We start from the raw sequence: 54,053 nt of genomic DNA, 5'->3' as shown, positions 1-54,053 counted from the left end.
ATTCGCAAACACGGCTAGTGAGCCTCGCCTTCGGGCGTGGTTGATCCACAGCGGCACGCACTACAGCACAGATTCGTGAAACGACTTTCGAGGAAGAGGTTTACCCCATGGGCAAGGCAAAATTCGAGCGGAACAAGCCGCACTGCAACATCGGCACCATCGGTCACGTCGACCATGGCAAGACCTCGCTGACCGCGGCGATCACCAAGATTCTGGCTGAAACCGGCGGCGCCACGTTCGTCGACTATGCCAACATCGACAAGGCGCCCGAAGAGCGCGAGCGCGGTATCACGATCTCGACCGCCCACGTCGAGTATGAAACCGCAGCGCGCCACTATGCGCACGTCGATTGCCCGGGCCACGCCGATTATGTGAAGAACATGATCACCGGTGCTGCCCAGATGGATGGCGCGATCCTGGTCGTGTCGGCCACCGATGGCCCGATGCCGCAGACCAAGGAGCACATCCTGCTCGCCAAGCAGGTCGGCGTGCCCTCGATGGTCGTCTTCATGAACAAGTGCGACCTGGTCGACGACGAGGAAATTCTCGAGCTGGTGGAAATGGAAATCCGCGAAGAGCTTTCCAAGCGCGATTACGACGGCGACAACATCCCGATCATCCGTGGTTCGGCTGTGTGCGCGCTCAATGGCACCAACGAGAAGCTCGGCCGCGAAGCTGTGCTAGCCCTCATGGCAGCCGTGGATGCGCACATCCCGCAGCCGGAGCGTCCGCTCGACCGTCCGTTCCTGATGCCGATCGAGGACGTGTTCTCGATCTCGGGTCGTGGCACCGTGGTGACCGGCCGTGTGGAATCGGGCATCGTCAAGGTCGGTGAGGAAATCGAGATCGTCGGCATCAAGGACACCCGCAAGACGGTGTGCACCGGCGTCGAAATGTTCCGCAAGCTGCTCGACCAGGGCCAGGCTGGCGACAACATCGGCGCACTGCTGCGCGGCGTTGGTCGTGACGACGTGGAGCGCGGCCAGGTGCTGTGCAAGCCCGGCACCATCAAGCCGCACACCGAGTTCACTGCCGAGGTCTATGTCCTTTCGAAGGACGAGGGTGGCCGTCACACGCCGTTCTTCGCCAACTACCGTCCGCAGTTCTACTTCCGCACGACCGATGTGACGGGCACCGTGGAGCTGCCGGAAGGCACCGAAATGGTGATGCCGGGCGACAATGTGCAGCTGAAGGTCAAGCTCATTGCCCCGATCGCCATGGATGCCGGCCTGCGCTTTGCAATTCGCGAAGGTGGCCGCACCGTCGGCGCCGGCGTGGTTGCAACGATCACCAAGTAAGGCTATAGGGCCGCTTCCCTCGGGAAGCGGCCCGATTCGTTCGGTCGCGAGCTCGCTCGGGACAGATTTTTAGACACCAGGCAACCAGGCTGGGTGAAGGACCTCGAAAGGGTCGCTCAGCCTGGTGTTTTTTGTCCGATACAAGATTGGTCACCATGGATACGCAGAACATCCGCATTCGCCTCAAGGCCTTTGATCACCGTGTGCTCGATGTGGCCACGGGTGAGATCGCCGACACGGCCAAGCGGACCGGTGCTGCTATTCGCGGCCCGATCCCGCTGCCGACCCGTTTCGAGCGTTTCACCGTGAACCGTTCGCCGCATGTCGACAAGAAGAGCCGGGAGCAGTTCGAGGTTCGCACCTACAAGCGTCTCCTCGATATCGTTGATCCGACCCCGCAGACCGTGGACGCGCTGATGAAGCTCGACCTCGCCGCTGGCGTCGACATCGAGATCAAGCTCGGCAAGTAATCGCCTGACTGAAAGACGCGGAGCGACTTTCGGAAGGGTCACGCCCCTCCAGGGAATTTTCCCGGGGGCCTCTGATGGAAAGGAATTGATCATGCGCACTGGCGTGATCGCGAAGAAGATGGGAATGACGCGGATCTTCCGCGACGATGGCCGGCATGTTCCGGTGACCGTTCTCGCTCTCGAAAACAACCAGGTCGTTGCGGTTCGCACCGCCGACAATGATGGCTATGTGGCTGTCCAGCTCGGTGCTGGCACCAAGAAGGCCAAGAACACCAGCAAGCCGGAGCGCGGCCATTTCGCCAAGGCGGAAGTCGAGCCCAAGGCCAAGGTCGCCGAATTCCGCGTCGATGCCGATGCCGTTCTGGCGCTTGGCGATACCATTTCGGCTGATCACTTCGTTGCCGGCCAGCTGGTCGACGTCACCGGCGTGACGCAGGGCAAGGGCTTTGCCGGCGGCATGAAGCGCTGGAACTTCGGCGGTCTGCGGGCCACCCACGGCGTGTCGGTCTCGCACCGTTCGCTGGGCTCCACCGGTCAGCGCCAGGATCCGGGCAAGGTCTTCAAGGGCAAGAAGATGGCCGGCCACATGGGCGACAAGCAGCGCACCCAGCAGAACCTCGAAATCGTCTCGACCGATGTCGAGCGCGGCCTCATCTTCGTTCGCGGCTCGGTGCCGGGCTCGAAGGGCGGCTGGCTGCTGATCAAGGATGCGGTCAAGGTCAAGGCTTCGGCCGATCTGCCCTATCCGGCCTCGCTCAAGTCGACCGCTGCTCCCGAGCAGAACAATGATCCGGCGCCTGTCGAAGTGGTTGACGCCGCTCCGGCCGCTGACGAAACCTCGGAGGCCTGAGGACCATGAAAATTACCGTCAAGACGATCGGCGCCGCGGATGCGGGCGAGATCGAGCTTTCGGAAGCGGTGTTCGGCCGTGAGCCGCGCCTCGACATCCTCCACCGCGTTGTCACCTGGCAGCTCGAAAAGCGCCGCGGCACCGCCCGCAAGGCGCGTGAGCGGTCCGAAGTGGCGCGCACCGGCAAGAAGCTCGGCAAGCAGAAGGGTGGCGGCTCGGCCCGTCACGGCAACCGCGCTGCACCGCAGTTCGTCGGTGGAGGCAAGGCGCACGGTCCTCGCGTTCGTGATTTCAATCCTGGCCTCAACAAGAAGATCCGCACCCTCGGCCTTTTCACCGCGCTGTCGGTGAAGGCGTCGGAAGGCAAGCTGATTGTGGTCGACGACCTCGACATCGAAGCCAAGACCAAGACCGTCATCGGCGCGCTCGGCGGGCTCGGCATCACCTCGGCGCTGTTCATCGATGGTGCCGAAGTCAACCGCAGCTTTGCGCTCGGTGCCGCCAACGTTCCGCATGTCGATGTGCTGCCGGTGATCGGCGCCAATGTGTACGACATTCTCAACCACGACACGCTGGTGCTGACCCGCGCTGCGGTCACTGCGCTGGAGGCCCGGGCAAATGGCTAAGGCTGAACCCAAGGTCATCGACCTGAAGCATTACGACTTGGTGACCAAGCCGGTCATCACCGAGAAGTCGACGCTGGTGAGCGAGTTCAACCAGGTCGTGTTCAAGGTCGCCAAGGATGCGACCAAGCCCGAGATCAAGGCTGCCATCGAAGCGCTGTTCAGCGTCAAGGTGCTGAGCGTCAACACCCTTATCCAGAAGGGCAAGACCAAGCGCTGGAAGGGCAAGGAATATCGCCGCTCCGACGAGAAGAAGGCGATCGTGACCTTGGCCGACGGCGACCGTATCGACGTGACCACGGGGATTTGAGACCATGGCTCTGAAGAATTACAACCCCACCAGCCCGGGCCGTCGCGGCCTGATCCTGGTCGACCGGTCGGGCCTGTTCAAGGGTCGTCCGATCAAGTCGTTGACGGTGGGCCTGCGCAAGTCGGGTGGCCGCAACAACATGGGTCATGCGACGGCACGCGGCATCGCCGGCGGCCACAAGCAGCTCTACCGCATGATCGATTTCAAGCGGCGGACCTGGGACGTGGCAGCGACCGTCGAGCGGCTGGAATATGATCCCAACCGTTCGGCGTTCATCGCGCTGGTCAAGTATCTCGATGGCAAGCAGCAGTACATCATCGCGCCGCAGCGTCTCGCCGTGGGTGACTCGGTCACCGCAGGCAAGAAGGTCGATGTGAAGCCTGGCAATGCCATGGAAATCGGCCAGATGCCGGTTGGCACCATCGTCCACAATGTCGAGCTGAAGCCCGGCAAGGGTGGTCAGATGGCGCGCGCCGCCGGCACCTTCGTCCAGGTTGTCGGTCGTGACCGTGGCCAGGTGATCATTCGCCTCAATTCGGGCGAGCAGCGTTACGTGCGCGGCGATTGCATGGCGACGGTGGGTGCGGTGTCGAACCCCGACAACAGCAACACCAACCTCGGCAAGGCCGGTCGCAATCGCTGGCTGGGCCATCGCCCGCTGACGCGCGGTGTCGCCAAGAACCCGGTCGATCACCCGCATGGTGGTGGTGAAGGCCGCACCTCGGGCGGTCGCCATCCGGTGACCCCATGGGGCAAGCCGACCAAGGGTGCGAAGACGCGCCACAACAAGGCGACGGATCACATGATCATCCGCTCGCGCCATGCCAAGAAGAAGAGGTAAGGGCCGATGAGCCGCTCCGTCTGGAAGGGTCCCTTTGTGGATCTCCACCTTCTGAAGAAGGCCGAAACCGCGCAGGCCAGTGGTGCGCGCGCGCCGATCAAGACCTGGTCGCGCCGCTCCACCATCCTGCCGCAGTTCGTTGGCCTGGTTTTCAGTGTCTACAATGGCAGGAAGCACATCCCCGTCTCGGTGTCCGAGGACATGGTGGGGATGAAGCTGGGTGAATTCGCGCCGACGCGCAGCTTCCCCGGCCATGCCGCCGACAAGAAGGGCAAGCGCTGATGTCGAAGCCCAAATCCCCCCGCAAGGTCGGTGACCGCGAGGCGCTTGCTGTCGCCACCGCCATCCGCGGCTCGGCGTACAAGCTCAACCTGGTGGCCGGCCTCATCCGCGGCCGCAAGGTCGGCGAAGCGCTGAACATCCTCACCTTCTCGAAGAAGGCCATGGCGATCGACGTCCGCAAGGTGCTCGCATCGGCAGTGGCGAACGCTGAGAACAACCATAACCTCGATGTCGACGCGCTGGTGGTTCAGGAAGCCAGCGTCGGCAAGGCGATCATGATGAAGCGCTTCACCCCGCGTGCTCGCGGCCGTGCTGCCCGCATCGAAAAGCCGTTCAGCCGGCTGCGTGTGGTGGTTCGTGAACTCGGTGACGACGCGGCGGAAGCCACTGGTAAGGATCGGGCATAATGGGTCATAAAACCTCCCCCATCGGTCTGCGCCTGCAGATCAACCGCACCTGGGACAGCCGCTGGTTCGCCAAGGGCGACGAGTATGGCAATTTGCTGCTCGAAGATCTCCGGATCCGCGAGTTCATCGTCAAGAATCACGCCCAGGCTGCCATCTCCAAGGTGGTGATCGAGCGCCCCGCCAAGCTGTGCCGCGTGTCGGTCTATGCTGCGCGTCCCGGCGTGATCATCGGCAAGAAGGGTGCGGACATCGAGAAGCTGCGCAAGCAGATCGCGCAGATGACCAAGAGCGACGTGAGCCTGAACATCGTCGAGATCCGCAAGCCGGAAATCGATTCCAAGCTCGTCGCTCAGGGCGTTGCCGATCAGCTCGAGCGCCGGATCGCCTTCCGCCGCGCCATGAAGCGTGCCGTGCAATCGGCGCTGCGTCTCGGCGCCGAGGGCATCAAGATCACCTGCTCGGGTCGTCTTGGTGGTGCGGAAATCGCGCGGACCGAATGGTATCGTGAAGGCCGGGTGCCGCTGCACACGCTGCGCGGCAATGTGGATTATGCCGAAGCGCAGGCGCACACCGCCTATGGCGTCTGCGGTGTGAAAGTCTGGATCTTCAAGGGTGAAATCCTTGGGCATGACCCGATGGCGCAGGACCGTCTGATGATGGAATCGCAGACCAGCGGCGTGCGGCCGGCGCGCTAAGGGATATTGAGAAATGTTGCAGCCAAAGCGCACAAAGTTCCGAAAGGCCTTCAAGGGCCGCATCCATGGTGAAGCCAAGGGTGGCACGGCGCTCAACTTCGGGGCCTTCGGCCTCAAGGCCCTCGAGCCCGAGCGGATCACCGCGCGCCAGATCGAAGCGGCTCGCCGTGCGATCTCGCGCCACATCAAGCGTGCCGGTCGGCTCTGGATCCGGGTGTTCCCCGATGTTCCGGTGTCGAGCAAGCCTGCCGAAGTCCGCATGGGCAAGGGCAAGGGTGCGCCGGAATATTGGGCTGCGCGCGTCAAGCCGGGCCGGATCATGTTCGAGCTCGACGGTGTGCCTTACGATGTTGCCGCGGGTGCCTTCGAGCGTGCAGCTGCCAAGCTGCCGATCAAGGTGAAGATGGTGGTTCGCCTCGGCGAGTCGACGACGAAGCAGGACTGAGGCGATGGCACAGACGAAGATTGCGGACCTCAAGGTCCAGAGTGATGACCAGCTTGCCGGCGAGCTCTCCCAGCTTAAGCGCGAGCAGTTCAACCTGCGGTTCCAGGCGGCCACCGGCCAGCTGGAGCGGCCGGGCCGGGTTCGTGAGGTGCGCCGCACCATCGCGCGCATCAAGACGCTGCAGTCGGCCCGCAAGCCGGCTGCCGGCGAAGGAGCTTAACACATGCCGAAGCGCATTCTGCAGGGCACCGTTGTGTCCGACAAGGGCGAAAAGACGGTGGTCGTGCTGATCGAGCGCAAGGTTGCGCACCCGGTCTATGGCAAGATCATTCGCCGCTCGAAGAAGTATCACGCCCATGATGAGGGCAACACCGTCAAGGCCGGAGACATCGTTCGCATCGAAGAGTGCGCGCCGATTTCCAAGCTGAAGACCTGGAAAGTCCTGGAGACTGAAAAATGATCCAGATGCAGACGAACCTGGATGTCGCTGACAACAGCGGCGCCAAGAGGGTGATGTGCATCAAGGTGCTCGGTGGCTCGAAGCGTCGGTTTGCCGGCGTCGGCGATGTGATCGTGGTGTCCATCAAGGAAGCGCAGCCCAAGGGCAAGGTGAAGAAGGGTGATGTGCATCGCGCCGTCGTCGTTCGCACCGCCAAGGACATTCGCCGTCCCGATGGCTCGGTGATCCGCTTCGATGGCAACGCCGCGGTGCTGATCAACAAGAACGAGGAGCCGATCGGCACCCGTATCTTCGGGCCGGTGGTGCGTGAGCTGCGCGCAACGGGTCACATGAAGATCATCAGTCTTGCGCCGGAGGTGCTGTAATGAGCGCTGCCAAGATCAAGAAGGGCGACACCGTCGTCATCCTGTCCGGCAAGGACAAGGGCAAGTCGGGCGAAGTGACCAAGTCGCTGCCGCGTGACGGCAAGGTCGTGGTTGCGGGCATCAACATCATGACCCGCCACAAGAAGCCGAGCCAGACCGATCCGAATGGCGGCCTGGAAAAGATCGAAGCGCCGATGGCGGTTTCGAAAGTTGCACTCGCCGATCCCAAGGACGGCAAGCCGACCCGGGTTGGTTTCAAGGTGCTGGAAGATGGTCGCAAGGTGCGGGTCGCCAAGCGGTCGGGAGAGGTGATCAATGGCTGATTCAGAGACCAGCTACACGCCGCGGATGCAGGCGCTGTATGCCGAGAAGATCCGCGCGGCGATGACCGAACGCTTTGGCTACACCAATGTCATGCAGGTGCCGTCGATCCAGAAGATCGTGCTCAACATGGGCGTGGGTGAAGCAACGCAGGACAAGAAGAAGGTCGATATCGCGGCTGCCGAAATGGCGCTGATCGCCGGCCAGAAGCCGGTGATCGTCAAGGCCAAGAAGTCGGTCGCCACCTTCAAGCTGCGCGAAGGCATGCCGATCGCGTGCAAGGTGACGCTGCGCCGCGAGCGGATGTACGAATTCCTCGACCGGCTGATCACCATCGCTTTGCCGCGCGTCCGCGATTTCCGCGGTCTCAACCCGAAGAGCTTCGATGGCCGCGGCAATTATGCCATGGGCCTGAAGGAGCAGATCATCTTCCCCGAAATCAACTATGATCGGATCGAGAAGGTTCGCGGCATGGATGTGATCGTGACCACTTCGGCGAAGACCGACGACGAAGCCCGCGAACTGCTGGCCCTGTTCGGTTTTCCGTTCATCGGTCTCACCCAAGACAAGAAGGCGGCTTGAGCCATGGCAAAGCTTTCCTCGATCAACAAGAACGAGCGTCGCAAGGCGCTGGTGGTAAAGTATGCGGGCAAGTTCGCCGTGCTCAAGGCCATCGCGGCCGACACGTCGCGCGATGACAATGAGCGGCTGATGGCGCGGCTGAAGATGGCCGAGCTGCCGCGCAACGCCAATCCGACGCGGGTGCGCAACCGTTGCGAGCTGACCGGCCGCAGCCGTGCCTATTACCGCAAATTCAAGCTTTCGCGCATCATGCTGCGGGAACTGGCCAACAAGGGCCTGATCCCCGGTGTGACGAAGTCGAGCTGGTAAGGGCCTGACAGATGTCGATGACCGATCCCCTGGGCGACATGCTCACCCGGATCCGCAATGGCCAGCAGGCCAAGAAGGATTCGATTCTCACCCCGGCTTCCAAGCTGCGCGCACGCGTTCTCGATGTGCTCCAGCGTGAAGGCTATATCCGTGGCTACAGCAAGGCAGACGATGGCACGACCTCGGCCGCCCTGCGTATCGACCTGAAGTATTTCGAGGGCCAGCCGGCCATCCAGCACGTTTCGCGCGTGTCGAAGCCCGGCCGCCGCGTCTACTCGGGTGCCACCGAACTGCCGCGGGTCCGCAATGGCCTCGGCATTGTCATCGTCTCGACGCCACGTGGTGTTCTCTCGGATGCGGAAGCGCGCGAGCAGAATGTCGGTGGCGAAGTCCTCTGCCAGGTATTCTGATCATGTCGCGCATTGGAAAAAAGCCGGTTGCGGTGCCTGCGGGCGTCTCGGCCTCGATCGAAGGCCGCGTGCTGAGCGTGAAGGGCCCCAAGGGCGAACTCACGTTGCCACTGGTGGACGATATCGCCTATGAGGTCCGTGACAGCGAGATCGGCGTGACGCCTGCCAACGACAGCAAGCGTGCCCGTGCCTATTGGGGGATGCAGCGCACGCTCGTCGCCAATCTGGTGCAGGGTGTGTCGGGCGGCTTCACCAAGGTCCTCGAGATCACCGGTGTCGGTTATCGTGCAGCGGTGCAGGGTTCCAACCTGCGCCTGCAGCTTGGCTACAGCCATGATGTCGATTTCGCCATCCCCGATGGCATCACCATCAAGACGCCGGATCAGACCACGGTCGAAATCAGCGGCATGGACAAGCAGCGCGTCGGCCAGGTGGCAGCGGAAATCCGCCGCTGGCGCAAGCCCGAGCCCTACAAGGGCAAGGGTGTGCGGTATCGCGGCGAGTTCATCTTCCGCAAGGAAGGGAAGAAGAAGTAATGGCCAAGCTCTCTGTTTTCGAGCAGCGCCGTCGGCGCGTGCGCACGGCTCTCCGCTCCAAGGGTGGCGGTCGCCCGCGTTTGTCGATCCACCGCACGTCGCAGCATATCTATGCGCAGGTGATCGATGACAGCCAGGGCGTGACGCTCGCGGCCGCTTCGACGCTGGAAGTCGAGGTGCGTGCCACCACCGGCGCCACCAAGGATGCAGCAACCGAAGTCGGCAAGCACTTGGCCGAGCGTGCCAAGGCGGCGGGTGTTTCGGCGGTCGTGTTCGACCGCGGCGGGTTCCTGTTCCATGGCCGCGTCAAGGCGCTGGCCGAGGGCGCCCGCGAGGGCGGATTGGAGTTTTAAGATGGCTGATGAGATCGTTGACGCCGGCGCAGCACCCGCGGAACAGCCCCAGGGCCGTCGCGGGCCTGGTGGTGGTCGGGGTGGACCCGGTGGTGGCCGTGATGGCAACCGTGGTCCGGGGCGTGGTGGTGGTCGTGACGACCGCAACCGTGGCCGCCGTGACGCAAATGCCGAGCCGGGCGCCGAGGAGCTGGTCGAGAAGCTCGTGCACATCAACCGCGTGTCCAAGACCGTCAAGGGCGGCAAGCGCTTCGGTTTCGCCGCACTCGTGGTGGTCGGCGATGCCAAGGGCCGCGTCGGCTTCGGCCATGGCAAGGCGCGCGAAGTGCCGGAAGCCATCCAGAAGGCAACGGCCGCTGCCAAGAAGGCGATGATCCGCGTGCCGCTGCGCGATGGCCGCACCCTGCACCATGATGGCTATGGCCATTTCGGCGCCGGCAAGGTCTATGTCCGCTCCGCTACCCAGGGTACCGGCATCATCGCCGGCGGGCCGATGCGCGCCGTGTTCGAATCGCTCGGCGTGGCCGATGTGGTGACGAAGTCTGTGGGCACCAATAACCCCTATAACATGATCCGGGCGACCTTTGCGGCCCTCTCCGAGCAGACCAGCCCGAAGAGCGTGGCGCAGCGGCGCGGCAAGAAGATTGCCGATCTGATGGCCCGGCGCGGCGATGTTTCGGCACGCGTTGCCGAAGCCGATGCCGAAGCTGTGGCATAAGGATTGATTGACATGGCCAAGATCAAAGTCACCCAGACCGGCTCGCCGATCCGCCGTGCGCCTTCGCAGGAAGCCACGCTGATCGGCCTCGGCCTCAACAAGATGAACCGCTCGCGCGAGCTGGAGGACACCCCGTCCATCCGTGGCATGATCGCCAAGGTTGCGCACATGGTGAAGGTCGAAGAGATCGCCTGAGGCGGCTCCCGATCCATCTGATTTTCAACCGCGCGACCAAAGCGAAAGCGAGTGCACCCCATGACCAAGCTCAACGATCTCCACGACAATCCCGGCGCTCGCAAGGACCGCGTTCGCGTCGGCCGCGGCATCGGCTCGGGCATCGGCAAGACCGCCGGGCGCGGCATGAAGGGCCAGAAGTCGCGCGAAGGCGTGTCGATCAAGGGCTTCGAAGGCGGCCAGATGCCGCTGCACATGCGCATCCCGAAGCGCGGCTTCAACAACATCTTCCGCAAGGATTATGCCGAGATCAACCTCGGCACGCTGCAGGCCGCGATCGACGCCGGCAAGCTCGATGTCTCGCAGGTGATCGACTCGGCGGCGCTTCTGGCCTCCAAGGTTCTGACACATGGCCGTGATGGCGTTCGCCTGCTCGGCAAGGGTGCGCTGACCGCCAAGGTCAATCTGAAGGTCGATGGCGTCAGTGCGTCGGCCAAGGCTGCCGTGGAAGCCGCAGGCGGCTCGATCGAGCTGCCGGCGCCCAAGCCTGCGGCGCTGACCAAGGACGAAGCCAAGGCCGCGCGCGCCGAAGCCCGTGCGGCCAAGGCCGCCGGCTGAACCAGTCGATGGAGCATCCGCAACCGGCGGATGTGCGGACCAGTCAAAAAGCAGCATGGCAATGCGGGCTGGTCCACCCTATCTACGCGAAACAGGCCCGCTTCCGGGCTGAAGGGTGACAGGCAGGGACGATGGCATCAGCCGCCGAACAAATGGCCGCGAACCTCAGCTTCGCGAATTTCTCCAAGGCCACCGAGCTCAAGAAGCGCCTCTGGTTCACGCTTGGTGCGCTTGTCGTGTTCCGGCTGGTGTCCTTCGTGCCGCTGCCGGGAATCGACCCCGTGGCGCTGGGCACGCTGTTCGAGGGCACCAAGGGTGGCGTCCTCGATTTCTTCAACATGTTCTCGGGCGGTGCGCTCGAGCGCATGAGCCTGATCGCGCTCGGCGTGACTCCGTACATCACCGCCTCCATCGTCGTGCAGCTGATGACCTCGCTGGTCCCCAGCTTCATGGCGCTGAAGAAGGAAGGTGACACCGGCCGCAAGACATTGAACCAGTACACGCGCTTCGGCACGGTGTTCCTCACGATTGTCCAGGGCTATGGCATCGCTGTCGGCCTTGAAAGCTGGGGCTCGGCGGATGGTCTGAGCGCTGTCATCGATCCGGGCATGTTCTTCCGCATCTCCACGGTCATCAGCCTGGTGGGCGGCACGCTGTTCCTGATGTGGCTCGGCGAGCAGATCACCAGCCGCGGCATCGGCAACGGCATTTCGCTCATCATCATGGCCGGCATCGTGGCGCAGCTGCCGAGTGGTGCGGCCACCATGTTCGAGCAGGCGCGGACCGGTGCCATTTCCGGCGGCTTCGTGGTTCTGGTCCTTGTGCTGGCTCTCGCAACCATCGCCTTCATCTGTCTGATGGAGCGCGCCCAGCGCCGCATCCTGATCCAGTATCCCAAGCGCCAGGTCGGCAGCCGCATGAGCCAGGGCGAGAGCTCGCACCTTCCGCTCAAGATCAACACTGCCGGCGTCATCCCGCCGATCTTTGCCTCGTCGCTCTTGCTGATGCCGCTCACCGTGGCACAGTTCGCGGCGCAGGGCGGCAGCGGGCCCGACTGGTTGATCACCGTGACGACGGCGCTTCAGCACGGCGCGCCGCTCTACATGGCGCTCTATGCGATCGGCATCGCCGGCTTTGCCTTCTTCTACACCGCGATCGTGTTCAATCCTGAAGAGACCGCCGAGAATCTCAAGAAATATGGCGGGTTCATCCCGGGCATCCGGCCAGGCCAGCGCACGGCGGAATTCCTCGATTATGTGCTCAACCGGATCACGGTGGTCGGGGCAGCCTATCTGGTGTTGATCTGCCTGCTTCCCGAGTTCCTTATCTCGAGCCTGGCAGTGCCGTTTTATTTCGGTGGCACATCGCTGCTGATCGTGGTCAATGTCACCATGGATACGGTGGCGCAGATCCAGAGCCACCTGTTGGCCCATCAATATGAGGGGCTGATCAAGAAATCCAAACTGCGGGGCGGACGGCGTTGAACCTCATTCTTCTGGGTCCGCCGGGGGCGGGCAAGGGCACTCAGGCCGGACGGCTCGTCAAGGAGCGAGGCCTGGTGCAGCTTTCCACCGGAGACATGCTGCGCGCGGCTGTTGCCGCCCAGACGCCGATCGGCATTGCTGCGAAGAAGGTCATGGAAGCCGGCGAGCTGGTGTCCGATGCCATCGTCAACGGCATCCTTTCCGAGCGTCTCGACCATGAGGATTGCAGGCGCGGGTTCATCCTCGACGGGTATCCGCGCACACCCGCACAGGCGCATGAGCTCGACGCCATGCTAGCCGCCAAGAACATGAAGCTCGACCATGTCATCGAGCTCATGGTCGATGAGGAGGCGCTCGTCGAGCGCATCACCGGCCGCTTTACCTGCGGGAGCTGCGGCGAGGGCTATCACGATGTCTTCAAGCAGCCTGCGCAAGAGGGTGTGTGCGATGTGTGCGGCAGCAGCAGCTTCAAGCGGCGGCCCGACGACAATGCCGACACGGTGCGCACGCGCATGGCCGAGTATCGTGCCAAGACTGCGCCCATTCTGCCGCACTACGAAGCGCAGGGGCTGGTGAGCCGGCTCGATGGCATGGCCGACATGGATGCGGTGGCAACAAGCATCGATGCAGTGATCGGCAACTGAGGCGCAGATATTGATTCGGGCTTGACTCTTCTGGAGTCGGTCTATACCGCCGCTCACTCCGATGAACCGGAAATAGGCTTTGAGCGGCATTTCAGCCGTTTGAACGGCTGCTTTGAGATGGGACCGTTGCCCTCGGCCCCGTGGAGCATGGAAGGAAGCATTTGTGGCACGTATTGCGGGTGTTAACATCCCGACCAACAAGCGCGTTGAAATCGCGCTCACATATATTCACGGCATCGGTCGCACCACTGCCAAGCGTCTTGCCGGCGAGCTGGGCTTTCCGCCCGAGCGCCGGGTGCAGGAACTGACGGACGCCGAAGTGCTGCTGATTCGCGAGAAGATCGACCGCGAGCTCAGTGTGGAAGGCGACCTGCGTCGCCAGACGCAGATGAACATCAAGCGGCTGATGGACCTCGCCTGCTATCGCGGGCTGCGCCACCGCAAGGGCCTTCCGGTCCGCGGCCAGCGCACCCACACCAACGCCCGCACCCGCAAGGGCAAGGCCAAGCCGATCGCCGGCAAGAAGAAGTAAGCGCAACCGCCTTCACTTCTTTCTCACCAGCAGACACGGAACAGGATCAATTCGATGGCACGCGAAGTCGCACGCATCAAGCGCCGGGAGCGCAAGAACATCACCTCTGGCGTCGCTCATGTGAACGCCAGCTTCAACAACACCATGATCACCATCACCGATGCCCAGGGCAATGCTATTGCCTGGTCGAGCGCCGGCACGATGGGGTTCAAGGGCAGCCGCAAGTCGACGCCGTTCGCCGCCCAGATGGCGGCCGAAGATGCCGGCAAGAAGGCCGCGGAACATGGCGTGCGCACGCTCGAAGTCGAAGTGCGTGGGCCGGGTTCGGGCCGCGAATCGGCGCTGCGCGCATTGCAGGCGGTCGGCTTCCAGATCACCGCGATCCGCGACGTGACGCCGATCCCGCACAATGGCGTGCGGCCTCCGAAGCGCCGCCGGGTCTGAGTTTTGCTCCTGTGCGCTGCCGTGTCCCCCGGCGCGGCGGTGTGAGCGTTTTTTTGATGCCGGGGGTGGGCGGGTGACGACCCGTCTGCCCTGCTGATGATGAGGTGAGCCTGTGGCTGTTATTGCCAAGAACTGGACCGAACTGAAGAAGCCGAACCGGCTGGAATCCAAGGCTGCTGCCGACCAGCGGCGCAAGGCAAGCTTCATCGCCGAGCCGCTCGAGCGTGGCTTCGGCCTCACGCTTGGCAACGCGCTTCGCCGCGTGCTGCTTTCCTCGCTGCAGGGTGCAGCCGTCACCGCCATCAAGATGGACGGTGTGCTTCACGAATTCTCGAGCCTTGCCGGTGTGCGCGAGGACGTGACCGACATCGTGCTCAACATTAAGCAGGTGGCGATCCGCATGCAGGGCGACCAGCCCAAGCGTGTGCACCTCAATGCCACCGGCCCGGGCGAAGTGACCGCCGGCCAGATCAACGTGACCGGTGACATGGAGGTGATGAACACCGACCTCGTCATCTGCACGCTCGATGAGGGCGCCACGCTCAACATGGAACTGACGGTCGAAGCCGGCAAGGGCTATGTGCCCGCCAGCGCCAACCGCCCCGCCGATGCGCCGATCGGGTTGATCCCGGTGGACGCGCTTTATTCGCCGGTGCGCCAAGTCAGCTACAAGGTGGACAACACCCGCGTCGGCCAGGAGCTCGATTACGACAAGCTGACGATCACGGTCGAGACCGATGGTTCGGTCACGCCTGAGGACAGCCTGGCCTATGCCGCCAAGATCCTTCAGGATCAGCTGCAGCTGTTCGTCAACTTCGAGGATGTCGTCGCTCCCGTGGCAGCGCCGCTGCCCGCCGGCGGCCCGATCGAGGTGGACGACAACACCGCGATCAACCGCTACCTGCTCAAGAAGGTCGACGAGCTCGAGCTGTCGGTGCGCAGCGCCAACTGCCTCAAGAACGACAACATCATCTACATCGGTGATCTGGTGCAGAAGAGCGAGAGCGAAATGCTCCGTACCCCGAACTTCGGTCGCAAGTCCTTGAACGAAATCAAGGAAGTCCTTGGTCATATGGGTCTGCGGCTCGGCATGGAAATTTCGGGCTGGCCGCCGGAGAACATCGAGGAAATGGCGAAGAAGCTCGAACAGGAGTTCTAAGCAAGCCGGCCGTGCGCGTGCCGCGCACGGACTCGGCGCAGCGTCGGCCAGCCGGGCCGGTGGCTGCGCCACCGGAACCGGTCTGACGTCACGACGCGGCTTTGCCGCGGCGCCGCCCGCCCGAAAAGACAATCACCAAAGGGGTCCACGGCTGCCCCATCCACAGCCAGTCGCCGGGTGCCTGATACGGCCCGGCCACGAACGGAGAGAAGACCATGCGCCATCGTGTAGCCCATCGTAAGCTGGGACGGACCACCAGCCACCGCATCGCCATGTTCCGCAACATGTCGGCAGCGCTCATCAAGCACGAGCAGATCACCACGACGCTGCCCAAGGCCCGCGAAATCCGCCCCTATCTCGAAAAGCTGATCACGCTCGCCAAGCATGGCGGCCTGTCCAACCGTCGTCTCGCCATGGCGCGCCTCGGCGACGAAACGCAGCTTGCCAAGCTGTTCGACGTGCTTGCGACCCGCTACGCGGACCGGCCAGGCGGCTATATCCGCATCATCAAGGCCGGCTCGCGCCGATCCGACGCAGCGCCGATGGCGGTCGTCGAGTTCGTTGACCGCGACACCAGTGCCAAGGGCCAGGACTCGGGCCCTGTCGAGAGCTTCGACTCCGAAGATTGATCTTCGCAGGCTAAAGCCCGAGTCTCCTCAATTGCGAAAGGCCCTGATCCATGGCTGACGATCTCATCACAACCAATGGCGTCGATGTCGATGCCGATGCGCCGCTGCCGCAGGTTTCCATCCTGACGCAATATGTGAAGGACCTGTCCTTCGAGAACCCCAACGCTCCGGCTTCGCTGCAGGCCGAGGGCCAGCCGCAGATCGACGTGAATGTCGGCGTCAATGCCCGCCGCGCCAATGACACGATGTTCGAGGTCGAGCTCAAGATCACCGCCACCGCCAAGAACGGAGACATGACGAGCTTCGTCGTCGACGTGCTTTATGCCGGGCTGTTCGGGCTGCAGAATGTGCCCGAGGAGGCGCTCGAGCCCTTCCTCATCATCGAGGCGCCGCGAATTCTGTTTCCGTTCGCCCGTCGTATCATCGCCGATTCGGTACGCGATGGCGGCTTCCCGCCGCTGATGCTCGATCCGATCGATTTCCACACGCTGTATCTGCAGCAGCGTGGGATGGGGCCGGATGGCCAGCCGGTGGGCAACGCCTGAGCCAGCCTCCGGCGGGCAGGGGGCTGGCCCCCTGCACCCCTGATGTTTACGGGGGCTACATGAGAAGCAAACAGCACAGGCCCAAGGCCAGGGGTGCAGGGGGCGAGCCCCCTGCCCGCCGGAGGCCCCTCTGAACCTCCTCCGCGCCACCGCCACGATCGGCAGCCTCACCCTGCTCAGCCGCATCGCCGGCTTCGGCCGCGATGTGCTGATGGCACGTGTGCTAGGCGCCGGCATGGCGGCAGACGTGTTCCTCATTGCGTTCCGCTTGCCCAACCTGTTCCGCGCGTTGTTTGCCGAAGGGGCCTTTTCGGCGGCCTTCGTGCCGATGTTCAATCGGCAGGTCGGCGCCGACGGTGGCGATCTCGGCCGCGCCAAGCGCTTTGCCGAGGATGTGCTGTCGGTGCTGCTGCCGGTGCTGGTGGTGTTCACCGGGGTCATGGTTCTGCTCGCGGGCCCTGTGGTCTGGGCCCTGACGGGTGGCTTTGCCGGCGATGACAGCCAGAAGTTCGCGCTGGCAGTGGATTTCACGCGCCTCACCTTCCCTTATCTGCTGCTGATCAGCCTGGTGAGCCTGATGGGGGGCATTCTCAACTCGCTCGGCCGCTTCTGGATCAACGCGGCAGCGCCGATCCTGCTCAACCTGGTGCTGATCGGCGGGCTGGTCTTTTCAAACGGCGCCGACAAGGTCGATGCCGCACGCGTGCAGGCGCTGTGCGTCTCGCTGGCCGGAATCGCGCAGTTCATGTGGCTGCTCTGGGCGTGCCTCCGCGCCGACATCAAGCTGCGGCTGCGGGCACCCAGGCTCGGCGAGCAGGTGCGCAAGCTGATGCGGCTCATCGTTCCCGCCGCCCTTGGCGCCGGCGCCGTTCAGGTCAACCTGCTGATTTCGACCGCGCTGGCTGCGCGATTCCTCCCCGAAGGGGCGGTGTCCTGGCTCTATTACGCCGACCGGCTCAACCAGCTGCCGCTCGGCATCATCGGCATCGGCGTGGGGACGGCGCTGCTGCCCGCCCTTTCGCGGCAGCTGGGTGCCGGTGATGCCGAAGCGGCGGTGCGGACCCAGAACCGCGCGATCGAGCTCGTGCTGCTGCTCACGCTGCCGGCGGCTGCGGGGCTGGCGGTGGCGGCAGGGCCGATCATCCACGGCCTGCTCGAATATGAAGCGTTCCAGGCAGCCGACACGGCAGCAACGGCTGCGGCGCTGGCGGCGTTCGCGCTGGGGCTGCCGGCCTATGTGCTCATCAAGGTGCTGACCCCCGGCTTCCATGCGCGGTCGGACACGAGCACCCCGGTGCGGATCGCGGTGGCCTCGATGCTCGTCAATCTTGTCGGCAACCTGCTGCTCATCTGGTCGCTCGGCCATGTCGGGATCGCCCTTTCCACCGCGGCGGCGGCCTGGGTAAATGCGGCCGTGCTGTTTATCGTGCTTCGCCGGCGCGGGCACTTTGCCATGGATGCGCGGCTGTTGCGGGCCCTGCCGCGGCTGGGTCTGGCAGCGGGGCTGATGGTGGCCGCGCTGCTGGCGTTGGGTCCGGCGGTCGCCGGGCTGATGGCCGGGCCGCTGCCATGGCGGGCCATGGGTCTGCTGGTGTTGATCGGCGGCGGCGGCCTGGCCTATCTGGTCGCGGTGCGGCTGACGGGCGTGTTCACGCTCGCCGAATTGAAGGCGCAATTCAGAAGGGGCAAGAAATGAGGCGTGTGTTCTCGGGCATCCAGCCGACGGGCAATCTGCATCTGGGCAATTACCTCGGCGCCATCCGCAATTGGGTGCGGATGCAGGATGAGGCCGAGTGCCTGTTCTGCGTCGTCGATCTCCATGCCATCACCGTGGCGCAGGAGCCGAAAGGCTTGCGCGCCGGCATCCGCGAGATGACCGCGGCACTCATCGCTGCCGGGCTTGATCCGGATCGCTGCGTGCTGTTCAACCAGAGTGCGGTGCGCGTGCATGCCGAGCTGGCCTGGGTGCTGATGTGCACGGCGCGGATGGGTTGGTTGAATCGCATGACGCAGTTCAAGGAAAAGTCGGGCAAGGACCGGGAGGGGGCCAGCGTGGGACTGTTCACCTATCCTGTGCTCCAGGCCGCCGATATCCTGGCCTACAAGGCGACGCATGTGCCGGTGGGCGAGGACCAGAAGCAGCACCTCGAACTGGCGCGCGACATCGCCGCCAAATTCAACAACGATTTCGGCGTCGAGCTGTTTCCGTTGCCCGAGCCGGTGATCGAGGGACCGGCCACGCGCGTGATGAGCCTGCGCGATGGTTCGGCCAAAATGTCCAAGTCCGACCCCAGTGATGCCGCTCGGATCAATTTGACCGATTCGGCCGATACGATCGCGCAGAAGATCAAGCGCGCGAAAACCGACCCCGAGCCATTGCCGAGCGAGGCGGCGGGGCTGGCCGGGCGGCCGGAAGCGGCAAACCTGGTGGGGTTGATGGCGGCACTGTCCGGGCAGAGCGTCGCGCAAGTGCTGGCCGAGCGCGGTGGGCAGGGTTTTGGAACTTTCAAGCCGGCCTTGGCCGAACTCATGGTGGCGACGATCGCGCCGATCACCGAACGCTTCAACGCCTTGCGCCACGATGCGACGACGCTCGATGCCGTGCTGGCCGCGGGTGCTGCCAAGGCGCGCGCGATCGCCGAGCCGGTGCTGGCCGAGGTGCATCGTGCTGTCGGTCTGGCAGAGTGAGTCCCTGCGACACCCAGGTACAGCCCGGGTTAAGCGCCAATTCACTTCGGTTCCCGTAACTCCAGGGCTATAGAGCAGACTTCCCTGCAAGGAACACTCACCATGTCGCGTACGACCAAGCTGATGCCGCTCGCAGCGCTGGCACTTCTCGCCGGTTGCGCCCCTACTTTTGAAGCGCGTGTTGCGCGCTTCCAGCAGCTGCCGCCCCCCGGCGGCCAGACGTTCGTGATCGAGCCGCGCGACAAGGAGAATGTCGGCGGGCTCGAATTTGCAACATACGCCAGTCTCGTGCGGCAGAAGCTTGTCGCCAATGGTTACACCGAAGCACAGAGTCCTGGCGCTGCTGCACTCACCGTCAAGCTCGATTATACCGTGGGCGCACCGCGTGAGCAGATCCGCACCCGCCCCGGCTTCGGCGGTTGGGGTGGCTTTGGCCCCGGCTGGGGCTGGAACCCCTATTGGGGCGGTGGCTTTGGCGGTTGGGGCGGTGGCTTCGGCGGCTGGGGCGGCGGCTTCGGTGGTTGGGGTGGTGGCTTCGGTGGTGGCGGCTGGGGCGGCAACGATGTCTATTCGGTGACGCAGTATAATTCCGCCGTGGCGATCAAGATCGAGCGCAATGCCGACAAGACCAGCCTTTTCGAAGGCCGCGCCGAAACCGTGAGCAGCTCGAACAACCTTACCCGGCTCGTCCCGAATCTGGTGACGGCAATCTTCACCAACTTCCCCGGCAACAGCGGCGAGACGGTGCGGGTGAAATTCGATCCGGCGCGTCCGGAAATGACCCCGACGGTTCGTCCCGGTCGCTGATGTCAGGAACCCCCGCCATTACTGGCGGGGGATTTCCTCTTCGGTGCCCATGCGCCCGGCACGGTCGCGCGCCCAGGCATCGACCTGGTTGCGATTGCAGCCCACGGCGCCCCCGGCACCCACGGCCGAGCAACTGCCGATGCCCCCGCCTGCGACATCCTGCACCATCAGTGCGCGGTTCTCCTCGAAGGGATTGCCGCGGCGTTCAGCCTGCCTGAGCGGGGTGGGGATGCGGTAGATTTCCGACTCGGGAAGCCGGGCGCAGACCACCACCTCGTCGGGCGATGTCGGCTTGGGGCATGGCTCGGTGCCGAACACGGTAACAAGCCGCTGGCGAGGCTGGGTACCATCGCCCGGATCCCCGACCGGCTTGAGGGTCGAACGCACGGCACCGCCAGCGGGCGTTTGCGTCGTGATCGTCTCGGTGGTGGCGCGTTCCGGCGCTGGCGCGTCCACGGGCACCGGTGGCCCCTTGACGGGCCGCGCCTCCTGGGCCGCTGCTGGTGTCGTGGCCAGGGCCAGCACCATCACCACCAACACACGCATCAACCCACTCCTCAAGCCATTCTGGAAAGGTTGTAGTGCATCAGGCGTGGCGGGCAAATGAACAAACGCTGCACGCGGCTTACTGGTCGATGTGCATCGAATAGGTGAAGCGATCGCCTGGGTGCGACGACACCGAAATCTCCACAACCCGGCCGTTCTCGTCGGAATAGACGCGCACGATCCGCAACACTGGCGCGCGTCGAGCGATGCCAAGGGCTGCGGCTTCGGCATTGCCCGCTGCCATGGCGCTGATGTTCTGCACGACTTGCCTTACCCGAAATCCGCCGGCGCGCGCGAGCTGCTGGAACAGGGTTTCCGGCCCCGGCCGCAGCCCGGGCACATGCGCTGCGAGCGCCGGATTGATGTACACTTCGGTGACTGCGACCGCAGCGCCGCCAGGGCTCATCCGCCGCAGCCCGGTCAGGTGCAGCCACTGGCTGCCGCCGGCGACGCCAAGCTCCTCGGCGCGAGGTCCGGACAGCGTGATGGTGCCGCAATCCTTGAACTGGAATTCCGATTCGGCGGCATATTGCAGCAGCTCCGCCACATCGGAGAGCGGCTGCCGCAGCACCTGGTCAGGGCTGGCGACAATGGTGCCCGAGCCGCGGCGGCGGCGGATCAGCCCTTCCGCCTGCAACCGGCGGAGCGCCTCGCGCACCGTGAAGCGCGAGATGCCATAGCGTTCGCACAGGGCATTCTCCGTCGGCAACTGCGCGCCCTCGCCGAAATCGCCGGCCTGGATCGCCGCTCTCAAATCCGCCGCCACCTGTGCGTAGCGGGGTTCACCGCCAGCTGGTCGTCCCATGGTTCTTGTGTCCGTTGTTCGCCCCGAGGATGGTGCACCTTGATTGATGCCGCGCATATCCGCAATAAGTCCGGACAAATTTTGCGCAAGCAACGGAGAGGCATGAGCGGAACGGCGCTGCAATCATCGACCGAGGGGCTGGCAGCGCTGCTGGCGCGCCCGGTCGATGGCAGCGCGCGCGCGAGGGCGCGGCTGCATCTGCTCGATTGGCTCGGGTGCGTGGCGGGCGGCAAGGCAAGCGCCGTCTGGCCGGTGGCGGCGGCAGAGCCGGACCTGCTCACCCGAGCGGCCCTGCTCGGCAATGTGCTTGAGATGGATGATGTTGACCGGCTGGGGCGGTTGCACCCCGGCCCGGTGGTCTGGCCGGCAGCGCTTTCCGCCGCGCGCGAGACGGGGGCCAGCTTCGATGCCCTGCTCGACGGCGCGGTGCGCGGCTATGAAGCGATGATCCGGCTCGGTCGCGCACTCGACGATCATCATTACGCACACTGGCACCCGACCGCGACTGCCGGGCACTTCGGCGCCGCGGCGGCGGCCGCATCGATCTTCGGGCTCGATGAGGAGCGGACGGTCTGGGCGCTCGGCCATGCCGGATCGCTCGCCGGCGGGCTGTGGCAGGTGCGACACGAACCCGCGGCGATGACCAAGGCAGTGCATGTGGCGCAGGCCGCCCTTGCCGGGCTGTGGCATGCGCGGCTGGCGCGCGCCGGGGCGGCAGGGCCGCGCTTCATCCTCGAAGGCCCGCAGGGGATGTTCGCTGCCATGTGCCGCACGCCGCTTCCCGAAGCGCTGGTGGACGCTGGCGGTTGGCGCATCGCCGAGGTCAGCTTCAAGCCCTGGGGCGCGTGCCGCCACGCGCATCCGACGATCGATGCCGCGCTGAAACTGCCGCCCGGCGCGCTCGCCGAGGGGCCGATCATGGTCGAAAGCTATGGCGACGCGCTTGCCTTTTGCGACCAGGCTGTCCCTCGGACCAGCGGCGAGGCCAAATTCTCGCTCCAGCATGCGGTGGCGGTGGTGGCGGTCCGCGGCCGCCCGATGCTGGCGGATTTCGAGCCGGCCGCCATCGTCGACCCGGCGATTGCGGCGGTGCGGGCGCGGGTCATCTGTCGCAGCGCCCCCGGTTTCGATACCGCCTATCCGGCGCATTTCGGCGCGCGGGTGCTCGCCGGCGGCGCTGCGGCCGAGGTGCGCGATGCCTGGGGCGACCCCGAGGCGCCGCTCGATGCTGCAGGCCATGCCGCGAAGCTGCGCAGGTTGCTGGCATGGGGCGGTCTGCCGCCGGAAGAGGCCGAGGCTGCCGAGGCGGCGGCGTCCGTCGACGCTCTGCTGGCGCTGCTGGTGCGCTGGTTGTGACCGTAGCGTTGCTCGATTTCGCGCAAGGCCCGCTGCTGCTGCCGCCCGCCGTGCGCGCGGCAACACTCATGCTTCTGGAAGACACGCTGGCGGTGGGGGCGGCGGGGGCGACCGCGCCCGGCGCGGAAGGCGTGCTCGTGGCGGCGCGCGGCTGGGGCGCCGGCGATGCCGTTCCGGTGCTCGGGCGCCCGGATCGGTTGCCGGCAGCCAGTGCTGCGTTCGTCAACGCGTTCCAGATCCACTGCCTCGAATGGGATGCCGTGCACGAGCGGGCGGTCGTCCATGCGATGAGCGTGGTGACGGCAGCGGTGCACGCCGTCGCGCACCATCGGCGGGCCTCGCGCGAAGCTGCGCTCGAAGCGGTTGTGGTCGGCGTCGAAATCGCCTGCCTGCTCGGCGTGGCGGCCACCTCGCCGCTCAAATTCTTCCGCCCGGCCACGGCGGGGTTGATCGGCGCCGCCCTCGCCTGTGCGCGGCTGGCAGGCCTGCCGCGCGACCGCTTCGGCGATGTGCTGGGCCTCGCCCATGCGCAGGTGGCGGGCACGATGCAGGCGCATGTCGAAGGCGCGCTGGCATTGCCGCTGCAAATCGCCAATGCCGCCCGCGCCGCGATCACCACGGTCGATCTCGTCGCCGCCGGCCTGCCGGGGCCGCATGATGCGCTCACCGGCCCGTTCGGCTATTTTCCGCTGTTCGACCAGGGTGATCCAGCCCCGCTGCTGGCGACTTTGGGGGAAAGCTGGCGCATTCCGGAAATCAGCATCAAGCCCTGGCCAAGCGGCCGCGCCAGCCATGCCGTCTTGTCAGCACTGGAAGGCCTCTCAGCCAGCGACCTCAAGAGCATCCGTGCCGAAGTGCCGCCGCTCGTCGCCCGGCTGGTCGGCCGACCCTGGGTGCCGGACATGAGCCCGGCCTATGCGCGGCTCTGCCTGCCTTTCCTCGTGGCGGTGATGCTGACCGACGGCCATATCGACCCGCGCCGCTTCACCCGCGAAAATTTCGCCGATCCAGCGCTTCGGGCGCTCGGCGCACGGCTTGCAATCATCGTTGACGGAAACCCCGATCCCAACGCCCTCGCGCCGCAGCGCATCGTTCTCGGCCTGGCCGGTGGCGGCGAGCGAACAATCGAGGTTCCCGCCACCCTCGGCAGCCCTGCCAACCCGCTCACCCGGATGCAGCACCGCGCCAAGATCGACTTCGCGCATAGCCTCGCACTGGTGCCGCCTGCGCCGACTGACCCGCTCACCCTGCTGACCGGAGCCACCGCATGACCCGTCCCGAATATTTCGCACTCGCCGATGTGCCGGGGCTGCTCCGCCAATATCCGCTCGGGACCGATTTCCTCCGCACCTACAAGGCCATGTCCAGCGACCAGCTTCGGAGCGTGCAGGAGGCGCAATTCACAAGGCTCATGGCCAGGGGCTGGACGGTGCCCTTCTATCAGCGGCTCTGGGGCGCCAGGGGCATCGAGCCCGGCGATATCCGCAGCCTCGACGACATTGCCAGGCTGCCGACCTACGACAAGGCCGATCTCATGGCCTCGATCGCCGCGCACCCGCCGTTCGGGGATTTTCATGGGCTGCCCGGCGGCGTCGGCACCTCCCCGGCCATCCTCCACACCACCAGCGGCACCACCGGCAAGCCGCAAGTGCTGCTCTTCGGCCCGCGCGGCCGCGAGGTCGGCAACCTCCTCGTGGGCCGCATGGCGCTCTGGCAGGGGCTGGCCGACGGCGACGTCGTCCACAGCGTCTATGGCCATGGCATGATCAATGGCGGCCACTACATCCGCGAGGCCTATGCGCATTTCACCAACGCCGTCTTCATGAGTGCCGGCACCGGCATCGAGACGCGCTCGGCGGCGCAGGTGCGGCTGATGGCCGATTTCGGCGCGTCCGTGGCGGTCGGGTTCATCGACTATATCCGCAAACTCGCCGAGGTGGCGCGCGACGAAGGGCTGATCCCCGGCGAGCACATCAAACTGCGCATGATCATCGGCCATCTCGGCACCGAGGACAGGCGCGGCGTGGAAGACGCCTGGGGCGGCGCCAGGGCGTTCGACTGGTACGGGGTGGGGGACACCGGCTGCATCGCCGGCGAAGGCCCCGAGCGCGACGGGCTGTATGTGTGGGAAGACGCGCAATATCTCGAGCTCTGCGACGTCGATTCGGGCGCACCCGTGCCGGCGGGCCAGAAGGGCGACATGGTCGTCACCTGCCTCTACAAGGATGACGTGGCGCCGTGCATCCGCTTCAACACCCATGATGTGTCGGCCTTCCGCACCGACAGCAATGTCCATGGCATCCCGTTCCGGCGCATCGAGGGCTTCCTCGGTCGCTCGGACAATATGGTGAAGCTCAAGGGAATCAACGTCTTCCCGCATGCAATCGGCGCACTCATCGAGAACCGCCCGGAGCTGACCGGCGAATATGTCTGCCACATGCGCAGTGACGGCATGACAGTGACGCTGGAGCATCGCGATCCCGCGAGTGACACGGCACCGCTGGTGGTGCTGCTCCGCGCGGGGCTCGGTGTGGAGGTGGCGGTGGCGCTGATGCCGCCGGGCGGCACCGCAGCGGCAACGCAGATCGACGTGCGGCAAAAGCCGATCCGGCTGATCGACGAGCGCAAGCCGTGATGCACTGGTTGGGCGTTGCGGAACTGGCGAGCGCTGACCCGGTGGCCGTGGTCGAGCACCAACTCGCCCGCATCGCAGCGCTGAATCCGGCGCTCAAGGCCTTCACGGCAGTCGACGCCCAGGGCGCTCGGGCTGGCGCGCGCCTCACGGCGGGCATGCCGTTGCCCCTGCGCGGCGTCACCATCGGCGTGAAAGCCAACATCGATGTCGCCGGGCTGGTCACCACCGCCGGGGTCGCGGGACGCACCATGCCCGCCACCGAGGACGCCGCCATGGTCGCCGCCCTGCGCGCCGCAGGGGCCATCATCCTCGGCCACGTCAACATGCACGAGGCCGCCCTCGGCGCCACCACCGACAATCCCTTTCACGGCCGCACCGAAAACCCGCATCGCCGCGGCCGCACCCCCGGCGGTTCGAGCGGCGGCTCGGGGGCAGCCGTCGCGGCCGGGCTGTGCACGGTGGCGCTCGGCACCGACACGCTCGGCTCGGTGCGCATCCCGGCGGCGTACAACGGCATCTACGGCCTCAAGCCGAGCAATGGCCTGCTCGACGAGCGCGGCCTGGCCTATCTCTGCGCGCGGCTCGACAGCATCGGCCCGCTGGCGCGCTCGGTCGCCGATCTGGCGGCCGTGGCGGCAGTGATGATGCCGCTCGGCACACCGCGTCTTGTATCGCGCATCGCCACCTTCGCCGATGTCGAGGCTTCCACCATGGAGCCTGCCGTTCGCGCCGGCTATGAAGCCGCCAAGCGCGCGCTGCGCGGCCTCGGCCATACGGTCGAAGCGCTGCCGCTTGCCGAGATCGACTTCAAGAAGGCCCGGCTCGGCGGCTTCCTCGAGGCCGCGCGCGAAGGCGCGGACCATTTCGCCGCCGATCGCGTCGCGGGGCACATCTCGCCCGACTTTGCCGCCCTGCTCGATTTCGCTGCCGCCGCACCCCTCACCCTGCATCAGGCTGGCGCCGCTGCTGCGAGCCACGCCCGCGACGCGGTGCTGGCAGCGCTTGAAAAGGCCGATCTGCTGCTGCTGCCCACCGCCCCGCAGGCGGCGTTCGGGCATGGGTCCGCCCCCGTCAACCAGGCCGATTTCACCGCCCTCGCCAATCTGGCGGGCGTGCCGGCACTATCCTTGCCGTCCGGCGTTGATCATGATGGGCTGCCGGTGGCGGTGCAGCTCATCGGTCGGCACGGAGACGAGGTGACGCTGCTGGCAATGGCAGCGAAGCTCGATGCCGTGCTGCAGGCCTATCGCCGACCAGAGTTCGAAATGGAGAAAAACTGATGCGCATGTTCGTGATGTTCAACCTGAAGCCCGGCGTCGAAGTTGCGGATTACGAGGAATGGACGAAGACCCGCGACATGCCCAATGTGCGCTCGCTGATGTCGATCAAGGATTTCCGCGTGTTCGGCGTCACCGGCCTGTTCGGGTCGGATGCGAAGCCGCCCTTCCAATATGTCGAGGTGATCGACATCGTCGAGATCGACGAGTTCTTGAAGGACATCGACACCCCGGCGATGAAGGAAGTCACCGGCGAGTTCGAAAAATGGACCGATTCCCCGGTGTTCCTCACCACGAATGAGCTGCTGGTGGCCTGATGCGGCGCTTTGGGGGCAAGGTCGTCATTGTCACCGGCTCGGGGCGTCCCAGGGGGCTGGGGCAGGCGATCCTCCAGCGCTTTGCCGATGAAGGTGCGCACTGCGTGGTGTCGGACGTGAGCAGCGGCGGCGAGGGGCTGGCAAGCTCGGCCGACATGGCCGAAGTCGTCGCCGATCTCGAACAACGCGGCGCCCAGGTGCTCGTGCAGCCGTGTGACGTGGCCAAGGAAGCCGAATGCGAGGCGCTCGTCGCGGCCGCCGTCGCGCGGTTCGGGTGGATCGACGTGATGGTCAACAACGCCGGCATCGGCTTCGTGATGAAGCCGCTGCTGGAAACCAGCGGCGACGATTGGGACCGGGTGCTCGATGTGAACCTCAAGGGCGCGTTTCTGGCCTCCAGGGCTGCAGCGCGCCAGTTCATTGCGCAGGGACCCGGTGAAGACGGCATTGCCGGGCGGATCATCAACATTGCCAGCCAGGCCGCCAAATCGGGCTTCCCGCACATGGCGCCCTACACCGCGTCCAAGCACGGCATGGTCGGCCTCACTCGCTCCAACGCCGTCGAGCTGGGGCCGCACCGCATCACCGTCAACGCCGTCTGCCCCAACCATGTGACGACCGGGCTCGGCGCCGCGCAGAACGAGTATTTCTCGAAGCTGCTCGGCTTTGCGAGCGTGGACGCCTATCTCGCCAACATGCGCGCCAAGAACCCCCTCGGCCGCCCGGGGCTGGCGAGCGACACCGCAGCCGCCTGCGCCTGGCTTGCATCGAGCGACGCCGTCTATGTCACCGGCGAGGCGCTAAACGTGTCGGGTGGCGAAGAGGTCCACTGAGGCCAGGGTTGCGGGCACCGCCGCTGCCGGGGCACATTCGCCTTCGACACGACACAGGACGGAGCGATTCGATCACCCCGGACGACCACCCCTCCACGCTCGCAGCGTCCATCCCGGCACGGCTCGATCGGTTGCCCTGGAGCCGCTTCCACTGGCTCGTGGTCATGGCGCTCGGCATCACATGGATCCTCGACGGGCTGGAAGTCACCATCGCCGGGCTGGTCGCGGAAGGGGTTCGCAGCAGCGCCAGCCTCGGGCTTTCGGCGAGCGATGTCGGGCTGGCGAACAGCGCCTATCTCGCCGGCGCCGTGGTCGGCGCGCTGTTCTTCGGCTGGCTGGCGGACCGATGGGGCCGCAAGCGGCTGTTCAGCATCACCCTCGGCCTCTACCTGATTGCGACCGCCGCCACCGCTTTCACCTGGGATCTGCCGAGCTTCGCGCTGGCGCGCTTCCTCACCGGTGCGGGCATCGGCGGTGAATACAGCGCCATCAATTCAGCAATCCAGGAGCTCATTCCGGCGCGGCGGCGCGGCTGGACCGACCTTGCGATCAACGGCAGCTTCTGGGTGGGGGCCGCACTCGCCAGCGCCATGTCGATCGTGCTCCTCGATCCGCAACGCTTCGCCCCCGATATCGGCTGGCGGCTGGCGTTCTTCGGCGGCGCATTGATCGGCGCGGTCATCCTGTGGCTTCGCCGCTTCGTGCCGGAGAGCCCGCGCTGGCTGGCATTGCACGGCCGGCAGGCCGAGGCCGAGGCGATCATGGCCGGCATCGAAGCAAGGGCCGAGGCCGCAGGCCACCGGCTGCCGCCCGTGCCGCCGCTGCAGGTGCGGCTGCGGCAGCGCGGTGCGGCAACGCTGGCGGATGTCGCCACGGCGTTGCTGCGTACCTATCCGTCACGCACCATCTGGTGCCTGGCGCTGATGATCGCCCAGGCCTTCTTCTACAACGCCATCTTCTTCAGCTATGCGATGCTGCTGACCGATTTCTACAGTGTGCCCGGCGCCGATGTCGGCTGGTACATCCTGCCCTTTGCAGCGGGCAATGTGCTGGGGCCGCTGCTGCTGGGCCGGTTCTTCGACACGCTGGGCCGAAGGCCGATGATCATGCTCACCTATGGCGCGTCGGCCGTGCTGCTGCTGGCGACCGGCCTCGCGTTCCGGGCCGGGCTGCTCGACGCCACGACCCAGACGCTGTGCTGGAGCGTGACCTTCTTCTTCGCCTCGGCCGCGGCCTCCGCAGCGTATCTGACCGCGGCGGAAAGCTTCCCCCTGGAAATCCGCGCGCTGTCGATCGCCATCTTCTATGCGCTGGGCACCGGGCTTGGCGGCGTGGCGGCACCCTGGCTGTTCGGGCGGCTGATCGAAAGCGGTTCGCGCGATCAGGTGCTGCTCGGCTATGCGCTCGGCGCCGCGCTGATGGCGGCCGCGGCGGTGCTGACATGGTTCATCGGGCTGGCAAGCGAGCGCAAGCCGCTCGAGGATGTGGCGCGTCCGCTGTCCTGGGAGTGAGGGGCCTCCGGCGGCCGGGGCCTCAGGCCCCGGACGCCATTTCTCGGGGCGCTGCCACATCCGAACCGGTCAATGTGCGCGAAGACCACCAAAAGGGGTCTGGGGCCCGAGGCCCCAGCCGCCGGAGGCCTAGATCGCCGTCACCGCCTCGGCGAGGATCGTCAGCCCCTCGGGCGTCACTTCGGCAAAGCCGCCTTCGATCTCGTAGCGCGCCGATGGGCTCGAGCCTTCGGTCGCATAGACTTCGATGATGCCGGGGCGGATCGTGCTCATCAGCGGCGCATGGCCGGGGAGGACGCCGAAGTCCCCCTCGGCACCCGGGACCACCACCATCGCGACATTGGCCGAGGCCAGCATCCGCTCGGGCGAGACGAGCTCGAACTTGAACGTCGCCATCAGGCGGCGTCCGCAGCCAGCTTCTGCGCCTTGGCGACCGCATCTTCGATCGTGCCGACGAGGTAGAAGGCGGCTTCGGGAAGATGGTCATATTCGCCCGCCACGATCGCCTTGAAGCCTTTGATCGTGTCTTCCACCTTCACGAACACGCCGGGCGTGCCGGTGAAGATTTCGGCCACATGGAACGGCTGGGACAGGAAGCGCTGGATCTTGCGGGCGCGGCTGACGACGAGCTTGTCCTCTTCCGAGAGCTCGTCCATCCCGAGAATGGCGATGATGTCCTGCAGCGACTTGTACTTCTGCAGCACTTCCTGGACCGAGCGCGCCACATTGTAATGCTCTTCGCCCACAACGCGCGGGCTGAGCACGCGGCTGGTCGAATCGAGCGGATCGACCGCCGGATAGATGCCGAGCTCGGCGATCGAGCGGCTGAGCGTGGTGGTGGCATCGAGGTGGGCGAACGACGTGGCCGGGGCCGGATCGGTCAGATCGTCGGCGGGGACGTAAATGGCCTGCACCGAGGTGATCGAACCCTTGTTGGTCGAGGTGATGCGCTCCTGAAGCTGGCCCATGTCGGTGGCCAGCGTCGGCTGATAGCCCACGGCCGATGGAATGCGGCCGAGAAGCGCCGACACTTCCGAGCCGGCCTGGGTGAAGCGGAAGATGTTGTCCACGAAGAACAGCACGTCCTGGCCTTCGACATCGCGGAAATATTCGGCGTTGGTCAGGCCCGAGAGGGCGACGCGGGCGCGGGCACCCGGCGGCTCGTTCATCTGGCCGAACACGAGCGCGACCTTTGAGCCTTCCGAGATCGGGTTGCCGTCGGCATCCGACGCGATGACGCCGGCTTCGAGGAATTCGTGATAGAGATCATTGCCTTCGCGGGTCCGCTCACCCACGCCGGCGAACACCGAGGTGCCGCCATGGCCCTTGGCGATGTTGTTGATCAGCTCCTGGATGAGCACGGTCTTGCCGACGCCCGCCCCGCCGAACAGGCCGATCTTGCCGCCCTTGGCATAGGGCGCGATCAGGTCGATGACCTTGATGCCCGTCACCAGAATGGCGCTTTCGGTCGACTGGTCGGTGAACAGCGGTGCCTCGGCATGGATCGGCATGGTGATCTCGGCATTCACCGGGCCACGCTCGTCGATCGGCTCGCCGATGACGTTGAGGATGCGCCCCAGCGTTGCCGGGCCGACGGGCACGCGGATCTGGCTGCCGGTGTCGGTCACTTCCTGGCCGCGGACGAGACCATCGGTGGCGTCCATCGCGATGGTGCGCACGGTGTTCTCACCAAGATGCTGCGCCACTTCGAGAACGAGGCGAAGTTCGCCGACGCGGGTTTCGAGCGCCGACAGAATCGCCGGCAGTTCGCCATCGAACTGCACGTCGACCACGGCGCCGATGACCTGGGTGACGCGGCCGACATTGTTGGTGGTGATGGCCATGGTTGTGCTCCTCAAAGGGCTTCGGCGCCGGAGATGATTTCGATCAGCTCCTTGGTGATGGCGGCCTGACGGGTACGGTTATAGGTGATGGTGAGGCGGTTGATCATGTCACCGGCGTTGCGGGTGGCATTGTCCATCGCGGTCATGCGACTGCCCTGCTCGCTGGCGGCATTCTCCAGCAGCGCGCGGAACACCTGCACGGCAAGGTTGCGCGGCAGCAGGTCGGCAAGGATCGATTCCTCATCGGGCTCATATTCGATCGCCGCCGGCACATCGCCCACGGGCTTGCTCTCGGCGACGGCGGGAAGGGCTGCCGGAATGATCTGCAGCCGCGTCGGCTCCTGTGCGAGCGCCGACTTGAACTTCGAGAAGAACAGATGCGCCACATCGAACTCGCCGGCTTCGAAGCGCGCGGTGATGTCGTCGGCAACCGCCTTGGCGTCGGCGAAGCGCACGGTCTTGATGTGCGTCTGGTCGATCGTACCGATGATCAGATTGCGGTGGGTGCGCAGGAAGGGCGCGCGGGTCTTCTTGCCCACGAACAGCAGCTTCACCGTCTTGCCCTGCGCCAGCAGCTCGTCGAGGAACTTGCGGGCAGCGCGCGTGATGTTGGTGTTGAAACCACCCGCCAGACCGCGCTCCGAGCCGGCGATGACGAGCAGGTGCACCTGGCTGTTGCCCGTGCCCGCCATCAACCGCGGCGATTCGGGCCCCACCTGCACACGGCTCGCCAGGCTCGCCATCACGGCCGCCATGCGCTCCGAATAGGGGCGCGCGGCTTCCGCCGCCTCCTGCGCACGGCGCAGCTTGGCGGCGGCGACCATCTTCATCGCCTTGGTGATCTTCTGGGTCGATTTGACCGAGACGATCCGGTTTTTCAGGGCCTTGAGGCTGGGCATCGGATTTTAAGCAAAGGTCTTGGCGAAGTCGCCGATCAGCGTCTTCAGCTTGGCGGTGGTGTCGGCGCTCAGGTCCTTCTTCTCGCGAATGTCGGTGAGCACGCCCGCGTGGTCGGCCTTCACATGCGCCAGCAGCGAGGATTCGAAACGCGTCACGGCGTTCGCATCGACGGTGTCGAGATAGCCATTCACACCGGCAAAAATGCTCACAACCTGCTCCTCGAACGGCATCGGCTGGAACTGGCCCTGCTTCAGCAGCTCGGTAAGCCGCTTGCCGCGGTTGAGCAGCTTCTGCGTCGAGGCATCGAGATCCGAGCCGAACTGCGCGAACGCCGCCATCTCGCGATACTGGGCGAGCTCGAGCTTGATGGTGCCCGCCACCTTCTTCATCGCCTTGGTCTGTGCCGCCGAGCCGACGCGACTCACCGACAGGCCGACGTTGATGGCGGGGCGCACGCCTTGGTAGAACAGCTCGGTTTCGAGGAAGATCTGGCCATCGGTGATCGAAATCACGTTGGTCGGGATGTAGGCCGACACGTCACCGGCCTGCGTCTCGATGATCGGCAGTGCAGTGAGCGAGCCGCCCCCGTTGGCGTCGTTCATCTTGGCGGCGCGCTCGAGCAGCCGTGAGTGGAGATAGAACACATCGCCCGGATAGGCTTCACGGCCCGGCGGGCGGCGCAGCAGCAGCGACATCTGGCGATAGGCGACCGCCTGCTTGGTGAGATCGTCATAGGCGATCACGGCGTGCATGCCATTATCGCGGAAGAACTCGCCCATGGTGCATCCGGTGTAGGGGGCGAGGAACTGCAGCGGTGCCGGCTCCGAGGCGGTGGCGGCAACGACGATCGAATACTCCATCGCGCCATTCTCTTCGAGCGCGCGCACGATCTGCGCCACGGTCGAGCGCTTCTGGCCGACGGCGACATAGATGCAATAGAGCTTCTTCGACTCATCATCCCCGGCGTTGATCGCCTTCTGGTTGATGAAGGTATCGAGCACCACCGCGGTCTTGCCGGTCTGGCGATCGCCGATGATCAGCTCGCGCTGGCCACGGCCCACCGGCACCAGCGCATCGAGCGCCTTGAGGCCGGTCTGCATCGGCTCGTTGACCGACTTGCGCGGGATGATCCCCGGCGCCTTCACTTCCACACGGCTGCGCGTCACATCGGTGAGCGGGCCCTTGCCGTCGATCGGGTTGCCGAGGCCATCGACCACGCGCCCGAGCAGGCCACAGCCGACGGGCACATCGACGATCGTGCCGGTGCGCTTGACGGTGTCGCCTTCCTTGATCGCGGCATCCGAGCCGAAGATCACGATGCCGACGTTGTCGGCTTCGAGGTTGAGCGCCATGCCCTTGATGCCGCCGGGAAATTCGACCATTTCGCCGGCCTGCACATTGTCGAGGCCGTGCACACGGGCGATGCCATCGCCCACCGACAGCACCTGGCCGACTTCCGAGACTTCCGCCTCGGCGCCGAAGTTGGCGATCTGATCCTTGATGACCCGCGAGATTTCGGCGGCGTTTATGTCCATGGGGTTAGCCTTTCAGTGCCTGGCCGAGCTGGCCCAGCCGTGTACGAAGCGAAGAATCGATCATCCGCGAGCCGACGCGGACGATGAGGCCGCCAAGGATGGCGGGATCGGTGGTGAGATCGAGGGCAACATCGCGCCCCAGACCGGCCTTGAGCTTGGCGGCGAGCGCTGTCTGCTGCTCCCCCGTCAGTGCATGCGCGCTCGTCACGCGCGCAGTCACTTCCCCGCGCCGGGCGGCGGCAAGGGCGCGCACATCGCGAATGATATGCGGCAAGGACGCCAGCCGGCGGTTGTGGGCAAGCACGCCGAGGAAATTGCCGGTGAGCGAATCGAGCTGCATCGCGGCGGCCAGGCCCTTCACCGCCGCTGCGGCCTGCGCGCGGCTGATCATCGGGCTGGTGGTCACGGCCTTCAGCTCGTCCGACCGGCCCAGCGCATCGAACAGGGTGGCAAGGCTTGCCAGAACGCCGTCCAGCGCCTTGTGCTCGACGGCAAGGTCGAAAAGTGCGGTCGCATAGCGGCCGGACAGGCCCTGGGCGATGTTCGCGCGGGCGGTGCCAGTTGAAGGGTCCAAGGGTCCGGGTTCCGGCTTGTTAGAGTTTCGGTTTCGCCAAAGCATTTGCGTTTGCGGCTGCTCTGCAAAGACGCCGGGCGGCTAGCACGGGGTGCGCCCTTGTGCAAGGCAGCATGCGGCGTGAAGCGAGCCTGCGCGGTGCTGCAGCCAGCGCCAGCGCGTATCACCCACGCTGGCTTTAGGCATAAAAATGCTGCCGGCAGATCACAGTTAGCAATTTGTTTCCAGCAAGGCGGAACTTTACGCTCGCACTAACCTTGGCATCACAGGGCGGCGCGTATTGTCGGCCGATTTGTCAGGAGGTTGCTTTGCGTACCCAGATATCTGCAGCACTGCTCGTTCCAGCGATCCTCCTCGGCGCTGCAGGCGCCAATGCCATGATCATCACTGTTCCGCTTACCGCATCTTTCGCCGACGCGCCTTTCACCTATGATTTCGGTGGCGGCAATTCGGTCACCTTCACCACGGTCAACCCGGGGTTCTCGTTCGATCCTGCCGGCGTCTCGACCGGCGGCACCACGCAGATCGCCAGCCTTGGCGCGCCTTTTTTCAACCCGCCACAGCCGACATCCTATTTTTCCAATCGCGGCGGCAGCATCGGCCCCGACACCCCTGCGCAGTTCGTCAGCTACAATGATCCGGCCGTGATTCGTTTTTCCTTGTCGGACAGCATCATCGGGCTGCGCTTCGATCTCGGCCAGGGTTTCCAATATGGCTATGCCCAGATTGCCGGCTCGTCGTTGCAAGGCTTCCGGTTCCAATCGACGCCCAGCATTGGCGTCGCCATCAACGCCATTCCCGAACCGGCGAGCTGGGCGTTGCTCATCACCGGTTTCGGCCTGACCGGAATGGCTTTGCGCCGCCGGCGCACTGCCGGCGCTATCACCGCCTGATCACCGACACGGAGCACCCCGCAAGAGCGATTGGAAAGTACGGGCAGGCGGATTAAACGTGGCAACACGGGAGATCGCGCACTTTGCCTTGGCTGTTCCAACTCGTTCTTGCGGCCCATGTCGGCGCCGGGCTTGTCGCGCTGATCACCTTCTGGGGCTCGGTTGCAACCCGCAAGGGCGGCCCGGCGCATCGGCGCTGGGGGCGGGTGTTTGCTGCAGCCATCTATGTTGCCAGTGCCCAGGCGCTCATCATGGGCACTCTGTCGGTCATCTGGCCGCTGGCGATGCACCCGCAGCTTACCGATGAGCCACTCTACCGCGGGCTGTTCGGCTGGATGATGATCTACCTCGCCGTGCTTGCCGTCAGCATGACGCGCTATGGCCTCGCGATGATCGCCAACAAGACCGCCCATGCCCGCAACCGCCACTGGAGCATGGTGGCGCTGCAGCTTGCGGTGTTCGCAACTGGCGCCAATTGCCTCGTGCACGGCATCATCCTCGGCCAGCCGTTGATGATCGGCATTTCGCTGCTCGGCTTCGGCACCTCGACGACCTACCTCCATTACATGCTCAAGCCGCAGGTCGGCCGCACCGACCATATCCCCGAGCATCTGAAGGCGATGGTCGCGTGCGGAATCGCGGCCTATACCGCCTTCCTGTCGGTCGGGCTGGTCGATCTGTTCCCTGCACACGCCTTCAACCCAGCCATCTGGGCGGTGCCCACCATTCTTGGGCTGTGGATCATCTTCCATCACCTGCGGATCTGGGCGCCGAAGAAGCCAGCGCCGCTTCCAGCCGAGTGATCAGCTCGGCAATGTGCGGCAGCTGCTCGCGCTCAGCGGCGAGAATCGCCCGGAAGGCGGCATCCTTGAACGGCACCAGATCGGGCGGGTTCGCCGTCGCCGAAGCGACGATATCGATCAGCCGCTCCGCAGCGTGGAGTCGGCCCCAAAGATAATCATGCTCGCGATAGGCACGGCTGAAAAACGCGCCGAACGCATTCAGCCGGCTGCCCTGCAGTTTCGTGCCGCCGACATGCGCCAGCGACGGCGAGTCGAGCGGCGACAGTCGGTCGACCTTGATCTCGTCGAACTCGTCCGATCCATCCCCCGCCAGCAGCGGCAGCGTGGCGATATCGTAGAGCGGGAAGCCAAGATAGGCGTTGAGCAGGTTGCGGCGAACGGCGCGGGGCATCGGTTGCGCAAACAGTGCGCAGATGTTGCGGTCCGATTCGGTATCGAGCGCGCGCAGGTCGAGCGCTTGCGCAAGCCCCGCCAGCGCCGCTGCCGGGTCGGTCAGGTCGATTCCATCCAGCGCCGCATGCGCTGCCAGCCGCGCCGGGTTGCGGCGGCCGAGGTGAATGTCGATCAGCGAGTAGAAGCCAGCCTTGAGCGCCTCCACCGCGGCCATCGCCGCCGGCTGCAGCCCCGCGGCCGCCAGCGCGTTGATGCGGCGGATCACGAAGCGCAGCCGTCGGATGCGAAACTCGATGTCGAACTGCCGCAGCAGCAATACGAATGGCGAACCGGCGCCATTCTTGCCCTGCGCCTGCGCCGGCTTGTCGAGCCCTTCTTCATGCAGATGTGCCACCAGTCGCACCCGCAGCGGTTCGGCTGCCCCCGCCCCCATCGAAGCGAGCAGCTGCGACAGCGATTCGGTGAGGCGAGCGAGCTTCAGCTGCGCATAGCTCGCATAGGTGAAGCCGGCGCGCGTCGCCGCCTCGGTCTGCGCCTTGCTCCGCCACTCGGCCAGCCGCTCGGGGGTGATGGCGAACAGGAAGAACCGCCGCCCCACCGCCGCCTCGATCGCTGCCTCCACCTGGGGGCCCATCCCCTCGGTCACCGCCCGCAGTCGCCGCACCCGCGCCGAGAGTGCCTCGATCGTGCCAAGGCTGTCGTTGATCGGCTGCTGGCGCGGAATATCGGCAAGGCTGCGCAGGATCGTGGCGAAAAACCCTGGGCTACGCCCATCGGCCGCCCGTTCGGCATGCATTCCCGGCCGCGGATCGACATAAACGAACCGCCGATCCACCTCCCTGTGCGCCCGGTGATGCCCCAGCGCCTCGATCGCCGGCCCGAACGGCCGGCCGTTGATCACCGAGCCGTCGATAAGCGCAACCTTTTCAGGGTCGGCATGGCGAGGAAAGGCGCCTGCCAGAAACGCCGCTCGCCCCGGCCATTCGTCACCGCGTGCAGCGAGCACCGCGTCCATCTCGCCGATCCCCGCCGGTGGGAATGCGCCGGGAAAGGACGCCGTGGCGCGCGCCGCAAACGCCAGCGCCGGGGCATCGGCCAGGTGCCGCGCCCCGTCGGGCCCCGCACCCGCACTCTGGAACCCCAGGATCAGCCGATGCTCGGTTTCGGAGATCTCGGCGGGGCTGTGCAGCGCCAGCCGCACCGCGGATCCATGATAATCGGTCACGGTCACGAACAGGTCGAGCGGCTGCTGGTCGGGCAGCAGCGGCGGCGTCGGCGACGTCGCCGCCATGGCTGCAAAGGCATCGAGCAGCATGCCGCTGAACATCGCACCCGAAAATGGCGGCGTGAACCACCGCGACCGCATCAGCCGTGAGAGCTTCCCCGCCGCCTCGGTGCGCACCTCGGGCTCTTCCATTTCGCCCAGCCCCAGCCCGTGCCGGTTGGTCCAGGCGATCAGCGGCATCGCCCACAGCTTTGACCAGCTGCTCGATGCGCCCACCGGGTCGAGCAGCCGGTCGCTGTCCGCACCCTCCAGCCACAGCCCGCGAAGCGGCTCCATGCTCTGCCCGGTGGCAATCGCCTGTGCCAGCAGGATGCCGTTGATCCCGCCCGCCGATGCCCCGGCGATGATGTCGGTGCTCACCGTCAGATCGAGATTCGGTGCCAATGCTGCCAGCAGCGCCCCATACACCGCCTCGCTGTCATCCGCCGGCGGCAGCGTTTCGGGAAGCTGATGATGCCGCCGCATCGAGGCACGGCTGAGTTTCCACACCTCCTTGGTGATGCCGTGCATGTAGACCGCGAGGCTCACCCCGCCATAGCAGACAAGGGCCAGACGAAGCTCACGGCGGCGCATCAGGTCAGGCTAGGCTTGTGAGGGCAGGAAGAAAAGCCTCCGGCGGCTGGGGCCTGAAGCCCCAGACCCCATGTGTTACTTTCGGTCTACGGCTACGGCGGCCAGCACGACGTCCAGGCCGTTCTGGATGCCTTTGACGAAGGGGGCTTCCTCGATGCTGATGAACTCGTCGAGGGCATGGGCGCGGCCGCCGCCCGCACCCGCACCCAGCGTGATCGCGGGGATGCCGAGGCTGATGGGGATGTTGCTGTCGGTCGAGGATGCCCCGAGTTCGGACTTGTAGCCGTTGCGCGCGAGCGTCGCCTGCGCCGCCTTGACGAGCGGGTCGCTCGCCGGGGTTTCCCCGGCCGGCCGGTCCCCGATCAGCTTGGGATCGGCGCTGATGGTCCCGAAACGGGTGTTTCGCGCACTGTTTTCGGCCGCAACCGACCCCTCGATGACCCCGAGCAGCTGCTTTTCGAGCGCCGCCAGATTGGCCGGCGAGCGCGAGCGCATGTCGAACTCCATGGTGATGGCATTGGGGATCGAGTTGACCGAAGTGCCGCCGGTCACGGTGCTGGCAGCATAAGTCGTCTTGATGTCGGTCGGCGTGGTGATGGCATAGAGGCCGGTGACGCTGCTCGCCATCGCCACCATCGGGTTGACGATGCCATAGGCGCCATAGCTGTGCCCGCCAGGGCCCTTGAAGGTCACGCTGTAGCGCTTCGAGCCGACCCCGCCGTTGGTGATGCCATTGACGCCGCTGCCATCGAAGCTGATGAAATCGCCGATCCGCGCCTTGAGGGGGTTCTCGGTGAACAGGTGTTTCACGCCGCGCAAATCCCCTTGCCCCTCCTCGCCGACGGTGGCGACGAACAGGATATCGCGGCGCGTCTCGATCTTCGCCGCATCCATTGCGCGCACCCAGGCGAGCATCGACGCCAGCCCGATCGTGTCATCACCGATGCCCGGCGCGTGGAGCGTGGTGCCCTCGCGGCGGACGTTGATCGGCGTGCCTTCCGGAAACACCGTGTCGAGGTGTGCCGAGACGACAAGCGCCTTGGCCTTGCGGTCCCTGCCCGGCCGCACTGAGGTGATGTTGCCGACGGCATCGATCGTCACCTCCTGCAGCCCCACCGCCTTCATCATCTCGGCATAGCGCGCAGCGCGCGCCGCCTCCTTGAAGGGTGGCGCCGGAATCTCGGTAAGCTGCACGACCTCTGCCACTATCTGCTTGTAATCATTGGCAATATTGTCATGCGCCAGCTTCAGCGCCGCCGGGCTTTGCGCGGCGGCAGGGGTGGCGAGAAGGGCGAAAAGGAGCAGGGATGTGCGCATCGCGCCACGCTAGCGGTACGGCCGGGCCAAGGGAAGGTCAGGGTTGCGGCGACCTGCATTTGCGCCATTGTCCCCTCACTGAAACCGTTGCCGGAAACGCCCTGAAAAACCGCGTTTCGTGTAAACTTCGCCAACTTCGCACCCGCCGGAGCCACCTTGTTCCAGACGCCTTGTCCCGCTATCGTTCCACATCTGTTCACGGAAAGAGCACATGGCGAAGTCAGCCACAAGATATGTCTGCCAGGCCTGCGGGGCGGTGGCGCCGCGCTGGCAGGGGCAGTGCGGCGATTGCGGCGAATGGAACACCATCCAGGCCGAAGCCACTGCGGTGGTGACGGCATTTGCCGCCAAGCATTCGCTGGCTGGCGGCGGCCGCCGGATCGCGATGACGAGCCTTGCCGACGAGGTGGCACTTCCCGACCGGCTTTCCACCGGCATCGCCGAGCTCGACCGTGCCTTGGGCGGCATCGGCGAAGGGCCCAATGTGAAAGCCGGGTTGGTGCCGGGGTCGGTGGTGTTGATCGGCGGTGATCCCGGCATCGGCAAATCGACGCTGCTGCTGCAGGCAGCGGGGCGGATGGCGGCGGCCGGGCACAAGGTCGCCTATGTTTCAGGTGAGGAAGCGGCGGACCAGGTGCGGCTGCGCGCCCGCCGGCTCGGGCTGGCCCGCGCCGACGTGGCGCTGGCCGCCGAAACGAGCGTGCGGGACATTCTGACGACGATGGCAAGCGGGCCGCCGCCCGCACTTCTGGTGATCGATTCGATCCAGACGATGCATTCGGACACGCTGGAGGGTGCGCCGGGCACGGTCAGCCAGGTCCGGGCCAGTGCGCAGGAGTTGATCCGCTACGCCAAGTCGAGCGGCTGCGCGCTGATTCTCGTCGGGCATGTCACCAAGGACGGGCAACTGGCAGGGCCGAGGGTGCTCGAGCACATGGTCGATACCGTGCTCTATTTCGAGGGTGAGCGCAGCCACCAGTATCGGGTGCTACGCGCGGTCAAGAACCGTTTCGGCGGCACCGACGAGATCGGCGTGTTCGCCATGGGGGCGAGCGGGCTCGAGGAAGTGTCCAACCCTTCCTCGCTGTTCCTCACTCACCGCGAGGATGGCCGGCAGGTGTCGGGCGCCGTGGTGTTTCCGGCCCTTGAAGGCACGCGCCCGGTGCTGTGCGAAATCCAGGCGCTGGTCGTCAAGTTGCCCAGCGGCGCCACCCCGAGGCGTGCCGTGGTGGGCTGGGATTCGGCGCGGCTGTCGATGCTGCTGGCTGTGCTGGAAGCGCGCTGCGGGCTGGGGTTCGGCAACCATGAGGTGTATCTCAACGTCGCCGGCGGCTTCCGCGTCCAGGACCCGGCGGCCGATCTGGCGGTGGCGGCCGCCCTGGTGAGCGCACTCACCGACCGGCCGGTGCCGCTCAATTGGGTCGCCTTCGGCGAGGTGGCGCTGTCGGGCGAGCTGCGCCCGGCGGGGCTGGCGGGGCTGCGGCTCAAGGAAGCGGCGAAGCTCGGCTTCGCCGGCGCCTATGTCCCCACCGGCACCAGCGGTGGCGGCGGGCTCAGGGTGGAGGCGCTTTCGTCGCTGGGGGCGCTCGTTGACCGGCTGGCGGGGCCTGCGTAGAGCAAGCTGATGCTGGATGGTCTCACCGCTTTCGATATCGCCGTGTTCGCGATTGTCGGCTTCGCCGCGGTGGCCGGGCTGGCGCGCGGTTTCGTGGGCGAAATCGCGTCGCTGTTCGCCTGGGTCGCCGGTGTGCTGGCCGTGCGCTATTTCCACACCGAGACCAAGATTTTCGTGGGCAGCTGGATGGAGAGCGAGGCGGGCGCTTCGATTGTCGCGCTGGTCGGGCTGTTCTTCGGCGCCTTCATCGTGGTGCGGTTGGTGGGCGATGCGATGAGCCGCAGCACCAAGGCATCGGTCATCGGCCCGATCGACCGGCTGCTGGGGCTGGGCTTCGGCGCCGCCAAGGGCGTGGTGGCAGCCACGTTGATGTTCCTGCTCGCCACCATGGCCGTTTCGACGCTGTTCCCCGGACAGCCCCAGCCGCAGTGGATGCTGGAGGCGCGCACCGTGCCGACACTGGCGATCGTGTCGCGTGCCCTTCTCGATTTCGTCGATGATGGCTGGCGGCTCGATGGCTCGGTGGCCGGCGATCCGCATTCCGGGCTCGGCATCCCCCCTGCATTCGGCCCCTCCCCTGACCAGGAGGGCTATGGTTCCGGTGATCGCAAGGCGCTCGACGAACTGCTCGACCAGCAGGAAAAGCAGATTCCGTCCACCCCGATCTGACGCATGACGATCCGGCTCCACAATACCCTCAGCCGCGCCAAGGAGCCGCTGGTTCCAGGCGATCCGCGGCGAGTGACGATGTATGTTTGCGGGCCGACGGTCTACGACCGGGCGCACATTGGCAATGCCCGTCCGGCGGTCGTCTTCGATGTGCTGCGCCGGCTGCTGGGGCACGTCTATGGCGAAGGCCATGTCGTCTATGCCCGCAACATCACCGACATCGACGACAAGATCATCACCAGAGCAATCGCCGAGGGCGTACCGATCGAAACGATCACGCAGCGCTTCGAGAGTTTCTACCTTGCCGACATGGGAGCACTCGGCGTCCGACCGCCCGATCTGGCACCGCACGCCACGACAAGCATTCCGGCAATGGTCGGCATGATCGAGGGTCTGGTCGCCAAGGGTCATGCCTATGCAGCGCAAGGCCATGTCCTGTTCGAAGTGGCGACGGCACCCGATTATGGCCAGCTCTCGCGGCGGCCTATGGACGAGATGGTTGCCGTCGCTCGCGTCGAGATGGCGCCCTACAAGCGTGCGCCAGCGGATTTCGTGCTTTGGAAGCCTTCAACCGACGACCAGCCGGGGTGGGACAGCCCATGGGGTCGTGGCCGCCCTGGCTGGCATATCGAATGCTCGGCGATGATCGCCGAGGCGCTGGGCGAGACAATCGACATCCATGGCGGCGGGCTCGACCTGCAGTTCCCGCATCATGAGAATGAGTTGGCGCAATCCGCCTGCGCTCATGGCGGGGCCGCACTGGCGCGGATCTGGATGCACAACGGCTTTCTCAACATAGCCGGCGACACCAAGATGTCGAAATCGCTCGGCAATGTGGTGACTGTGGGCGCGCTGCTGGAGGCGGGCTGGAGCGGCGAGGTGCTGCGGCTGGCGCTGCTCAGCGCGCACTATCGCCAGCCCCTCGAATGGACCGAGCGGCTGCTCGGGGAAGCACGCGCCCGGCTCGATCGCTGGTGCGAGGCGGCTGACGATGACGGGTCGCTGGACGGCGCGGACCCCGATGCCCGGGTGCGGGCGGCCCTTGCGGACGATCTCAACACGCCGGCTGCCCTGGAAGCGATGTCGGCGTTGGCCTCGGCGATTTTTGCCGCCGAAGGGACGGAGCGGTTGGCTTTGCGCCGACAGTTTGCCGCGAGTGGCCGGCTGCTCGGTTTCGGCCGGCTCAGCCTGCAGGTCCCGGCACCTGCCTGGCTGGAGAAGGCGCTTGCCGACTATGCCGCCGCCCGCAGTGCGCGCGATTTCGCCCGGGCGGATGCGATCCGCGCCGAGGCGGAGGCGAACGGCATCAAGCTCGTCGTCACCAAGGATGGCACGTCATGGCGCCGCGCCTGATCCTGGTGGTGCTCGCGGTACTGCTGGCCGCTGCGGCCCCGGCGAAGCGCCCGTCCGGCCCGGCGCCGGTGCTGGTGCGAGAGCTCTTCATCACCGCGACCGAGCCGGCGCTGCGCTGGCGCTGGCGCGCCGCCCCCGAGGTGGGGCTCGAACCGACCCTGCTCCGTGCCATGCGCGGCGAGGCGATGGTGGCGCTCGGCACGGAGCGCGCGGCGGCTCGGCAAGCCATGGCGGAAGCGCGGAAGGGCGGCTACCCGCTGCGAGGCTATGAGACCATCACCGACTGGAGCGTGGCGGCCGACACGCCGCAGCTGCTCGTGTTGCAGGGCGAGGTCTGGCGTTTTACCGGCGGTGCCCATGGCAACACCGGCTATGCCGGCCGGCTGTGGGACCGGCAAGCGCGGCGCAGCATCGGCATCGAGGCGCTGTTTACCGACTGGCCACGAGCCCGAAAGCTCATCGAGCCTGCCTACTGCGCTGCCCTTGCTGCCGAGCAACGCAAGCGACGCGGCGAGACGGCGCCGGGGAATGATTTCGATGCCTGTCCTCCCCTTGCTGAGCAGGTCATTCTTCCGGTCGGCATGATGGGCGCGCCCGCCCGCCAGGTGCGCGTGGTTCTGCCGCCCTATCTGGCCGGCCCTTATGTCGAGGGCAGTTACACGATCGAGCTGGTGTGGCCCGAGGGCGTGGCGACGCTCGTGGCACCGGCGTGGAAAGCGACGCTCGGCTTCGAGTGACAGTGCCTCCGTACTCGCCAGCGCGCAGTGGCTGAGGTAGAGTAGGATGATGCATGATACATTGTACAATCGCGAGATCCTGCGGCTTGCGGCCGAAGGCGGCGGCGCCACGCGTCTCGCTGCCCCGATGGGCTCGGCGGTGAAGGTTTCGCCAGTCTGCGGCAGCCGGGTGACTGCCGATGTCGTCCTCGATCCCGCTGGAGTCGTGGTGGATCATGGGCAGGAAGTGCGCGCCTGTGCGCTCGGGCAGGCAGCAGCGACGCTGGTGGCACGCGGCATCACCGGGCAGGATCGGGCAGCCCTGGCTGCAGCGCGAGCCGAGCTTGCCGGCTGGCTGGCCGGCGGGGCCGACGAGCCGGCCTGGCCGGGCTTTGCGGTCTTTGCCCCAGCCCGGCCGCACCGGGCACGCCACGCCTCGATCCTGCTCGCTTTCGATGCCGCCATCGCTGCGGTGGACGCGGCGCGCGTGAACGCCTGAGCATGGCGGGAGCCCCTGTCCCCGAATTCCTGCCTGAAGCAGTTGTGTATCTCGGTGCATCGGTGGTGCTGGTGCCGCTGTTCGTGCGCGCCAAGCTCGGCGCCGTGCTCGGCTATCTGGCGGCAGGCATTCTTATCGGCCCATCGGTGCTGGGGCTGGTGAGCGAGCCCGAGCGCGTGCTGCAGTATGCCGAATTCGGAATCGTGCTGCTGCTGTTCGTGATCGGGCTGGAGCTGCAGCCGTCTCGACTATGGGCAATGCGCCGCGACATCTTCGGGCTGGGCTTGGCGCAGGTCGTGCTGTGCGGGCTGGCACTGACGGTAGTGATCTTCGCCATGACCTCGCTCAGCTGGCAGGCGGCACTGGTGGTGGGGTTGCCGCTCGGCCTGTCTTCCACCGCGCTGGTGATGCAGCTGCTTGCCGAGCGCGGCCTTGCCGGCACCAGCTTCGGTGAGCGCAGCTTCTCGATCCTGCTGTTCCAGGATCTCGCGATCGTGCCGATGCTCACCATTGTCGGCGCACTGAGCCGAGTGCCTGATCCAGGCGCGCCGCCGGGGTGGCAGGTGGCGGCCATGACGGTTGCGGCCTTGGGCGGGCTGGTGCTGGCGGGGCGCTATGTGCTGCCGGTGGTTTTCCGCATCATCGGATCGCTGGGCGCGCGGGAGGCGTTCGTGGCCGCGGCTTTGCTGTCGGTGCTCGGCAGCGCCTATCTCATGGCCTCGCTCGGGCTGTCGATGGCGCTTGGCGCTTTTGTGGCCGGCGTCATGCTGGCGGAAAGCCCGTATCGGCATGCGCTGGAGGCGGATATCGAGCCGTTCCGCGGCCTGTTGCTCGGACTGTTCTTCATCGCGATCGGGATGACGCTCGACCTGGCGGTGGTGCAGGGCCAGTGGTTGCTGGTGCTCGGGTTGGTAGCCGCTCTGATGAGCGTCAAGACCGGGATGATCATGGTGCTGGCGCGGGTGTTCGGCAAGGATTGGCTTTCGGCATTCAAGATGGGGCTGCTGCTGAGCCAGGGCGGCGAGTTCGGCTTCGTGCTGTTTGCGGAAGCGCAGCGTGGGCTCCTGCTGGCGCCGGCAGCGGTGCAGTTGTTCGGCGCGGTGGTCACGGTTTCGATGGCGCTGACGCCGTTGTTGTTTCTGGCAGCGTCCCGGTTGCAGCCGCGCACCGTGGCCGGGCCGGTTCAGGATGGGCCGGAAATGGCACTGCATGGCGATGGCATGGAGGGCAGAGCGATCGTCGTCGGCATGGGGCGCGTCGGGCAGGTGGTGGGACAGATGCTGCGCGCGCGCGGCGTGGAAGTTGTGGGCATCGATCTCGATCCGCAGTTGATCGAGGTGTCGCAGAGCTTCGGCAACAAGGTGTATTTCGGCGATGGCCGTCGGCTCGATATCCTGCGTGCAGCGGGTGCCAACGAGGCGGGGCTGCTGGTGTTTGCCGTCGATGGTGCCTGGGATCCGGTGACGACATTGGCGCCGATCCAGGCTGCCTGGCCGGACCTGCCGATTCTGGCGCGCGCCTATGACCGGACGCACTGGCTGGCGCTGCGCCGATCGGGCGTGGAGACCGCAGTGCGCGAAACCTTCGAGAGCGGCGTGGCGCTGGGCCGCGAGGCACTGGCGACGCTCGGCACCGCCGAGACGATGATCGACCAGATCGAGGACGTGTACCGGCGGCGGGATAGCGAGCGTCTCGACCTGCAGCTGTGCTCGGGCGACAACCAGTCGGGCTCCGATCGCCTGATCCGCGAGCGCATCAGCTTCGAATCCGGGGCGCTTGGCGAGATCCCGCTGGTCGATGATGAAGAGGATGACGCCGCAGCCGTGCGGGCGTAGGATTGGCATGAACAAGAGGATAACATAATGCAGAGCCACGAGATCAGGCTGAAAAGCCGCCCTGTCGGCACCCCGGCGCACGACAATTTCGAGCTGACCGAGGTTACGCTCGGCAGTCTCGCGGACGGTGATGTGCTGGTGCGCAACCGCTGGATGAGTGTGGATCCTTATATGCGCGGCCGGATGTTTGACCGTGCGAGCTATGTGCCGCCGTTTGTGCTCAACGAGCCGCTGCAGGGCGGGGCCGTGGGCGAAGTGATCGAAAGCCGGGCCGAAGGCTTTTCGCCCGGTGACCTGGTGTCGAGCATGTTCGGCTGGCGCGAGGCGTTCGTGGCGCCAGGCTCGGCCCTCGAAAAGCTGCCCCGCGCCGGTGGCGTGCCGGACCAGGCGTTCATGGGCGTGCTCGGCATGCCAGGGCTCACGGCTTGGGCGGGGCTGCTCGAGATCGGCAAGCCGCAGGCAGGTGACACGGTGTTCGTAAGTGGCGCTGCGGGGGCTGTCGGCTCGGTGGTGGCGCAGATCGCCCGACTGAAGGGCTGCACCGTGGTGGCGAGCGCCGGTACGGACGAGAAGTGCGAATGGCTGCGCTCGGTCGGCGTGCACCATGCGATCAACTACAAGACCTGCGGCAACCTTGACGACGCGGTCAAGGCCGCCGCCCCCAAGGGCATCAACGTCTATTTCGACAACGTCGGCGGCGAGCATCTTGAAGTGGCGATCGAGAACGCCCGGCCGTTCGCGCGCTTCGTCGAATGCGGGATGATCTCGGCCTATAATGACACCGCTCCTGCACCCGGACCGCGCAACATCATTCAGGTCGTCGGCAAGAGCCTGATGATTCGCGGCTTCATCGTGATGGAGTTTGCAGCACTTCGCCCGCAGTTCCTCTCCGAGATGATGGACTGGATCGCTGCCGGCGAGATCAAGTGGCAGGAGACGGTGGAGGAGGGCATTGCCCGCGCACCGGATGCCTTCATCGGGCTCTTCTCCGGTGCAAATACCGGCAAGATGCTCGTCAAGCTCTGAGCGGACAGGACAAGGGGTCATGGACATCTGGGTGCCCGATGGCCGGGTGCGCGGCGGCAAGCTGCCGCCCGGCTTTCCGCCGCGCGACGGCTGTCAGGCCACGCCGCTCATTTTGGCCTGCGAGATGTATCCGGCGCTCGAACGCCTGGCGCTGGGCGCGAACGACGTCCTGTTTCTGGCCTTCCGGGTGTTCGATCCCACGACGGCGCTGCGCAGCGAGGAAGCAAAAGCCCTGGGACTGACGGACTGGACAGCGCTGATTCGCCATTCGGTCGAACGCGGGGTCACCGTGCGTCTGCTGCTCACAGATTTCGAGCCGGCCTTTGCCGACCAACTGCACGGCACATCATGGACCACCTTCCGGGTGCTGCGCGACATGGCCGAGACACTGTCCGAAGCTGCGCTCGAGCGAATGGAGATGATGGTGGTGCAGCACCCGGGCGAGGTTGGCTGGGTGCTGCGTCAATTGTTGCGCATCCCCGCCGGCATTTCGGTGCGCCGGGCACTGGTGCGGATGGCCGGTACCGATGACAAGGATCCACTGGCGGTGCGGCCAGGGCTTTGGCGCTATTCCCGCAATGCCGAAGGCAAGACGCGGTATCGGCGCAGCGTGGCGCCGCGGCTGTGGCCTGCCACGCTTCATCACAAGTTTGCTGTTGCCGATGGCGCGCGGGGGATTGTCGGCGGGATCGATGTCAACGAGCGGCGATGGGAAACGCCGGCCTATGACAAGCCGGCCGATGAAAGCTGGCATGACATCAGCATCGCCGTGGAGGGGCCGGCGGCCGCCGACCTTGCCGAGCATTTCCGCACGCTCTGGAACGAGGCGCTGCCGCGCTACCGCGAGATCACCAAGTTCTGGATGACAGGCGCGGAGCGCGAGCTGACGGTAGAGCCGCTCGACGAAATGCCCGAGCCGTTCAAGTCCGGGCCGGCTGTTGGGGAGGGTCGGATGCAAGTGCTGCGCACGCTCTCGCGCCGCAGCCGCATGCCGCTGGCACCCGGCCCGAAACGCGAGGTGCGCGAGCTGATGGCTGGCCACAAGCGGCTGATCCTTTCGGCACGAAAGTTGCTCTATATCGAAGCACAATTTTTCCGCTCGGCGCGCGCGGCGGGCTGGGTGGCGCAGGCGGCGCGCAAATCGCCGGGGCTGCAGGTGATCGTGGTCATGCCGCAAGCGCCCGAGGAGGTGGCATTCGATGGCGCCGGCGGCAATCCGGCGCATCGGCATGGCGAATGGCAGCAGGCGAGGGCGCTCGGCTATCTGCGCAAGCGGCTGGGCGCCCGCTTGGGGCTGTATGCACTGGGTCGCCAGAAGTCGATCGAGCCGGAGGAGCGTGAATTCATTGCGTCGCGCGGAACGGCGTTTGGCGCCGGGATGATCTATGTGCATGCAAAGCTGCTCATCGCCGATGATCGGGCGGCACTGGTGTCGAGTGCCAACATCAATGGTCGCAGCTTCAGCTGGGACAGTGAACTGGGCGTGCTCTGGGAAGAGCCAGCGGCGGTGCAGGCCTTTCGCGAGCGGCTCTGGCAGCAGCTCACCGGCGAGGCGATGCCGCTTGAAGGAGCTGGCGCCCGCTGGCGCGAAATCGCCGAGGCCAATGTGCTGGTGCCACCCGAAGAGCGTCAGGGCTTCGTGCTGCCGTATCGCTTCGCCCGCGTTCGGCGCTTCGGGCGACCGAGCTGGTTCGTGCCGGACGATCTCGTCTAGAGCTGGTGCTTCGGCAGCCGGGTCGTTGTCCAGGGGTCGCCCAGGTCTTCAAGGATCAGATCGAGCGCTTCGCAATGGGCGCGCAGCGTGATGCCGTCGGAAAAGCTCAGGGTCAGGTGCGGCTCGGCCCATTCGATCGTGAGCAGGTTGAGCACGGCATCGGCGCCCTGTGGCCAGTGCTGCTGCTGGACGCGGGTGGTGGTCTCGATGCGCATGGCCGCGCGGCTTCGTGACGGCGCTGCCGCCTCCCACCGATACCGATTGACGAGCAGCACGAGCCGATGGCCTCGTGCATCGAAAGCGATATCGGGCGCGCGCAGCGTCGCGTCCTGAAGCAGCGCGGCAAGGGCGGGCAGGTCCTCTGGCGTCTGGGCAAGCAGCGTCAGGTTCATCCGTCCAAAACTCGTTCGATATCGGCACCCACCGCCGACAGCTTTTCCTCAAGCCGCTCATAGCCGCGGTCGAGATGATAGACGCGGTTGACCGTGGTGGTGCCGGTTGCCGCCAATCCTGCAAGCACCAGCGACATCGAGGCGCGCAGGTCGGTCGCCATCACCTCGGCACCCGTGAGGCCGGGGGCTCCGCGAACCACTGCCGAGCGGCCCCGCACGGTAATGTCCGCTCCCATTCGCGAAAGCTCGGGCACATGCATGTAGCGGTTCTCGAAAATGGTCTCGGTGAGCATCGACGCGCCATCGGCGACGCTCAGCATCGCCATGAACTGCGCCTGCATGTCGGTGGGAAAGCCGGGATAGGGTGCGGTGCTGATGTTGACGCCGTGGAGGCCATTCTTGCGGGAAATCATCAAGCCATCGGCGGTGGGGGTGACAAGCACCCCGGCCTCGCGCAGCGAGGCAAGCGTGGCGCCAAGATCAGCCTCATGCGCCCCGACCAGCTCGACCTCGCCCCCGGTGATGGCGGCGGCACAGGCGTAAGACCCCGCCTCGATGCGGTCGGGCATCACCGCATAGGTGGCGCCGTGCAGATCGCGCACGCCGGTGATCATGAGCTTCTCGGTGCCGATGCCGCTGATTCTGGCGCCCATGGCGACAAGGCAGTTGCACAAGTCGACAATTTCAGGCTCGCGCGCCGCATTTTCGAGGATTGTCGGCCCCTTGGCGAGGACCGCCGCCATCACCGCATTTTCGGTGGCACCCACGGACACGATCGGGAAGACAAAATGCCCGCCGGGCAGGCCGCCCTTGGGCGCCGATGCCTTCACATAGCCGGCCGCGAGCTCGATCTCGGCGCCCATGGCTTCGAGCGCCTTCAGGTGCAGGTCGATCGGACGGTTACCGATGGCGCAGCCGCCGGGCAACGACACGGTCGCCTCGCCAGCGCGCGCCAGCAACGGCCCGAGCACCAGGATCGAGGCACGCATCTTGCGGACTATGTCATAGGGGGCGACGGTGCTGGTGATGCGGTTGGCGCGCAGCGTCATCACCCGGCCGAACTCTTCGGGATGGGTGCCTTCGATGGTGGTGCTCACGCCATGGTTGTTGAGCAAGTGGCCGAACGTGTCGATGTCTGCCAGCCTTGGCAGGTTGCGCAGCGTCAACGGCTCGTCGGTGAGCAGCGCGCAGGGCATGAGAGTGAGAGCGGCGTTTTTTGCGCCAGAAATCGGAATGCGGCCCTTGAGCGTGCGGCCACCACGGATGACGATCTTGTCCATGCTCCCGCCTTAGCGCGAGTGACCGGCCGGCGCTACTGTCGCGCCGGCCGGTCGATCGTCAGAAGCGGAAGGTCAGTCCAGCGCGTGCCGGAATGTCCCAGCGAGCGCCTGCATCGTTGATGCCTGCAAGGCCGAGGCCGGAAAGAGCGGCATCATCGCCGCGAAGCCCGCTTGTCCAGCGGATGCCGGTCTCGAGATTCAGCTCGACACCGCTCGACACCGGGATCGCGACGCCGATGTCTCCACCAACACTCCCCGATACCGAATTCCTGTAAAACGGCACATTGTTGATTGCGACTCCTGCATCGGGCACGCGGAAGTTGGCCTGAATGCTGTCGGTGAAGGTCACGCCGGCGCGCGCCGCGGCATAGGGCTGGATCTGGCCGCGGCTGAAATACTGCCGATAACCGATTTCGCCGCTGTAGGACTGGATGCGCCCGAAGTCACCGAAGGTGGCAAGGCTGGCGCCGGTTGCAGGCACCAGCGTGTTCCCAACCTGCACAGTCGAGGGCTTGCTGCGCAAATAGCGGAAGCTGCCGAACACTTCCGACGTTTCGGACAGGCCATAGCCCAACTCGGCATTGGCGCCGATGGCGGCGTTGTAGATGCGGCGGTTGCCGCGCTCCTCGACCGCGAGCGTGCCGGCGACACCGCTCAGTGCAGGGTTGAGTGTGCCAAGATCTGCGATCGGGGCATTGGCGCCACCATGAAAGGTGCCGGCGACCGGAAAATCTGCGCCGCCCATGGCGCGGACGCTGAGCTGGCCTCTCTCGGGGGCAGCTTGCGCTGCAGTCGTGGTGGCAAGCGCCGCAACGAGCGACGTGAAAAGGATTTTTCTCATAGGGTTACTCCACTGGTTACAAGCCTTTCGGCCATCCCCATGGTGGTAACGCTTCTACATTGTTTCAACCGGCTGCGGCAGCAGCGCGCACGCCCCGGAACAGGCTGACGCTGTAAATGCCCAGTCCGACCCAGATGAGCACAAACGCCGCAAGTCGGGCAGGATCAAGTATCTCCCCAAAGATGAAAACCGCTTCCAGCATGACAATCGTGGGGGTGGCATATTGCATGAGGCCGAGCGTTGTCAGCTTCAACCGGCGCGCTGCGATGCTGAACAACATCAGCGGCGTGGCGGTGATGATGCCGGCGGCGGCGAGCAGGGCCAGCGTGCCGCCGGGCCAGTGGAGCGGGCTTTCCGGCCGCGTGGCGAGCCAGGCCATCGCCAGCGGGGTCAGCACCAGCGTCTCGATGAACAGCCCGGTGGCGGCATCGACGACGGCCTGCTTGCGGATGAGCGCGTAGATTGCGAAGCTGATGGCGATGCCGAGGCTGATGAGCGGCAGGCTTCCGCGCGTGATGGTCAGCACTGCCACGCCAGCGAGCGCGAACCCCACGGCAAGCCACTGCAACCGCCCGAGTCGCTCCCCGAGAAGCGCCACGCCAAACAGCACGTTGATGAGCGGATTGATGAAATAGCCCAGCGATGTGTCGAGCACATGGCCTTCGAGAATGGCGGCCGTGTAGATGAGCCAGTTGATGGCAATTGCGACTGCGCTGAGCAGCAACAGGCCGATGAGCCGTGACTGCGTGAAAGCGGCGCGCAACCGCGGGCCGGCGCCGGTGGCGGCCAGCAGCAGCCCCACCACCAGCAGTGACCACAGGATGCGGTGGGACAATACATCGGCGGCCGGGACGCCGGTGAGCAGTTTGAGGTAAAGTGGAAGCAGGCCCCAGATGGCATAGGCGCCGGCTGCGGCAAACAGGCCGGTGCGGGTTTCCGGAAGCACGGCGCTCAGATTTTCGGCAAGGTCACGCCGCGCTGGCCCATGTATTTGCCCGCACGGTCGGCATAAGTCACCTCACAGGGCTCGTTGCCTTTAAGGAAGAGGAATTGGCACGCGCCCTCATTCGCATAAATCCGCGCCGGGAGGGGAGTGGTGTTGCTGAACTCGAGCGTCACATGACCCTCCCACCCTGGCTCCAGGGGCGTCACATTCACGATGATCCCGCAGCGCGCATAAGTCGATTTGCCGAGGCAGATGACCAGTACGTCGCTAGGCACACGGAAGTATTCCACTGTCCGAGCGAGCGCAAAGCTGTTGGGCGGGATCACGCATATGTCGGTCTTTCGATCGACAAAGCTGTCGGGCGAAAAATTCTTGGGATCTACCACTGCACTGTGAACATTGGTGAAAATTTTGAATTCGTCAGCCACGCGCGCATCATAGCCATAGCTCGACAGCCCATAGCTTATACATCCGTCGCGCTGCTGACGATCGACGAAGGGCTCTATCATTCCGGATGCGATTGCTTGCTCGCGGATCCAGCGATCGGACTGGACTGTCATCGAAGGAACCCTTTTGCTGTGATAGCGTTGTTAACGATTCGTTGCTGTGGAGTCTCTGATGATCGATCTCGGCATCGCCGGCCATCTGACCAACCTCGACCATATTGAAGTGCCGTTGGTGCGAAACGCCTATCTGGCGCTGATGATGGTGACAAGCGCATGCGGGCTGGAAGCACGCGCGCGGACCAATGGCGCCGATCGTGAAGTGCAATTCCGCGACAGCGACGCGCGGCAGCCGTTCAGCGTGCTGGTGTTGCCGGATCGCCTGATGTTCTCGGTGCGCCGCCCAGTGCTCGATCTCATGCCCGAACTGGCCCAGGAAGCGGTGCGGTTGTTCGGGGAACGCGTCGAGCGCTCGCAATCAGCATCGGATCTCGCGACGATTCCCGGCGAAGTGCGGATACGGCTGGTGAGCGAAGCCGATGTCGAAGCTCTCGCCGAAGGCTTGTTGCCGCCGCGGCGGCTTGTGAGTCTTGGAGGACCTGTGCGCCGCCAGGCCTGAAGGCGATCAATGCCCCTTGATGTGCAGCACGCAGATGAGCGTGAACAGTCGGCGTGCTGTATCGAAATCGGTGATGACCTTGGGTTCTAGCCGCTCCTTGAGCGCTTCGGCGGCATCGTTGTGGATGCCGCGTCGTGCCATGTCGATTGTCTCGATCTGCTGCGGGGACGACTGGCGGATGGCCTGATAGTAGCTGTCGCAAATGGCGAAATAATCGCGGATGGTGCGACGAAACGGCGCCAGCGGCAGCACGAACTGCTCGAGCGGTGTGTCGTCGCCCGCCGCGATCGCTACGGATAGCCGCCCCTCTTCCACGCCGAGCAGCAGCTTGTAAGGGCCATGATTGCCATGCTCGGCAGCGCCAACCGGCTGGAACAGATTGCCCTCGAGCAGATCGAAAATCGCCACCCGCCGCTCCTGCTCGATATCGGCGTTTCGCCACAGGATGGTGCGCTCGTCGAGCTTGATGTCGATCAGGCGATAATCTGTATTCATGGTCGGTCGGGCAGGCTGTTGACCAGCCGTCCGAGCGCAGCCTTGAGCGGGGCGCGCGCGGAATCGGGTGTGAAGCCGAGCCGCACGACGACAAGTTTCTTGGACGGCACGATGATCGTGTACTGGCCGAGATGGCCGACAGCGGCAAAGGCATCGGCTGGGCCCTGGTCTGAGAAGAGAGAGCTTTCCTTGCCGGGCGGCAATGGCCGGTTGA

The 54,053-nt window shown here is 65.6% G+C and carries 66 protein-coding genes (1 of these 66 cut by a window edge); 50 read left to right on the top strand and 16 right to left on the bottom strand.

From position 1 onward, the window contains the following. The first annotated feature begins 107 nt into the window (after positions 1-107). From tuf to FHS79_RS07400, 32 genes are all read left to right on the top strand, one after another. Entirely contained in the window at positions 108-1,298 is a 1,191-nt protein-coding gene (tuf, locus tag FHS79_RS07555; RefSeq protein ID WP_184197769.1) for an elongation factor Tu, read from the top strand. A 155-nt stretch (positions 1,299-1,453) separates the two neighbouring features. Next, positions 1,454-1,768: a 30S ribosomal protein S10 gene (rpsJ, locus tag FHS79_RS07550; RefSeq protein ID WP_184197765.1), complete on the top strand. Its 315-nt coding sequence runs from the start codon at positions 1,454-1,456 to the stop codon at positions 1,766-1,768. A 91-nt stretch (positions 1,769-1,859) separates the two neighbouring features. Further along, positions 1,860-2,618, top strand: coding sequence for a 50S ribosomal protein L3 (rplC, locus tag FHS79_RS07545; RefSeq protein WP_184197762.1), 759 nt, complete (start codon positions 1,860-1,862; stop codon positions 2,616-2,618). A gap of 5 nt (positions 2,619-2,623) precedes the next feature. Further along, positions 2,624-3,244 carry a 50S ribosomal protein L4 gene (gene rplD / locus FHS79_RS07540; protein ID WP_184197759.1) on the top strand — a complete coding sequence of 207 codons (621 nt, stop codon included), beginning with the start codon at positions 2,624-2,626 and terminating at the stop codon, positions 3,242-3,244. Further along, on the top strand, positions 3,237-3,551 hold the full coding sequence (locus FHS79_RS07535) for a 50S ribosomal protein L23 (protein WP_184197755.1): 315 nt from the start codon (positions 3,237-3,239) through the stop codon (positions 3,549-3,551). Before rplD ends, FHS79_RS07535 begins: the two co-directional genes overlap by 8 nt. Before the next feature lie 4 nt (positions 3,552-3,555). Continuing rightward, positions 3,556-4,392 carry a 50S ribosomal protein L2 gene (gene rplB, locus FHS79_RS07530; protein WP_184197752.1) on the top strand — a complete coding sequence of 279 codons (837 nt, stop codon included), beginning with the start codon at positions 3,556-3,558 and terminating at the stop codon, positions 4,390-4,392. Positions 4,393-4,398: 6 nt separating this feature from the next. Further along, on the top strand, positions 4,399-4,674 hold the full coding sequence (gene rpsS / locus FHS79_RS07525; protein WP_184197750.1) for a 30S ribosomal protein S19: 276 nt from the start codon (positions 4,399-4,401) through the stop codon (positions 4,672-4,674). Then, positions 4,674-5,081, top strand: coding sequence for a 50S ribosomal protein L22 (gene rplV / locus FHS79_RS07520; RefSeq protein WP_184197747.1), 408 nt, complete (start codon positions 4,674-4,676; stop codon positions 5,079-5,081). Before rpsS ends, rplV begins: the two co-directional genes overlap by 1 nt. Next, entirely contained in the window at positions 5,081-5,776 is a 696-nt protein-coding gene (gene rpsC, locus FHS79_RS07515) for a 30S ribosomal protein S3 (RefSeq protein ID WP_184197745.1), read from the top strand. Before rplV ends, rpsC begins: the two co-directional genes overlap by 1 nt. Positions 5,777-5,789: 13 nt before the next feature. After that, a complete protein-coding gene (gene rplP / locus FHS79_RS07510; RefSeq protein WP_184197742.1) occupies positions 5,790-6,221 on the top strand; it encodes a 50S ribosomal protein L16 in 432 nt (143 codons plus the stop codon). 4 nt (positions 6,222-6,225) lie between these two features. Further along, positions 6,226-6,441: a 50S ribosomal protein L29 gene (gene rpmC / locus FHS79_RS07505; RefSeq protein ID WP_184197739.1), complete on the top strand. Its 216-nt coding sequence runs from the start codon at positions 6,226-6,228 to the stop codon at positions 6,439-6,441. A 3-nt stretch (positions 6,442-6,444) separates the two neighbouring features. Then, positions 6,445-6,681 carry a 30S ribosomal protein S17 gene (rpsQ, locus tag FHS79_RS07500; RefSeq protein ID WP_184197736.1) on the top strand — a complete coding sequence of 79 codons (237 nt, stop codon included), beginning with the start codon at positions 6,445-6,447 and terminating at the stop codon, positions 6,679-6,681. Beyond that, entirely contained in the window at positions 6,678-7,046 is a 369-nt protein-coding gene (gene rplN / locus FHS79_RS07495; RefSeq protein WP_184197733.1) for a 50S ribosomal protein L14, read from the top strand. Before rpsQ ends, rplN begins: the two co-directional genes overlap by 4 nt. Next, positions 7,046-7,369 carry a 50S ribosomal protein L24 gene (gene rplX, locus FHS79_RS07490; RefSeq protein ID WP_184197730.1) on the top strand — a complete coding sequence of 108 codons (324 nt, stop codon included), beginning with the start codon at positions 7,046-7,048 and terminating at the stop codon, positions 7,367-7,369. Before rplN ends, rplX begins: the two co-directional genes overlap by 1 nt. Continuing rightward, positions 7,362-7,949: a 50S ribosomal protein L5 gene (gene rplE / locus FHS79_RS07485; RefSeq protein WP_184197726.1), complete on the top strand. Its 588-nt coding sequence runs from the start codon at positions 7,362-7,364 to the stop codon at positions 7,947-7,949. The genes rplX and rplE overlap by 8 nt, the downstream gene beginning before the upstream one ends. A gap of 3 nt (positions 7,950-7,952) precedes the next feature. Continuing rightward, positions 7,953-8,258, top strand: a complete 306-nt coding sequence (gene rpsN / locus FHS79_RS07480) for a 30S ribosomal protein S14 (RefSeq protein ID WP_184197723.1) — start codon at positions 7,953-7,955, stop codon at positions 8,256-8,258. 11 nt (positions 8,259-8,269) lie between these two features. After that, positions 8,270-8,668, top strand: coding sequence for a 30S ribosomal protein S8 (gene rpsH / locus FHS79_RS07475; RefSeq protein ID WP_184197721.1), 399 nt, complete (start codon positions 8,270-8,272; stop codon positions 8,666-8,668). Between the two features lie 2 nt (positions 8,669-8,670). Further along, a complete protein-coding gene (gene rplF / locus FHS79_RS07470; protein WP_184197718.1) occupies positions 8,671-9,204 on the top strand; it encodes a 50S ribosomal protein L6 in 534 nt (177 codons plus the stop codon). Then, positions 9,204-9,557 carry a 50S ribosomal protein L18 gene (rplR, locus tag FHS79_RS07465; protein ID WP_184197715.1) on the top strand — a complete coding sequence of 118 codons (354 nt, stop codon included), beginning with the start codon at positions 9,204-9,206 and terminating at the stop codon, positions 9,555-9,557. The genes rplF and rplR overlap by 1 nt, the downstream gene beginning before the upstream one ends. A gap of 1 nt (position 9,558) precedes the next feature. Beyond that, positions 9,559-10,275, top strand: coding sequence for a 30S ribosomal protein S5 (rpsE, locus tag FHS79_RS07460; protein ID WP_243452740.1), 717 nt, complete (start codon positions 9,559-9,561; stop codon positions 10,273-10,275). Positions 10,276-10,287: 12 nt separating this feature from the next. Then, entirely contained in the window at positions 10,288-10,470 is a 183-nt protein-coding gene (gene rpmD, locus FHS79_RS07455) for a 50S ribosomal protein L30 (protein ID WP_184197712.1), read from the top strand. 60 nt (positions 10,471-10,530) lie between these two features. Continuing rightward, positions 10,531-11,067, top strand: coding sequence for a 50S ribosomal protein L15 (rplO, locus tag FHS79_RS07450; protein ID WP_184197709.1), 537 nt, complete (start codon positions 10,531-10,533; stop codon positions 11,065-11,067). A gap of 131 nt (positions 11,068-11,198) precedes the next feature. Next, positions 11,199-12,551, top strand: coding sequence for a preprotein translocase subunit SecY (secY, locus tag FHS79_RS07445; protein WP_184197704.1), 1,353 nt, complete (start codon positions 11,199-11,201; stop codon positions 12,549-12,551). Next, positions 12,548-13,195 (top strand): adenylate kinase, encoded by a 648-nt coding sequence (locus FHS79_RS07440; protein WP_184197702.1) that lies wholly within the window; start codon positions 12,548-12,550, stop codon positions 13,193-13,195. The genes secY and FHS79_RS07440 overlap by 4 nt, the downstream gene beginning before the upstream one ends. A 163-nt stretch (positions 13,196-13,358) precedes the next feature. Next, complete coding sequence (rpsM, locus tag FHS79_RS07435; RefSeq protein WP_184197699.1) at positions 13,359-13,727, top strand: 30S ribosomal protein S13; 369 nt, start codon at positions 13,359-13,361, stop codon at positions 13,725-13,727. 54 nt (positions 13,728-13,781) lie between these two features. Further along, positions 13,782-14,171, top strand: coding sequence for a 30S ribosomal protein S11 (gene rpsK, locus FHS79_RS07430; RefSeq protein ID WP_152577529.1), 390 nt, complete (start codon positions 13,782-13,784; stop codon positions 14,169-14,171). Positions 14,172-14,283: 112 nt separating this feature from the next. Then, positions 14,284-15,330 carry a DNA-directed RNA polymerase subunit alpha gene (locus tag FHS79_RS07425; RefSeq protein WP_184197696.1) on the top strand — a complete coding sequence of 349 codons (1,047 nt, stop codon included), beginning with the start codon at positions 14,284-14,286 and terminating at the stop codon, positions 15,328-15,330. Positions 15,331-15,545: 215 nt separating this feature from the next. Further along, positions 15,546-15,959, top strand: a complete 414-nt coding sequence (gene rplQ, locus FHS79_RS07420; RefSeq protein WP_184197693.1) for a 50S ribosomal protein L17 — start codon at positions 15,546-15,548, stop codon at positions 15,957-15,959. A gap of 50 nt (positions 15,960-16,009) precedes the next feature. Next, positions 16,010-16,504: a protein-export chaperone SecB gene (gene secB / locus FHS79_RS07415; protein ID WP_184197690.1), complete on the top strand. Its 495-nt coding sequence runs from the start codon at positions 16,010-16,012 to the stop codon at positions 16,502-16,504. 130 nt (positions 16,505-16,634) lie between these two features. Then, a complete protein-coding gene (murJ, locus tag FHS79_RS07410; RefSeq protein WP_184197914.1) occupies positions 16,635-18,200 on the top strand; it encodes a murein biosynthesis integral membrane protein MurJ in 1,566 nt (521 codons plus the stop codon). Continuing rightward, complete coding sequence (trpS, locus tag FHS79_RS07405; protein WP_184197687.1) at positions 18,197-19,192, top strand: tryptophan--tRNA ligase; 996 nt, start codon at positions 18,197-18,199, stop codon at positions 19,190-19,192. The genes murJ and trpS overlap by 4 nt, the downstream gene beginning before the upstream one ends. A gap of 102 nt (positions 19,193-19,294) precedes the next feature. Then, positions 19,295-19,999 carry a DUF4136 domain-containing protein gene (locus FHS79_RS07400; protein WP_184197684.1) on the top strand — a complete coding sequence of 235 codons (705 nt, stop codon included), beginning with the start codon at positions 19,295-19,297 and terminating at the stop codon, positions 19,997-19,999. An 18-nt stretch (positions 20,000-20,017) separates the two neighbouring features. On the opposite strand, the gene FHS79_RS07395 is transcribed toward FHS79_RS07400, so the two are convergent. Then, positions 20,018-20,545, bottom strand: coding sequence for a hypothetical protein (locus FHS79_RS07395; RefSeq protein ID WP_184197681.1), 528 nt, complete (start codon positions 20,543-20,545; stop codon positions 20,018-20,020). Between the two features lie 79 nt (positions 20,546-20,624). Then, positions 20,625-21,350 carry a GntR family transcriptional regulator gene (locus tag FHS79_RS07390; protein WP_184197678.1) on the bottom strand — a complete coding sequence of 242 codons (726 nt, stop codon included), beginning with the start codon at positions 21,348-21,350 and terminating at the stop codon, positions 20,625-20,627. 102 nt (positions 21,351-21,452) lie between these two features. Here FHS79_RS07390 and FHS79_RS07385 point away from each other — a divergent pair, with 102 nt between their 5' ends. The 7 genes from FHS79_RS07385 to FHS79_RS07355 are packed head-to-tail and all read left to right on the top strand — an operon-like array spanning position 21,453 to position 29,279. Next, positions 21,453-22,706, top strand: a complete 1,254-nt coding sequence (locus FHS79_RS07385; protein ID WP_184197675.1) for an MmgE/PrpD family protein — start codon at positions 21,453-21,455, stop codon at positions 22,704-22,706. Then, a complete protein-coding gene (locus FHS79_RS07380; RefSeq protein ID WP_341534427.1) occupies positions 22,703-23,977 on the top strand; it encodes an MmgE/PrpD family protein in 1,275 nt (424 codons plus the stop codon). The genes FHS79_RS07385 and FHS79_RS07380 overlap by 4 nt, the downstream gene beginning before the upstream one ends. Then, on the top strand, positions 23,974-25,341 hold the full coding sequence (locus tag FHS79_RS07375) for a phenylacetate--CoA ligase family protein (protein WP_184197669.1): 1,368 nt from the start codon (positions 23,974-23,976) through the stop codon (positions 25,339-25,341). Before FHS79_RS07380 ends, FHS79_RS07375 begins: the two co-directional genes overlap by 4 nt. Next, positions 25,341-26,621: an amidase gene (locus FHS79_RS07370; RefSeq protein WP_243452745.1), complete on the top strand. Its 1,281-nt coding sequence runs from the start codon at positions 25,341-25,343 to the stop codon at positions 26,619-26,621. Before FHS79_RS07375 ends, FHS79_RS07370 begins: the two co-directional genes overlap by 1 nt. Further along, positions 26,621-26,935 carry an REDY-like protein HapK gene (locus tag FHS79_RS07365; RefSeq protein WP_184197663.1) on the top strand — a complete coding sequence of 105 codons (315 nt, stop codon included), beginning with the start codon at positions 26,621-26,623 and terminating at the stop codon, positions 26,933-26,935. The genes FHS79_RS07370 and FHS79_RS07365 overlap by 1 nt, the downstream gene beginning before the upstream one ends. Beyond that, positions 26,935-27,768, top strand: a complete 834-nt coding sequence (locus tag FHS79_RS07360; protein WP_184197660.1) for an SDR family NAD(P)-dependent oxidoreductase — start codon at positions 26,935-26,937, stop codon at positions 27,766-27,768. Before FHS79_RS07365 ends, FHS79_RS07360 begins: the two co-directional genes overlap by 1 nt. A gap of 8 nt (positions 27,769-27,776) precedes the next feature. After that, the gene (locus tag FHS79_RS07355) at positions 27,777-29,279 is read left to right on the top strand and encodes an MFS transporter (RefSeq protein ID WP_243452739.1); all 1,503 of its coding nucleotides are present in this window, start codon (positions 27,777-27,779) and stop codon (positions 29,277-29,279) included. Between the two features lie 129 nt (positions 29,280-29,408). Here FHS79_RS07355 and FHS79_RS07350 read toward each other — a convergent pair whose 3' ends face one another. The 5 genes from FHS79_RS07350 to FHS79_RS07330 are packed head-to-tail and all read right to left on the bottom strand — an operon-like array spanning position 29,409 to position 34,132. Beyond that, positions 29,409-29,675, bottom strand: coding sequence for an ATP synthase F1 subunit epsilon (locus FHS79_RS07350; protein ID WP_184197657.1), 267 nt, complete (start codon positions 29,673-29,675; stop codon positions 29,409-29,411). After that, on the bottom strand, positions 29,675-31,123 hold the full coding sequence (gene atpD, locus FHS79_RS07345; protein ID WP_184197654.1) for a F0F1 ATP synthase subunit beta: 1,449 nt from the start codon (positions 31,121-31,123) through the stop codon (positions 29,675-29,677). Before atpD ends, FHS79_RS07350 begins: the two co-directional genes overlap by 1 nt. An 11-nt stretch (positions 31,124-31,134) precedes the next feature. After that, positions 31,135-32,022 (bottom strand): F0F1 ATP synthase subunit gamma, encoded by an 888-nt coding sequence (locus FHS79_RS07340; protein WP_184197651.1) that lies wholly within the window; start codon positions 32,020-32,022, stop codon positions 31,135-31,137. A gap of 6 nt (positions 32,023-32,028) precedes the next feature. Beyond that, the gene (atpA, locus tag FHS79_RS07335; RefSeq protein ID WP_184197648.1) at positions 32,029-33,558 is read right to left on the bottom strand and encodes a F0F1 ATP synthase subunit alpha; all 1,530 of its coding nucleotides are present in this window, start codon (positions 33,556-33,558) and stop codon (positions 32,029-32,031) included. 4 nt (positions 33,559-33,562) lie between these two features. Further along, on the bottom strand, positions 33,563-34,132 hold the full coding sequence (locus FHS79_RS07330) for a F0F1 ATP synthase subunit delta (RefSeq protein WP_243452738.1): 570 nt from the start codon (positions 34,130-34,132) through the stop codon (positions 33,563-33,565). Positions 34,133-34,440: 308 nt separating this feature from the next. On the opposite strand from FHS79_RS07330, the gene FHS79_RS07325 reads away from it, so the two are divergent. After that, complete coding sequence (locus tag FHS79_RS07325) at positions 34,441-35,025, top strand: PEPxxWA-CTERM sorting domain-containing protein (RefSeq protein ID WP_184197642.1); 585 nt, start codon at positions 34,441-34,443, stop codon at positions 35,023-35,025. An 83-nt stretch (positions 35,026-35,108) separates the two neighbouring features. Continuing rightward, entirely contained in the window at positions 35,109-35,828 is a 720-nt protein-coding gene (locus FHS79_RS07320; RefSeq protein ID WP_184197639.1) for a hypothetical protein, read from the top strand. On the opposite strand, the gene FHS79_RS07315 is transcribed toward FHS79_RS07320, so the two are convergent. After that, positions 35,767-38,079, bottom strand: coding sequence for a patatin-like protein (locus FHS79_RS07315; RefSeq protein WP_184197637.1), 2,313 nt, complete (start codon positions 38,077-38,079; stop codon positions 35,767-35,769). The genes FHS79_RS07320 and FHS79_RS07315 overlap by 62 nt on opposite strands. 75 nt (positions 38,080-38,154) lie before the next feature. Continuing rightward, a complete protein-coding gene (locus FHS79_RS07310; protein WP_184197634.1) occupies positions 38,155-39,396 on the bottom strand; it encodes a M20/M25/M40 family metallo-hydrolase in 1,242 nt (413 codons plus the stop codon). A gap of 211 nt (positions 39,397-39,607) precedes the next feature. On the opposite strand from FHS79_RS07310, the gene radA reads away from it, so the two are divergent. Genes radA through FHS79_RS19140 form a run of 8 tightly spaced genes read left to right on the top strand, consistent with a single transcriptional unit; the run spans position 39,608 to position 48,823 of the window. Continuing rightward, positions 39,608-41,011: a DNA repair protein RadA gene (gene radA / locus FHS79_RS07305; protein WP_184197632.1), complete on the top strand. Its 1,404-nt coding sequence runs from the start codon at positions 39,608-39,610 to the stop codon at positions 41,009-41,011. Between the two features lie 9 nt (positions 41,012-41,020). Then, a complete protein-coding gene (locus tag FHS79_RS07300) occupies positions 41,021-41,680 on the top strand; it encodes a CvpA family protein (protein WP_184197629.1) in 660 nt (219 codons plus the stop codon). 3 nt (positions 41,681-41,683) lie between these two features. Continuing rightward, on the top strand, positions 41,684-43,033 hold the full coding sequence (cysS, locus tag FHS79_RS07295; protein ID WP_184197627.1) for a cysteine--tRNA ligase: 1,350 nt from the start codon (positions 41,684-41,686) through the stop codon (positions 43,031-43,033). Continuing rightward, positions 43,018-43,770 (top strand): PdaC/SigV domain-containing protein, encoded by a 753-nt coding sequence (locus FHS79_RS07290; RefSeq protein ID WP_184197624.1) that lies wholly within the window; start codon positions 43,018-43,020, stop codon positions 43,768-43,770. Before cysS ends, FHS79_RS07290 begins: the two co-directional genes overlap by 16 nt. A 49-nt stretch (positions 43,771-43,819) precedes the next feature. Then, on the top strand, positions 43,820-44,248 hold the full coding sequence (locus FHS79_RS07285; protein ID WP_184197621.1) for an iron-sulfur cluster assembly scaffold protein: 429 nt from the start codon (positions 43,820-43,822) through the stop codon (positions 44,246-44,248). A gap of 2 nt (positions 44,249-44,250) precedes the next feature. After that, a complete protein-coding gene (locus FHS79_RS07280; protein WP_184197618.1) occupies positions 44,251-46,083 on the top strand; it encodes a monovalent cation:proton antiporter-2 (CPA2) family protein in 1,833 nt (610 codons plus the stop codon). Between the two features lie 27 nt (positions 46,084-46,110). After that, positions 46,111-47,109, top strand: coding sequence for an NADP-dependent oxidoreductase (locus tag FHS79_RS07275; RefSeq protein WP_207792259.1), 999 nt, complete (start codon positions 46,111-46,113; stop codon positions 47,107-47,109). A 19-nt stretch (positions 47,110-47,128) separates the two neighbouring features. Next, positions 47,129-48,823 carry a phospholipase D family protein gene (locus tag FHS79_RS19140; protein ID WP_184197615.1) on the top strand — a complete coding sequence of 565 codons (1,695 nt, stop codon included), beginning with the start codon at positions 47,129-47,131 and terminating at the stop codon, positions 48,821-48,823. Here the strand turns inward: FHS79_RS19140 and FHS79_RS07265 are convergent. The 5 genes from FHS79_RS07265 to dcd form a co-directional block, all read right to left on the bottom strand. Then, positions 48,820-49,215: a DUF2948 family protein gene (locus FHS79_RS07265; protein ID WP_184197612.1), complete on the bottom strand. Its 396-nt coding sequence runs from the start codon at positions 49,213-49,215 to the stop codon at positions 48,820-48,822. The genes FHS79_RS19140 and FHS79_RS07265 overlap by 4 nt on opposite strands. Next, complete coding sequence (gene murA, locus FHS79_RS07260) at positions 49,212-50,495, bottom strand: UDP-N-acetylglucosamine 1-carboxyvinyltransferase (protein ID WP_184197609.1); 1,284 nt, start codon at positions 50,493-50,495, stop codon at positions 49,212-49,214. The genes FHS79_RS07265 and murA overlap by 4 nt, the downstream gene beginning before the upstream one ends. A 58-nt stretch (positions 50,496-50,553) precedes the next feature. Beyond that, on the bottom strand, positions 50,554-51,336 hold the full coding sequence (locus tag FHS79_RS07255) for a hypothetical protein (protein ID WP_184197606.1): 783 nt from the start codon (positions 51,334-51,336) through the stop codon (positions 50,554-50,556). A 64-nt stretch (positions 51,337-51,400) separates the two neighbouring features. Continuing rightward, positions 51,401-52,282 (bottom strand): EamA family transporter RarD, encoded by an 882-nt coding sequence (gene rarD / locus FHS79_RS07250; protein ID WP_184197604.1) that lies wholly within the window; start codon positions 52,280-52,282, stop codon positions 51,401-51,403. Positions 52,283-52,287: 5 nt separating this feature from the next. Continuing rightward, complete coding sequence (gene dcd / locus FHS79_RS07245) at positions 52,288-52,842, bottom strand: dCTP deaminase (protein WP_184197601.1); 555 nt, start codon at positions 52,840-52,842, stop codon at positions 52,288-52,290. Between the two features lie 58 nt (positions 52,843-52,900). Here dcd and FHS79_RS07240 point away from each other — a divergent pair, with 58 nt between their 5' ends. After that, the gene (locus FHS79_RS07240) at positions 52,901-53,344 is read left to right on the top strand and encodes a hypothetical protein (RefSeq protein ID WP_184197598.1); all 444 of its coding nucleotides are present in this window, start codon (positions 52,901-52,903) and stop codon (positions 53,342-53,344) included. Between the two features lie 6 nt (positions 53,345-53,350). Here FHS79_RS07240 and FHS79_RS07235 read toward each other — a convergent pair whose 3' ends face one another. Together FHS79_RS07235 and FHS79_RS07230 are read right to left on the bottom strand one after the other, a co-directional pair. Continuing rightward, the gene (locus FHS79_RS07235; RefSeq protein WP_184197595.1) at positions 53,351-53,839 is read right to left on the bottom strand and encodes a UPF0262 family protein; all 489 of its coding nucleotides are present in this window, start codon (positions 53,837-53,839) and stop codon (positions 53,351-53,353) included. Beyond that, positions 53,836-54,053, bottom strand: the final stretch of a protein-coding gene (locus FHS79_RS07230; protein ID WP_207792258.1) for a serine hydrolase domain-containing protein. Its footprint extends 880 nt past the window's final position; only the last 218 of its 1,098 coding nucleotides appear in the window; its start codon lies beyond the right edge, outside the window; its stop codon occupies positions 53,836-53,838. Before FHS79_RS07230 ends, FHS79_RS07235 begins: the two co-directional genes overlap by 4 nt.

This window comes from Polymorphobacter multimanifer (assembly GCF_014205635.1).
Taxonomy (GTDB): Bacteria; Pseudomonadota; Alphaproteobacteria; order Sphingomonadales; family Sphingomonadaceae; genus Sandarakinorhabdus; species Sandarakinorhabdus multimanifer.
Note: the sequence above shows the minus strand (reverse complement) of the source record. Positions and strands in the feature narration are given on the sequence as shown.

Coding starts and splice junctions, on each gene's coding strand:
- tuf (WP_184197769.1), top strand. CDS start 108: ATGGGCAAGGCAAAATTCGAGCGGAACAAGCCGCACTGCAACATCGGC.
- rpsJ (WP_184197765.1), top strand. CDS start 1,454: ATGGATACGCAGAACATCCGCATTCGCCTCAAGGCCTTTGATCACCGT.
- rplC (WP_184197762.1), top strand. CDS start 1,860: ATGCGCACTGGCGTGATCGCGAAGAAGATGGGAATGACGCGGATCTTC.
- rplD (WP_184197759.1), top strand. CDS start 2,624: ATGAAAATTACCGTCAAGACGATCGGCGCCGCGGATGCGGGCGAGATC.
- FHS79_RS07535 (WP_184197755.1), top strand. CDS start 3,237: ATGGCTAAGGCTGAACCCAAGGTCATCGACCTGAAGCATTACGACTTG.
- rplB (WP_184197752.1), top strand. CDS start 3,556: ATGGCTCTGAAGAATTACAACCCCACCAGCCCGGGCCGTCGCGGCCTG.
- rpsS (WP_184197750.1), top strand. CDS start 4,399: ATGAGCCGCTCCGTCTGGAAGGGTCCCTTTGTGGATCTCCACCTTCTG.
- rplV (WP_184197747.1), top strand. CDS start 4,674: ATGTCGAAGCCCAAATCCCCCCGCAAGGTCGGTGACCGCGAGGCGCTT.
- rpsC (WP_184197745.1), top strand. CDS start 5,081: ATGGGTCATAAAACCTCCCCCATCGGTCTGCGCCTGCAGATCAACCGC.
- rplP (WP_184197742.1), top strand. CDS start 5,790: ATGTTGCAGCCAAAGCGCACAAAGTTCCGAAAGGCCTTCAAGGGCCGC.
- rpmC (WP_184197739.1), top strand. CDS start 6,226: ATGGCACAGACGAAGATTGCGGACCTCAAGGTCCAGAGTGATGACCAG.
- rpsQ (WP_184197736.1), top strand. CDS start 6,445: ATGCCGAAGCGCATTCTGCAGGGCACCGTTGTGTCCGACAAGGGCGAA.
- rplN (WP_184197733.1), top strand. CDS start 6,678: ATGATCCAGATGCAGACGAACCTGGATGTCGCTGACAACAGCGGCGCC.
- rplX (WP_184197730.1), top strand. CDS start 7,046: ATGAGCGCTGCCAAGATCAAGAAGGGCGACACCGTCGTCATCCTGTCC.
- rplE (WP_184197726.1), top strand. CDS start 7,362: ATGGCTGATTCAGAGACCAGCTACACGCCGCGGATGCAGGCGCTGTAT.
- rpsN (WP_184197723.1), top strand. CDS start 7,953: ATGGCAAAGCTTTCCTCGATCAACAAGAACGAGCGTCGCAAGGCGCTG.
- rpsH (WP_184197721.1), top strand. CDS start 8,270: ATGTCGATGACCGATCCCCTGGGCGACATGCTCACCCGGATCCGCAAT.
- rplF (WP_184197718.1), top strand. CDS start 8,671: ATGTCGCGCATTGGAAAAAAGCCGGTTGCGGTGCCTGCGGGCGTCTCG.
- rplR (WP_184197715.1), top strand. CDS start 9,204: ATGGCCAAGCTCTCTGTTTTCGAGCAGCGCCGTCGGCGCGTGCGCACG.
- rpsE (WP_243452740.1), top strand. CDS start 9,559: ATGGCTGATGAGATCGTTGACGCCGGCGCAGCACCCGCGGAACAGCCC.
- rpmD (WP_184197712.1), top strand. CDS start 10,288: ATGGCCAAGATCAAAGTCACCCAGACCGGCTCGCCGATCCGCCGTGCG.
- rplO (WP_184197709.1), top strand. CDS start 10,531: ATGACCAAGCTCAACGATCTCCACGACAATCCCGGCGCTCGCAAGGAC.
- secY (WP_184197704.1), top strand. CDS start 11,199: ATGGCATCAGCCGCCGAACAAATGGCCGCGAACCTCAGCTTCGCGAAT.
- rpsK (WP_152577529.1), top strand. CDS start 13,782: ATGGCACGCGAAGTCGCACGCATCAAGCGCCGGGAGCGCAAGAACATC.
- rplQ (WP_184197693.1), top strand. CDS start 15,546: ATGCGCCATCGTGTAGCCCATCGTAAGCTGGGACGGACCACCAGCCAC.
- secB (WP_184197690.1), top strand. CDS start 16,010: ATGGCTGACGATCTCATCACAACCAATGGCGTCGATGTCGATGCCGAT.
- trpS (WP_184197687.1), top strand. CDS start 18,197: ATGAGGCGTGTGTTCTCGGGCATCCAGCCGACGGGCAATCTGCATCTG.
- FHS79_RS07400 (WP_184197684.1), top strand. CDS start 19,295: ATGTCGCGTACGACCAAGCTGATGCCGCTCGCAGCGCTGGCACTTCTC.
- FHS79_RS07395 (WP_184197681.1), bottom strand. CDS start 20,545: ATGCGTGTGTTGGTGGTGATGGTGCTGGCCCTGGCCACGACACCAGCA.
- FHS79_RS07390 (WP_184197678.1), bottom strand. CDS start 21,350: ATGGGACGACCAGCTGGCGGTGAACCCCGCTACGCACAGGTGGCGGCG.
- FHS79_RS07385 (WP_184197675.1), top strand. CDS start 21,453: ATGAGCGGAACGGCGCTGCAATCATCGACCGAGGGGCTGGCAGCGCTG.
- FHS79_RS07375 (WP_184197669.1), top strand. CDS start 23,974: ATGACCCGTCCCGAATATTTCGCACTCGCCGATGTGCCGGGGCTGCTC.
- FHS79_RS07370 (WP_243452745.1), top strand. CDS start 25,341: ATGCACTGGTTGGGCGTTGCGGAACTGGCGAGCGCTGACCCGGTGGCC.
- FHS79_RS07365 (WP_184197663.1), top strand. CDS start 26,621: ATGCGCATGTTCGTGATGTTCAACCTGAAGCCCGGCGTCGAAGTTGCG.
- FHS79_RS07360 (WP_184197660.1), top strand. CDS start 26,935: ATGCGGCGCTTTGGGGGCAAGGTCGTCATTGTCACCGGCTCGGGGCGT.
- FHS79_RS07350 (WP_184197657.1), bottom strand. CDS start 29,675: ATGGCGACGTTCAAGTTCGAGCTCGTCTCGCCCGAGCGGATGCTGGCC.
- atpD (WP_184197654.1), bottom strand. CDS start 31,123: ATGGCCATCACCACCAACAATGTCGGCCGCGTCACCCAGGTCATCGGC.
- FHS79_RS07340 (WP_184197651.1), bottom strand. CDS start 32,022: ATGCCCAGCCTCAAGGCCCTGAAAAACCGGATCGTCTCGGTCAAATCG.
- atpA (WP_184197648.1), bottom strand. CDS start 33,558: ATGGACATAAACGCCGCCGAAATCTCGCGGGTCATCAAGGATCAGATC.
- FHS79_RS07315 (WP_184197637.1), bottom strand. CDS start 38,079: ATGCGCCGCCGTGAGCTTCGTCTGGCCCTTGTCTGCTATGGCGGGGTG.
- FHS79_RS07310 (WP_184197634.1), bottom strand. CDS start 39,396: ATGCGCACATCCCTGCTCCTTTTCGCCCTTCTCGCCACCCCTGCCGCC.
- radA (WP_184197632.1), top strand. CDS start 39,608: ATGGCGAAGTCAGCCACAAGATATGTCTGCCAGGCCTGCGGGGCGGTG.
- FHS79_RS07300 (WP_184197629.1), top strand. CDS start 41,021: ATGCTGGATGGTCTCACCGCTTTCGATATCGCCGTGTTCGCGATTGTC.
- cysS (WP_184197627.1), top strand. CDS start 41,684: ATGACGATCCGGCTCCACAATACCCTCAGCCGCGCCAAGGAGCCGCTG.
- FHS79_RS07290 (WP_184197624.1), top strand. CDS start 43,018: ATGGCGCCGCGCCTGATCCTGGTGGTGCTCGCGGTACTGCTGGCCGCT.
- FHS79_RS07285 (WP_184197621.1), top strand. CDS start 43,820: ATGCATGATACATTGTACAATCGCGAGATCCTGCGGCTTGCGGCCGAA.
- FHS79_RS07280 (WP_184197618.1), top strand. CDS start 44,251: ATGGCGGGAGCCCCTGTCCCCGAATTCCTGCCTGAAGCAGTTGTGTAT.
- FHS79_RS07275 (WP_207792259.1), top strand. CDS start 46,111: ATGCAGAGCCACGAGATCAGGCTGAAAAGCCGCCCTGTCGGCACCCCG.
- FHS79_RS19140 (WP_184197615.1), top strand. CDS start 47,129: ATGGACATCTGGGTGCCCGATGGCCGGGTGCGCGGCGGCAAGCTGCCG.
- FHS79_RS07265 (WP_184197612.1), bottom strand. CDS start 49,215: ATGAACCTGACGCTGCTTGCCCAGACGCCAGAGGACCTGCCCGCCCTT.
- murA (WP_184197609.1), bottom strand. CDS start 50,495: ATGGACAAGATCGTCATCCGTGGTGGCCGCACGCTCAAGGGCCGCATT.
- FHS79_RS07255 (WP_184197606.1), bottom strand. CDS start 51,336: ATGAGAAAAATCCTTTTCACGTCGCTCGTTGCGGCGCTTGCCACCACG.
- dcd (WP_184197601.1), bottom strand. CDS start 52,842: ATGACAGTCCAGTCCGATCGCTGGATCCGCGAGCAAGCAATCGCATCC.
- FHS79_RS07240 (WP_184197598.1), top strand. CDS start 52,901: ATGATCGATCTCGGCATCGCCGGCCATCTGACCAACCTCGACCATATT.
- FHS79_RS07235 (WP_184197595.1), bottom strand. CDS start 53,839: ATGAATACAGATTATCGCCTGATCGACATCAAGCTCGACGAGCGCACC.